Source organism: Rhodococcus sp. G-MC3 (assembly GCF_030063335.1).
In the GTDB taxonomy this organism is placed as follows: Bacteria; Actinomycetota; Actinomycetes; order Mycobacteriales; family Mycobacteriaceae; genus Rhodococcoides.
In genome coordinates this window covers 1-57,089 of sequence record NZ_JASISW010000029.1, presented here as the reverse complement: position 1 = coordinate 57,089, position 57,089 = coordinate 1, and the positions used below count along the sequence as shown (strand labels likewise).

The following is a 57,089-nucleotide window of genomic DNA, read 5'->3' as shown; positions in this document are numbered from 1 at the left end:
GCGGACTCGGCGCTGTCAACGCCGAACTCACCCTCGCCGCGGCGGTGACCAACCTCCAACGACTGTTCACCACCAAGAACATCACCCGAGGCGCACTGCTCGCCTGATCGGCACGGGCCCTGCGGGCTCCCGGTGCCCGATGACAGGAAATACACCCCCCATCGGGCACCGAAACACCGCAGCCCTGCCGCAGGATCCATCACCGACAAAATAATTCAGCAACAGGCTCCAGGGGACGTATTTCCCTTCACATGGGCGGAGTAGTGAAGCGAGTCGGCAACGCAGGTTCACCCTGCGAGAGCTTCAATCCTTCCCACGGCAGGCTCACCATTCGGCTTGCGAGCAAGGCGCGCGACTCGACGAGTGTCGGAAGTCCGTCGACCTCGGCGCCGGCACGTACGAGTGGAACGCTCAGTTCGATCACGGAGAGGCCGGCATCGATCGACGGCGAGCTACCGAAGGGGTGGACGATCTCCTCGACCGCGGTCCCGGTGGAGCGCACGGTTCGAAGCGCAGCTTTCGCGCCGCCGCGAGACTCCTTGTGGCTGCTGCGTTTCGCGACGGGACGGCCGTCGACGGTGACGAGCTTATAGACCATTCCCGCGGTCGGTGCGCCCGATCCGGTGACGAGCGAGGTGCCGACGCCATAGGAGTCGACTGGTTCCGCGCGGAGTGCAGCGATGGCGTATTCGTCGAGGTCACCGGAGACGACGATCCGGGTCTTGGTGGCGCCCAGGTCGTCGAGCTGTTGGCGTACTTGCCGGGCGAGCACGCCCAGATCTCCGGAGTCGATGCGAACTCCGCCGAGTTCGGGACCGGCGACCTCGATCGCGTTCGCAACGCCCTGCGCGATGTCGTACGTGTCCACGAGCAGCGTCGTGGACACGCCGAGCGCACGGATCTGAGCGGCGAATGCGGCCTTCTCGTCGGGTCCATCGGCGCCGTTGTACAGCAGGGTGAACGCGTGGGCCGATGTTCCTGCGCCCGGAACTCCGTGGCGACGGACGGCTTCCAGATTGGACGTGGCCGAGAACCCCGCGATGTACGCAGCACGCGACGATGCGACCGCTGCTTCCTCGTGGGTGCGGCGCGAACCCATTTCGATCATGGGACGGGTGCCTGCCTGGCTCGTCATTCGGGCAGCCGCGGATGCGATGGCGCTGTCGTGATTGAGGATGGACAGTGCAAGGGTTTCGAGAATCACGCACTCGGCGAACGTTCCGCGCACCGACAACACCGGCGAGCCGGGAAAATAGAGCTCACCCTCGCGGTAACCGTCGACATCACCGGTGAATCGGTAGTTCTTCAGCCATTCGATGGTGCCGCCATCCAAGAATTTGGACGCGATCTCGAGCTCGTCGGCGCCGAAACGGAACCGGGTGAGAGCGTCGAGGAACCGCGCGGTTCCTGCGACGACGCCGTAGCGCCTGCCGTTCGGCAGTCTTCGCGCGAACACTTCGAAGCTGCAGGGTATGAACGCCGTGCCGTCGGCCAACGCCGCCGACAACATCGTGTATTCGTACTGATCGGTGAAGAGAGCGGAGCTACGGAAAGTGTCCGTTATCTCCGGTCTGGAAGTCGATGCGGTAGGCACAACCGACAACACTACGAGGCGCGGGGGTGACGGTGTGCAGTTCACCCCGCTCGTCGTACCCTGGTCCCATGGCTTCATCGACGGCACCGGAGATCGAGGGCAAGGTCGCCGAGGTGCGGCCCGAGGCGGCATCCCCGCAGGCAGTGCCAGCAGAGACAACCGTGGTGGCCGCGGACGAGGCGCACGATGTGCCCTGGGTGACCATCGTTTGGGACGATCCGGTGAACCTCATGCACTACGTGACGTACGTGTTCCAGAAACTCTTCGGTTACAGCAAGGCGAAAGCCACCGAGCTGATGATGCAGGTCCACGCCGAGGGCAAAGCTGTCGTCTCCAGCGGTGAACGCGACAAGATGGAGACCGATGTGAAGAAGCTTCACGCCGCCGGACTGTGGGCCACCATGCAGCAGGACAAATAACCGACACGAAGGAAGTTGTACGACGTGCGCACGTGGAGCAGGAAGAACTCACTCGGCGGAGTCAAGATTCGCTCCGACATGGATGCACGCGAGGCGTCGGTTCTCAGATCGCTCGTCGGGTCGGTCGTGGGGCTGCTCAACGATCGCGCTGCCGGCGCCCCCGAGGACGAACTGGCCGCGATGACGGGTCTGCGCACGGGACACAACACCCCGCCCGCCGACGCCGCGCTGGCGCGACTCCTGCCCGAATTTCACCGCCAGGATCCGGAGTCCGGCGACGCGGACTCGTCGGACCTGAACGGAGCACTGCGCGGACTGTACGAGCCTGAGATCATCGATGACAAACTTCTGGCGAGCAACGTCATCCTGAACACGCTGCCGGCGTCGGGAGGCAAGATCGTTCTGACCACCGAGCAAGCCGATGCCTGGCTGATGGGCCTGAACGACGTAAGGTTGGCGCTCGGAACCACCCTGGGTATCGACGCGGACACTCCCGAGGTTCTCGACGAAGGGGATCCACGCGCTCCCCATCTCGACGTCTACCACTGGTTGACCTGGATGCAGGATTCACTCGTGCAGGTCCTCACTCCCTAGGAGAACCTCCGTGCCCGGTCCTGCTCCAACCGGTTCAGCGCTGACCGGTCCTCGCGATTGCCTGACCGATGTGTCCGGGCTGCTGGTCGGGCACCATCACCAGCTGGATTCGGAGGCCACTCTCGGCTCCGGCGCGGCCACCGGCTGCACCGTCGTGCGGGCGCTCGGGGGAGCGGTCGCCGCAGTCGATGTTCGCGGCGGGGGGCCCGGTACGCGCGAGACCGACCTTCTCGACCCCAGTCATTCGGTTCAGCAAATCAACGCGATCCTGCTGACGGGCGGCAGCGCGTACGGTCTCGCCGCAGCCGACGGCGTCATGGCGTGGTTGGAAGAGCACGGCCACGGGATAGCCATGGGTAGTCCGGACCAGGTGGTGCCGATCGTGCCTGCCGCGGTCATCTTCGATCTTCCCGTCGGCGACTGGTCGACGCGTCCGACCGCCGAATACGGGTACGCGGCGGCGGCAGCAGCAGCGGCAGACTTTGCAACCGGCACGGTCGGCGCGGGCGTCGGGGCGCGCGCCGGAGTCCTCAAAGGCGGCGTCGGTACCGCGAGCACGGTCATCGTCGGGGGGCCCGCGGACGGAGTTACCGTCGGGGCGCTCATCGTCACCAATCCCGTGGGTTCGGTTTTCGATCCGAGAACCGGGCTGCCGTGGGGAGTAGGAACGAAAGGTCCCCAAGCATTCGGAATGCGTAAGCCCGACGTGCACGAACTGTGGAACGCCAACTCGCTCGCCCCCAAGGGGACCGCGCTCAACACCACCATCGGCGTCGTGGCAACCGACGTCGACCTCACGGCGTCCTCGTGCAAGCGAATCGCGGTCGCCGGCCACGACGGTTTGGCCCGGGCGATCCGGCCGGCACATTCGCCGTTGGACGGCGACACGATCTTCGCTCTGTCGACGGGCACACGATCCGTCGTCACCGAGTCGTCGATGCCCAAGGCCTTCACCAAGGACCTACCCGTTCTCGACGCCGTGACGGCAGTCGCGGCCGATGTCGTAGAACGGGCCATCGTTCGTGCTCTGCTCGATGCGACGTCGATCGCAGGAATTCCGACGTATCGCCAAATCTTTCCGTCTGCGTTCGAGTCCTGAGTTCGCAGTCCGTCCGGCGGTATCGTTGGAAGGACCGAACGGAAGGCCTCTGTCGATGACCACCAACCCTTACTTGCCGGCTCCGACGTCCAAGCGTCCCTTGTGGCAGTCCGCTGCGATGTACACCGGTGGGTTCGTCGTGTTGTTGTGGGTGATCGAGCTGATCGACGTGGCATCGGGCAGTCGGATCGAGGATGCGGGTATCAATCCGCGCACCGTCGACGGGCTGTGGGGCATCCTGTTCGCTCCGGTGCTGCACGACGATTGGGCCCACCTCATCGCCAACACGGTCCCACTCCTGGTGCTGGGCTTCCTGGTGCTGCTGTCCGGCATCGGCCGCGGATTGACGGCGACGGGAATCATTTGGATCGTCGCGGGCGTCGGTACCTGGCTGATCGGTGGTGCCTACTCGAACCACATCGGGGCGTCGAGCCTGGTCTTCGGGTTCATCGCCTACTTGCTGACGCGAGGAATCTTTGCCCGCAACATCGGCCAACTCGCTCTCGGCGTCGTCGTGTTCGTCATCTACGGCGGTGCACTGTGGGGAGTTCTGCCCAGCACGCCTGGCATCTCCTGGCAGGGGCACTTCTTCGGCGCGGTAGGCGGAGTAGTCGCGGCGTGGGCACTGTCCTCGGACGCGCGCGAGGCTCGACGGCAGAAAGCGGTGGGACCGGCAGCACTGTGACTCAGACATCCCGTGTGGCTCGGTAGTGAAAAAGCCCGATGCGTTTCGGCGTCGGGCGATCTCGTGGCAGCATGACCTCCATGCGTATTACCGTCCTGGGATGTTCGGGCAGTGTGTCCGGACCCGATTCCCCCGCGTCGGGTTATCTGCTCGACGAACCGGGAACCTCGCCGGTCGTTCTGGACTTCGGACCCGGTGTCCTGGGTGCGCTCCAGAAGTATGCGGATCCGGGCGACGTGAGTGTGTTTCTTTCGCATCTTCATGCCGACCACTGTCTCGACGTTCCCGGTTTACTGGTGTGGCGTCGCTATCATCCGAACCCGCCCGAGGGTCGTGCGCTGGTCTACGGACCCAAGGACACCGCGTTCCGTCTCGGCGTGGCCTCCGCAGAGTGCGGAGGCCAGATCGACGACATGTCCGACACGATCGATCTCCGACGTTGGGAAGACGGCCGCACCATCACTCATGGTCGGCTGAGCGTGTTGACCCGCAAGGTCTATCACCCGCCCGAGTCGTACGGGATGAGGGTGACCACCGGTGCGGGAAAGATCTTCGCGTACACCGGCGACACCGGCATGTGTCAGGCCGTGCGGGACATCGCGCACGGTGCCGACGTGCTGTTGTCGGAAGCGTCATGGACCCACAGCCCAGATCGTCCCGTAGGGGTACACCTGTCCGGTACCGAGGCCGGCCAGATTGCGCGCGACGCAGGCGTCGGGGAGTTGCTGCTGACGCATATCCCGCCGTGGACGTCGCGTGAGGATGTCATCGCCGAGGCCAAGGCCGAGTTCAGTGGACCGGTGCACGCCGTATCGCCGGGGGATGTCTTCACCGTCTGATCGATTTGTCAGGCTCGTGAGTGCAGCCTGCGGAACGAACCCAGATAGGCTGACAGCGTGTCGAGACGAGAAGACGGACGAGCGGACGACGAACTCCGCACCATCAAGATCACCCGCGGATTCACCAGCAACCCGGCAGGTTCGGTGCTGGTCGAATTCGGTAACACCAGGGTGATGTGCACGGCAAGCGTCGAGGAAGGTGTGCCGCGCTGGCGTAAGGGATCCGGGCTCGGCTGGCTCACCGCCGAGTACGCGATGCTTCCTGCTGCCACCCACACCCGAAGCGGACGTGAGTCCGTCAAGGGCAAGGTCGGCGGACGCACCCAGGAGATCTCGCGTCTCGTAGGTCGCTCGCTGCGCGCGTGCATCGACCTTGCCGCTATCGGCGAGAACACGATCGCGCTCGACTGTGATGTTCTCCAGGCAGACGGAGGAACTCGCACCGCTGCGGTCACCGGCGCGTACGTTGCTCTGTGCGACGCGGTCACCTACCTCCGCGCCGCGGGCCGTCTCGCCGATCCGCAGCCGATCTCGTGCGGTATCGCAGCAGTCAGCGTCGGCGTTGTCGACGGACGAGTCCGCCTCGATCTTCCGTACGAGGAGGATTCGCGCGCCGAGGTCGACATGAACGTCGTCGCGACCGACACCGGAACACTCGTCGAGATTCAGGGCACCGGCGAAGGTGCCACTTTTCCGCGTTCGACTCTGGACAAGTTGCTGGACTCGGCATTGGCCGGCATCGAGCAACTGTTCGAGGTGCAGAAGGCTGCACTCGCCGAGCCGTACCCGGGGGTTTTGCCCGAACCTGCCACCGATTCGCCGAAGAAGAAATTCGGTGGCTGAGCTTCTCGTTGCCAGCCGTAACGCGAAAAAGCTTCGTGAACTGCGACGAGTACTCGATGCCGCGGGAGTCTCCGGCATCGAGTTGGTAGGACTCGACGAAGTCCCCGAATTCCCTGAGGCGCCCGAGACCGGAGCGAGCTTCGAAGAGAATGCGCTCGCCAAAGCCCGTGACGGTGCTGCGGCGACTGGATTGCCCTGCGTTGCTGACGATTCAGGCCTCGAAGTCGATGCGCTGAACGCGATGCCAGGCGTGTTGTCAGCGCGGTGGTCGGGCATTCATGGCAACGACGATGCCAACACTGCACTACTGCTCGCGCAGCTCGGTGACGTACCGGACGAGCGCAGGGGAGCGGGATTCGTCTCCGCCTGTGCGTTGGCGATTCCGGGCGGCGAAGAGAGCGTCGTTCGAGGTGAATGGCGAGGCACGATTGCTCGTAAACCCCTAGGCGAGAATGGCTTCGGATACGACCCCGTCTTCGTGCCCGAGGGTGACGGTCGGTCGGCCGCCGAACTCAGCGCCGAGGAGAAGGACGCAGCGTCGCACCGTGGGCGTGCGCTGAGATTGCTGATTCCGGTGTTGCAGGCCCTCGGTTCGTAGGACACTGGCGAGGGTGAAGCGCGGGGGAGTAACCGGAGTGGTCGTTGGTGCGCTCGTTCTGGGTGCTGTGTCTCCGGCCGCTGCTTCGCCTGCGCCGGACACCTTCGCCGACGCCGTTCTCTACTCGGCGATGCATCCGGATGTATCACTGCCCGGAGTCAACGATGTTTCGTGCATTTCCGATTCGGAACCGGTGGTGCTCGTGCACGGATTTCTCGAAAACTCCTACGACAACTGGGCATCGTTGGCACCGAAACTCGTCGCCGACGGCTACTGCGTCTATGCGCTCGACTACGGTGCGCCCGAGGGTGTTCCGTTCAAGGGGTTGGGATCGCTCGCGGACAGCGCAGCGGAGTTGGGGGCCTTCGTTTCGATGGTTCGTGAATCCACCGGTGCTGACAAGGTAGCGATCGTGGGGCATTCGAAAGGCGGCACCGTGCCGAGGTACTACGTGCGGTTCCTCGGCGGTGCGGAGTCCGTGTCGAAGATCGTGGCGCTCTCGCCGCCCAACCATCCGACGCCCGGGCCGCCCGCCGACGAGGCGTTGGGTCGCTTGAACGAGGGCAGCGACACCGTCCCGGGAGTGGACTACACGACGGTCGTGACGCGCTACGACCAAGTGGTGCCGTTCGAGGCGTCATTGCTCACCGGTCCGGGGAACACGAACGTCGTGCTGCAGGACGTGTGCCCGGCGAACACCGTCGAGCACACCGGGATCTCCTACGATCCGGTCGCCCAGCAGGTGGTGGTCAATGCACTAGAGGGAACGGAGCCGTCAGCAGTGGTGTGCTGATGTGGTGTGCCGAGCCGAGGATCAGACGCCGAAGTCGCGCTTGACCTGCGTGGTGCGCCAGTGCTCGACGAAGAACGACAGGAACGGCACGGTGCCTGCAAGCAAGGTTCCGATAGTGCGCTTGACGGGCCAACGGACCTTGACAGCGAGGTCGATGGTGAGGATCAGATAGATGAAATAGACCCAGCCATGGACTGCGGGGATCCAGCCGGGAATGCTCGAGACGTCGAAGATGTACTTGGCGATCATGTCGCCGACCAACACAAGCAGCCAGATGCCCGTGGCGTAAGCCAGCACTCGGTAGCGCAGCAGCGCCGATGCAATCTTCTTCGTGCTGTCGGTGGATGCAGACTTCTCAGGCGCCGTGCTCACAGTGTGTACTCCTGTTCTTACTCGCGGGAGCGATCGAGCTCTGCGAGGTAGCTGTTGTATTCGAGAAGTTGCCGAGCTTCCGGGTCGTCGAGATCGTCGTAATCGACTGCAGCCGGACGCTTGGGGAGTAGGTCGGCGGGAATTTCACGCACGACTACTGCGGCGGGCTCGGCGCCGTCCTCCGTCTGGTCGACCCCGTCTTCCAGCTGTACGAACCTTCGGTATGCGTAGATCACGAAGCCCGCGAACAGTGGCCACTGGAAGGCGTAGCCGAGATTCTGGCCGTTACCGCCGACCGATTCGAAGCGTTCCCACTGCCACCAGCCGAGAGCCAGGCAGGCCAGCGCGGACACAAGGACCAGCACGATGAGTGCGGGTCTGCGTCGAGTGCTGGAATTTGCCACACCACGAAGGTACCCGAGTGGCTACTACAACTGGTAGTTAGGGGAGAGCTGATTGTGATCGTTGTGCGCGAGGGGGGACTTGAACCCCCACGTCCTGAGACACTGGAACCTAAATCCAGCGCGTCTGCCATTTCCGCCACTCGCGCGAGTGCTCGGCAAGTCTACAACGCCGCCCGTCGCGCACATGCACGTGTGTTTGCGCGGGCCAGAGGCCGTACGGCGTACTGTGCGAATGTGGCGAGCAAGAAGGAAGCAACATTCGATCCGGCCCGCACGCTGGGTCTGCTGTGGCGCGTCGACGAGAAGCCGAGCAGAACCGGACTGAGCGTGGACGCGATCGTCACGGCCGCCATCGAGATCGCGGACACCGACGGGCTCGATGCGGTGTCGATGCGAAAGGTCGCCGACCGACTCGGCGTCGGAGCGATGTCGCTCTACACGCACGTGCCGGGACGCGAGGATCTCGCCGATCTTATGATTGATGCCGCGCTTGGTTCGTTGTACTCCAGCATCGATGAGCCAGCTTCTTCGGTAGGTGATTGGCGAGAGGGCTTACGGTTCGTCGCCGACCGTAATTGGCAACTCTACCAACGGCATTCGTGGATTCTTGACGCGCAGGGTGCGCGCGGCGCGCTGGGTCCGCACACGAACGACAAGTACGAGGCCGAGCTCGGTGTCATCGACGGAGTCGGGCTGACCGACACCGAAATGGATTCGGTTCTCACCCTCGTCCTGACGCACGTCGCAGGCACCGCGCGGGCGCTCGCTCGGTTCAACAAGGTCCGTGTCGAGTCCGGAATGACCGACGCGCAATGGTGGGAAGCGACGGCTCCGGTCCTCGAACGCGTCATGGTCGGTGATCGCTATCCACTGTCGTCACGTGTTGGGACGGCTGCCTCGACGTCGTACGGCGCGGCCAGTGATCCGTTGCACGAGTACGTATTCGGAGTCGAGCGAATTCTCGACGGTGTGGCCGCGCTGATCGATGGCGGCCACACCGACTCGATCGGCTAGCCGGCGTCGCGCAACGGGGATGCAGGTTTCGGTAGGGGAATGCGCCTCTGATAACGCCACACCGCATGTTCGAGCGCCGCGAGCTCGACGCCCATGTCCTCGGCGGTGACCTGCATCAGTATCTCGGTCTCCGCGCCGGACAGCGTGCGACCCACACCGGCGGAGGTGAAGGCGATGAAATGGAGCAAGGAGTCGAGTGTGCGCCGGCCCGCCATGAACAGCACGCATTCCCAGGTCTTGGTCCCCACTCCGGTGACGGCGGTGAATGCCGTGCGATGCGCGTCGTCGTCCAGATCCTCGGTCGTGCGCACCCCGAGGTTGTGTAGTGCCGTGGCCGTCAGGAGAACGGCCTCGGCTTTCGTCGTGGAGTTTCCCGCAACGCGTTGACGGTTTCCGAGGATCTCGGCCAGTTCGTCCGGCCTGTCGGCAAAGGCAACGAGCGCACCGAGATCGTCGAGGCGATCGAGTCCTCGGTGCGCTCGCCACCGGGACACCACGCGGCGTACGCCCGTTTCGGGGCCGCCGTAGGACGCCCGAGCGGAGAAGACCGCGTCAAGTAGCGCGGCCTCGACTTCTTCGGGCCACCCGGGCGTCCACAGGGCCGGCTCTGATGCGGTTGTGTTCGCCTCGATGTGATCGGCGAATCTCTGATGGTCCTGCTCCAAAAAGATATGTGTAACCGTTGAATACATGAATCCCCCCAGGATTGCGACCAACTTGGTGTGGTTCGAGAAGTTACCGCTGGGCTCCGACAGGTTTGAGATCACGCCGCATGTGGCGAGCTTCACATAACGGAATGATAACGATCAAGCTGAGGTTTTCCTCATGTTTCCCGGCGGTCGATCTGCGCACTGCCTGCAGCGATGTTTGTTACTCGCGAGTTGGACAGCGTGTTCTGAAACCACGGTTCAACCGGCTACTCGCGAGTAGCAGTTGGACGTCATATGAAACGTGAGGATTTCCTCATGATTCTGTGTCAACCTGGTGGCACGCGGATAGAGCCACCTCGCTGCACGCGACGGTCGAGCTCCTCGATTTCGCTCCTTGGACGCCAACCACGGACGTCGCCGACGAAGCAGACTTGGGCCCCCGAGTTGCTCACGAGAGGAACAACAGCACCTTGACGATCAACGAGAGCACACCATCACACGGACAGGGCGCGGGCAGATCCGCCAAGAGCGGTGGCGGTTCTCGTACCCTCGCAGACCGCTTCGCGGCCGGTGAGCCTTACGCACTCGCGTTCGGTGGACAGGGTTCGCCGTGGCTCAGCTCCCTCGAAGAACTCGCGCGCGATTCTGCGCTGGAGCCTGAACTGACCGACCTCGTCAACGAGTCGGCATCGATTCTCGCGCCGGTCGCCGACGACCTCCTCGTCGTGCGGTCCGTCGGATTCGATCCCATCGGCTGGATGCTCGAACAGGATCTCGCCGACGACGTCGACGGCGTCGCTTCCTTCGGTCCGTCGGAGGCATCACTCACCTCTGCTGCTGTATCTCTCCCCGGCGTATTTCTCACCCAGGTTGCGGCACTGCGCGCGTTGAAGCTGCAGGGCCTCGACCCCGCCGAGGCGCCCCCGGTCTCGGTCGTCGGACACTCGCAGGGTCTGATCGCCGCCGAGTCGGTGAAGAGCAACGGCCGTGAGGACGCGCGCCTGCTCGCCATCGCACAGTTGATCGGTGCCGCAGCAGGACTGGTCGGACGCCGCCGCGGAATCATCGGTGCTGCCGACCGCGCGCCGATGGTCGCCGTCGCCAACGTCGAGCCCGAGCGGCTTGCGGCCATCGTCGACGAACTCGCCATCGAAGGCGCACCCGAGCGCTCGGCTGTGCTCGCCATCCGCAACGGCCGTCGCCGTGTCGTACTTGCCGGCCCTCCCGCACAGCTCGCCCGCGTTCAGGAGCGCAGCGAGCAGATAGCGGCGTCGGAAGAGCGTGAACGCGATGCGAAGAAGCGCGGTGGATCGGTGTTCGCGCCCGTCTTCGAGACGCTCCCCGTCGAAATCGGCTTCCACCACCCCGCACTGAACGACGCCGTCGAACTGGTTGCGGCCTGGGCGCAGCGCACCGGCCTCGATGTCGACGTCGCGCGCAGCCTTGCGCAGCGCATTCTCGTCGACCCCGTCGACTGGGTCACCGAGATCGACGCAGTCGTCGACGCCGGAGCCGAGTGGGTACTGGACCTGGGTCCAGGTGACCTCCTCACCAGAATGACCACCCCTGCTCTTCGTGGCCAGGGCGTCGGAATCATTGCCGCGTCGACGCGCGGTGGACACCGCAACCTTCTCACCCCGGGTGCAGCGCCCGAGGTGCAGCCGTCTTGGTCCGAGTTCGCCCCCAAACCGGTCACGTTGCCGGACGGCCGGGTTGTCGTCGAGACGTCCTTCACCAAGATGACCGGACGTTCGCCGATCCTGCTCGCGGGCATGACGCCGACGACCGTCGACGCCAAGATTGTCGCCGCGGCCGCCAACGCAGGCCACTGGGCCGAGCTCGCCGGCGGTGGACAGGTCACCGAGGACATCTTCACCGACCGCGTTGCCGAGCTGACTCAGCTGCTCGAGCCCGGCCGGGCAATCCAGTTCAACTCGCTCTTCCTCGACCCCTACCTGTGGAAGCTACAGCTCGGCGGCCGCCGCATCGTGCAGCGCGCTCGTGCTGCCGGTGCCGCCATCGACGGTGTTGTGGTCACCGCAGGCATCCCCGAACTCGAAGAAGCAGTCGCTCTCATCGAGGAGCTCACCGAAGCAGGCATCAGTTACGTCTCGTTCAAGCCCGGCACCGTCGCACAGATCCGCGCCGTCATCCGGATCGCCAACGAGGTTCCGTCGTACCAGGTCAACATGCACATCGAAGGTGGTCGCGCAGGCGGACACCACTCGTGGGAAGACCTCGACGATCTGCTGCTGACCACGTATGCAGAACTGCGTTCACGTCCTAACCTGGTGATCTGCGTCGGCGGCGGGATCGGTACCCCCGAGCGGGCTGCCGAATACCTCACCGGCACCTGGTCCGCCGTGCACGGCTACCCGAAGATGCCACTCGACGGCATCCTCGTCGGAACCGCTGCGATGGCAACCCTGGAAGCAACTACCGCGCCCGAGGTCAAGCAGCTCCTCGTCGACACTCCCGGAACTCCGGACTGGGTGGGTGCGGGGACCGCAAACGGCGGAATGGCCTCCGGACGTAGCCAGCTGGGCGCAGACATCCACGAGATCGACAACGCAGCCTCGCGCTGCGGACGCCTACTCGACGAGGTCGCCGGTGATTCCGACGCCGTGGCGAAACGCCGCGACGAGATCATCGCTGCCCTCGACGGCACCGCGAAGCCGTTCTTCGGCGATGTCGCCGATATGACCTACGCACAGTGGCTCACCCGCTATCTCGATCTGGCCATCGGCTCGGACAACCACGGGGAATTCGACTGCGGCGGCGAGTTCAACGAAGCCGTCTCGGAAGCAACCGAATCGGTATGGCTCGACGTCACCTGGCGCACTCGCTTCCTCGAAATGCTGCAGCGCGCCGAGGCGCGTCTGCACCCGGTCGACCGTGGCCCCATCCCGACGCTGTTCGCCGACACCTCGACACTCGAACGGCCCCGCGCTGCACTGCGCTCACTGATCGCTCAGTTCCCCGACGCGGGCGACGTTGTCCTGCACCCCGCAGACATCACGTTCTTCACCTCGCTGTGCCGTCTGCCGGGCAAGCCCGTCAACTTCGTGCCGGTAGTCGACGGCGATGTCCGTCGCTGGTGGCGCAGTGACTCGCTGTGGCAGGCGCACGATTCACGGTATTCGGCAGACCAGGTCTGCATCATCCCCGGCACCGTTGCCGTCGCCGGTATCACCCGCGTCGACGAGCCGGTCGGTGAACTGCTGGACCGTTTCGAGAAAGCCACCGCCGATCTCTTGGTCGCCGAGGGCGCCGAAGCAACCCAGATCTCGAGCCGTCGTCACGCCGAGATCGCGCCGGGACTGCTCGGCATCGTCCTCGCCGCTCCCGACGTGAACTGGGCATCGCGGATGACGCAGAACCCCGTTGCCCGCCTCGGTGATCCGGCCGAGTGGCTCGTCACGTCCGAGTCCGTCGCCTCTCACCCGCAGACCGGATCCACACTGACAGTGGTGGATTCCGAACATGTCGACCTGACGGTTCTGCTCGCACCGGGCAAGGACGTCAGCATTCGTTTGACCGTCCCCGCGTCGACCGTCGACGGAGGCGCACCTGTAGTGACCGCTGCCGATGCGCAGGCGTCGATGTCCGCCCTCCTCGGAGTTGCTGCAGGACAAGAGCTGCCGAAGGTCAAGAACGGCGTCGCACGCATCAACCTCGCGTGGATTCCCGACCTCGTCGCCGACCACGCAGGCGTCACCGGATCGGGACTGCCCGAGACACTGACCGTCAGCGGTAAAGCCGTCCCCGACGTACTCGTCGGTGCGTGCTGGCCTGCTGTGTTCGCTGTGCTCGGTGCCGCGAAGAATGAGAACGACGTCGATGTCATCGAGGGCATGCTGGACCTGGTCCACCTCGATCACAGCGTCAACCTCGTCGGTGAACTGCCGACCGACGCCTCGATCCTGGTCGTCAAGGCCGCAGTGGGAGAGGTGCTCGACACCGATCTCGGTCGCGTCGTGGAGGTCACCGTCGACATCGGCGCGATGCTCGGTGAGGGTCTCGACGCCCCGGCCATCGCGACGCTGGTCGAGCGATTCGCCATTCGCGGACGCACCGGAGCAGGCGAACTGGTCGACCCGGCACGCGCAGGCGGTTCGGTCTCGGCCGACGCGCAGGACACCCCGCGTCGCCGTCGCCGTCAGGCCACGATTCTCGCGCCGCGCAACATGGCTGCGTTCGCTCAGGTATCGGGCGACCACAACCCGATCCACACCTCCGATCCCGCTGCTCTACTCGCCGGTCTCGGAAGCCCGATCGTGCACGGAATGTGGCTCTCCGCCGCCGCGCAGCAAACCGTGACCGCAATCGACTACGCGGACACCAAGACTCCGCCGCGACGCCTGACTGCATGGACTGCCCGCTTCCTCGGAATGGTTCGTCCGGGCGCGGAGATCGACGTCCGCATCGACCGGACCGGATTCGATCAGGGCGCCGAACTGATCGAGGTTTCCTGCCGTGTTGCAGGCGAACTCGTCATGGTCGCCTCCGCTCGTACCGCAGCCCCGAAGACGGTCTACGCATTCCCCGGCCAGGGCATCCAGCGTCAGGGCATGGGACTCGATGCCCGTGCACGCTCGAAGGCAGCCCGCGAGGTCTGGGAGCGCGCCGACAAGCACACACGCAAGGCTCTCGGTTTCTCGATTCTTGCTGTCGTGCGCGACAATCCGACGTCTCTCAAGGCTCGCGGTACGACACACAAGCACCCCGACGGCGTGCTGCACCTGACGCAGTTCACCCAGGTCGCGATGGCGGTCCTCGGTGTCGCACAGGTTGCCGAACTGCGTGAGTCCGGTGCATTCGTAGAGAACTCGATTCTCGCCGGACACTCGGTGGGTGAGTACAACGCTCTCGCGGCTGTGGCAGGAGTGCTGCCGCTCGAAGCCGTCCTCGAGGTCGTCTTCCAGCGTGGATCGGCCATGCATGCACTCGTACCGCGTGATGCTGCAGGTCGAAGCAACTACCGCATGGCTGCAATTCGCCCGTCGCAGATCGGCCTGGCCGACGAGGACGTGCAGGGATTCGTCGCAGGCGTCGCCGAAGAGTCCGGCGAATTCCTCGAAATAGTCAACCTCAACCTGCGTGGCTCGCAGTACGCAATCGCCGGCACGGTCGACGGACTCGGCGAGCTGGAGAAGAAGATCGCGATTCGCCGTGCCGAATTCGGCGGCAAGGCTGCCTACGTCATGGTGCCCGGCATCGACGTCCCGTTCCACTCCACGGTTCTTCGTGGGGGAGTCGCGGACTTCCGCCGCCGCCTCGAGACCTTGCTGCCTGCAGATCTCGATCCCGAGATCCTGCTCGGCCGGTACGTTCCGAACCTGGTCCCGAGACCGTTCTCGCTGGAGCGTTCGTTCATTCAGGAGATCGCGGATCTAGTTCCGTCCGAGCCCCTCGACAACGTTCTTGCCGACTTCGACTCCTGGGCAGCACGTCCGCACGATCTGTGCCGGGTCGTCCTGATCGAGCTCCTGGCGTGGCAGTTCGCCAGCCCGGTCCGTTGGATCGAAACGCAGGACCTGCTGTTCGGCGACGAGACCGAGGGCGGACTCGGTGTCGAGCGTTTCGTCGAAATCGGCCTCAGTGCAATGCCGACCGTCGCCAACCTGGCGACGAACACGCTCAAGCTGCCGGGCCGCTTCGGCTTCCCGGTCGAGGTGCTCAACGTCGAACGCGATGCCGCGGTTGTCTACGGCACCGACACCGACCCGGCACCTGCCGACGAGGACGAGTCAGTACCCGTCGAAACAGCGGCAGCCGCGCCGGCGGCCGCGGCTCCGGCCGCCGCACCCGCACCGGCTGGCGCACCGTCCGGCGGACCTCGTCCCGACGACATCGCCTTCAGCGCATCGGATGCGACCAAGATCCTGATCGGACTGTGGACCAAACTGCAGCTCGATCAGATCGGACCCGCCGACACCATCGAGGCACTGTGCGACGGCGTCTCCTCGCGTCGTAATCAGCTGCTCGTCGACCTCGGTTCCGAGCTCTCGCTCGGTGCCATCGACGGGGCAGCCGACGCCGACATGGGCGCGCTCTCGGGCACGGTCAACAAGCTGGCTCGTACCTACAAGCCGTTCGGGCCTGTGCTCAGCGACTCGATCAACGATCACCTGCGCAAGGTATTCGGACCGTCGGGACGTCGTCCCGCATCCATCGCCGACCGCGTCAAGAAGACCTGGGAACTCGGCGACGGCTGGGCCAACCACGTCACCGCCGAGGTTGCCCTCGGTACTCGTGACGGTGTGTCGGTGCGCGGCGGAGCCCTCGGCGGTCTCGCCGATGGAGCGCTAGCCGACGGCAATGCCGTCGACACCGTTATCGACCAGGCAGTTGCTGCCGTGGCCGCACGCCGCGGAGTTGCAGTCTCGCTGCCCTCCACGGGAGGTGGCGGCGGCGGAACCGTCGACGCAGCCGCACTGGGTGAGTTCACCGAACACATCACCGGTAGGGACGGAGTGCTCGCGTCGGCAGCACGCTTGGTGCTCGAGCAGCTCGGTCTGGCCGAGCAGCCGAACGCGCTTGCTGTGGAGAACCCGGATGCGCTGCTCGTGGATCTGGTTGCTGCAGAACTGGGCTCGGACTGGCCGCGACTCGTCGCACCGGCATTCGATGCCCGTCGCGCTGTGCTGATCGACGACCGTTGGGCGACCGCTCGCGAGGACCTGGCCCGGTTGTGGCTCGGTACCGCAGGCGACATCGCGGTCGAAAGCTTCGCCGGAGCAGGCAAAGCGGTTGCAGCTCAAGCTCAGTGGTGGAAGAACAAGGCTGACTACGAGCGCAAGACGCTTCTCGCCGAGACCTACGGCCGTATCGCCGAGATCGCACTCGTCTCCGACGAGAAGGGCGAATGGGCCGACGAGGTCGCCGTGATCACCGGAGGCAGCAAGGGATCCATCGCAGCCTCGGTTGCGGGCAAGCTGCTCGGCGGCGGCGCGACGGTCTTCATCACGACCTCGAAGTTGAACGACGAGCGACTGAACTTCTACCGCAGCCTCTACCGCGAGAATGCTCGTGCCGGAGCGTCGTTGTGGGTCGTGCCCGCAAACATCGCGTCGTACGCCGATGTCGATGCGCTCATAGAGTGGATCGGCAGCGACCAGGTCGACAATGCCGGTGGTGCAAAGACTCTCGTCAAGGCGGGGATCACCCCGACGATGCTCTTCCCGTTCGCCGCTCCTCGCGTCGTCGGTGAACTGTCCGACGCCGGTGGCCGCGCCGAAATGGAAATGCGCGTTCTCCTGTGGTCGGTCGAGCGCCTCATCGGCGGACTGTCGAAGATCGGCTACGACAGCGATATCGACACGCACCTGCACGTCGTACTCCCCGGTTCCCCGAACCGCGGAATGTTCGGTGGCGACGGTGCATACGGCGAGTCCAAGGCAGCCCTCGACGCCATCGCGGCGAAGTGGGGCTCGGAGAAGAACTGGGCCGAGCGCGTCTCGATCGCCCACGCTCACATCGGTTGGGTTCGTGGCACCGGCCTCATGGGCGGCAACGATCCGATCGTCGAAGCTGTCGAAGCCGAAGGCGTTCGCACCTGGTCGACCAAGGAGATGGCAACCGAACTGCTCAAGCTCTGCACGGTGGACGCACGCCGCCAGGCTGCGCAGGCTCCACTGCTGGCAGACCTGACCGGAGGACTTGCGAACACCAAGCTCAACCTCGTCGAACTTGCCAGGGACGCGGCCGCCGCTGCCGCCGAGAAGGTCGAAGAGGCAACCGGCAGTACGGTCATCGCCGCACTGCCCGCACCGCCGCGGCTCGCTGCCACGACGGCTCCGGCCTGGCCGACGCTCGACGTCGATCCGAAGGATCTGATCGTCATCGTCGGCGCCGGTGAGCTCGGACCTTACGGCTCTGCACGGACCCGTTTCGAGATGGAGGTCGACGAGCAGCTCTCGGCAGCAGGCGTTCTCGAGCTCGCCTGGAACACCGGCCTCATCGCCTGGGAGAACGATCCCAAGCCGGGTTGGTATGACATCGAGTCCGGCGACCTCGTCCCGGAAGAGGACATCGCGGAGACGTACCACGACATCGTCGTCGAGAAGTGTGGTATCCGTACCTACGGTGACGACGGCGCCATGGTCGGCAACAGCGCACCGCTCATGACCTCGGTCTTCCTCGACAACGACCTCACGTTCGTCGTCGGAACCGAGATCGATGCACGGTCGTTCGCTGCGGCCGATCCCGAGCACACGCTGATCACCCCGGTCCCGGATTCCGGCGACTGGCAGGTCACCCGCAAGGCGGGCACCGAGATTCGCGTTCCTCGGAAGATGAAGCTCACCCGCACCGTGGGTGGACAGATTCCTACCGGATTCGATCCGACCAAGTGGGGCATCTCGCCCGATATGGCGGGCTCCATCGACCGTGTCGCGCTGTGGAACATCGTCACCACCGTCGACGCGTTCATCTCTTCGGGCTTCAACCCGTCGGAACTGATGCGCTGGGTCCACCCGACGCTGGTGGCCAACACTCAGGGCACCGGTATGGGCGGCATGGAATCGATGCGCTCGCTGTACATCGACACCCTGCTCGGAGACGCTCGTGCGAACGACATCCTGCAGGAAGCCCTGCCGAACGTCGTTGCTGCGCACGTGGTTCAGTCCTACATCGGTAGCTACGGAGCGATGGTTCACCCCGTCGCAGCCTGCGCAACCGCCGCGGTCTCCGTCGAAGAAGGCGTCGACAAGATCAAGCTGGGCAAGGCGCAGCTCGTTGTGGCAGGCGGGTTCGACGACCTGAGCACCGAGGGCATCATCGGCTTCGGTGACATGTCGGCCACTGCCGACTCGGCAGCGATGTCCGCCAAGGGAATCAGCGATCGACGATTCTCACGGGCGAACGACCGAAGGCGCGGAGGATTCGTCGAGTCGCAGGGTGGCGGAACCATCCTGCTGGCACGCGGTGACCTCGCGCTCGAAATGGGTCTGCCGGTTCTCGGTGTCGTCGCCTATGCACAGTCGTTCGGCGACGGCGTCCACACCTCGATCCCGGCTCCGGGGCTCGGTGCGCTGAGCGCCGGCCGTGGGGGCAAGGATTCTTCGTTCGCGTTGTCCTTGAATGCACTCGGTGTGAGCGCCGACGAGATTGCCGTGATCTCCAAGCACGACACCTCGACCGCAGCCAACGACCCGAACGAGGCAGAACTGCACACCCGTCTCGCGAAGGCTATCGGCCGCACCGACGGGGCACCACTGTTCGTGGTCTCGCAGAAGAGCCTTACCGGACACTCCAAGGGCGGTGCGGCAGCGTTCCAGCTGATCGGCCTCTGCCAGGTGCTCACGAACGGAGTCATCCCGCCGAACCGCAGTCTCGATTGTGTCGACGACAAGATGACCGAGTTCGAACACCTCGTCTGGGCACGCGAGCCACTCCGTTTCGGTGACTCGGTACCGCTCAAGGCAGGTCTGCTGACCAGCCTCGGCTTCGGCCACGTCTCCGGCCTCATCGCTGTGGTCCACCCGCAGGCATTCATCGAGGCTGTGCCGGCCGAACGTCGGGCGGATTATGTTGCTGCTGCGAACGAGCGTCGTATTGCCGGGCAGCGCAGGCTCATCTCCGCGATGGTAGGAGGTGACGCTCTGTACGAGCGTCCCGAGGACCGCAGGCTCGGACACGACGGGACGCCGGCCAAGGCGTCGCGCGAGCTGGAGGCAGACATGTTGCTCACCGAGGCCGCACGCCTCGGCGACGACGACGTCTACCGCTCGGGTCTGCCGGGGTGCAAGTAGATATGGCCATCTTGGGAGTAGGTTTCGACCTGGTGACCGTGTCCGACTTCGCCGAGCAGATGGAGAAGGCAGGGACGACGATGATCCGTGACAGCTTCACCTCGGGGGAGCGTCGACACGCGGCAACGAAGAGTTCCGACCCGGCCCGCCATTACGCAGCACGGTGGGCCGCCAAGGAAGCAGTTCTCAAGGCCTGGGCGACATCCAGGTTCGCGAGGCCGCCGCAGATCGGTGACAACCCGTACCCGCTCATCGAGGTCGTCAACGACGCGTGGGGCAGGCCGTCCATCAAGCTGCACGGAATGGCACTCGAATTCCTGCCGACGGTGAAGATCCACCTCTCGTTGACCCACGACGGCGACATGGCCGCTGCCGTGGCGATTTTGGAAGAGTAAGTCTGTAGACGGGGAACGCCGGTCCACCTGCGGGTGGGCCGGCGTTTTTCGTGCGCTCCGGGGGGTGTTGAGTGGCTTTTGGTGGTGGGAGCGGATGCGTCATTCGGTCACCGAGGGGGCGCACTATTCGATGACGGATCCGCCCGGACGCCTGCTCTGCTTCTCGGCGACGAGGAGGTAGGCCGTCATGATCTGCTTCAGCTCGGCGACGGCGTCCTCGTGGCTCTGGCCGTCCTGGACGGAGAAGTTCAGCATCGAATACACGACGTGCACGAGCACTCGAGCCATCAGGTTGCGTTTCGCCCGCGGGGTGCGCGGAGTCAACGGGCCGAGCATTTTCGCGACCTGGTCGGCGAATTCCCGCTCGTGGATGACGCCGGTCGCGCGGGTGGACGGCGTGGATTGCATCGCCAGCCACACTTCGCGTCGGGACGGATCCGACATCCACATTCCGGCCATGTGGTCGACAAATTTGTTGAGGAACCGGAGCCAGTCGAGTGAGGGCACCTCGCCGTTGAACTCGGCGAGCTCCTGCTGAACGCCGACAAGGTCCTGACGGTTGAGCTCGCACACGATGACGTACTTGTTGGCGAAGAACTGGTACAGCGTGCCGATCGGGAGCTCAGCGCGGGCCGCAACTTCCTCGCAGGTGAACGATTCGAACCCGACGTCACTGAGTAGATCTCGTGATGCGGCGAGCAGCGCATCGAATTTGCGTTGGCTGCGTTCCTGCGTCGGTCGGCGACGGGGCATCAGCTCTTGAGTCTCCGCCGTCGATTCGAGAGCGGCGTCGAGACGTCTCGCGGATTGGGCACTAGCAGAGGACTCCACACGCTCAGGCTAGCGGCCTGACGTGCTTCTACTCCACAACGCGCGGTAACAGATACCGATTGTTGCCTCGAGTTTGCGAATGCGTCGTCAAGTCTGACGTGCACCCTTGTGTTCAGGTTGTGACAGGTAATAGGTTGTTTTCTAGTCAAGAAAACATTCTTTAGGTATGGTTCACAGCGGAAGTTACGTTTCAGTGCAGGGTGTGCGTCGCCGATCTCCTATCGGAGGCGTTCATGTCGGGAGCCTCACCCTAGGGCACAGGAGAATGGCGTGGCGACAATTGGTTTGTCGATCGAGTCCGGCGCATTGACTGCGGTCCTCTTCGATTCTGTAGCGGGTGCAGTGCTGGCAAGTCAGGCGACATCGCTGGACGGCGGTGGATCGTCTTCCTTGGTGACTGCAGTCGAGTCCATGAAGGCCGTCGCCTCACGCCGGTCGGTCGGCGTGGACGGCATCGGGCTCGTGTATCACTCCGACACTGAGCGTGATCGTTTTGCAGCGGCGGTCGAGGGCGGTGAACTCGACGGAGTAACGCTGATCTCTGCGTCCGCAGCTTTCCTGGGATGGCTGGCTCGGTCGCCGGAGTTCGAATCCGCTCAGTGCGTCCTGCTCTATTACATGAGTGCTACCGAAGTATCGCTGGCGTTGGTCGACGCCGCGCGCGAAAGTTTGTCTCCGCCCAAAACGGCAGTGCTGGAATCGATGAGCCCTGAGCAGATCGGCAGTACGGTTCCGCTGGCGTGGGAGGTTCTCGACACGGCAGGCCGCACACCGGATTCGGTTGCCTTGTTCGGTGATCCGTCCGGCAACAAGGACCTGATCGACATTCTCGAGCTTGGGCTCGGTGTCCCGGTTGTACGCGTCGGTAGCGCGCATCAGATCGCGGCACGCGGGGCAAGCATGTTGGCCGCCAACGGCGCCGCGAAGGTCGCGACACCTGTTGTTCTCCATGCCCGCACGACAGCTGCGATGGCACCGGAAGTCTCTGGGCTGCCCAGAATCACTTCATTGCTCTCGACGGTCCCTGCCGCCAACATCACGCTTGCCAAGACGTCGAACCGCCGGGCGATACCGCGCAAGAAGCTCGTGTTGACCGCAGCACTACTGGCGGCGGTGCTGTCGGGCGGCGTGGCCCTGGCCTCGACGTTGCCGAAGGACGCCCCCAGACAAAGCGACCAGAACGAGTCCATAGCCGCAGGAGCCACCGACGCAGACACGTCGTTGGCCGGCGCCACGCAACGCGTCGAACTCGCAAAGCCTGCGCCGTCTGCTGTTCCGGCACCCCCGGTGATCATCGATACCGTCGCTCAGCAACCGGTGGCCATCGACCCGGTCACGCAGCTGCCCGTGTACGCGCCTGCGCCGGTCCAGCAGTGGACCGTTGATCCGGCGACCGGTGTCGCACGATCGGAAGCGCTGACGCCGATCCCTTCCTCCGAGATTCCGCCTGCCGCGGCGGTAGTGCCGAGGGCTACCGTCGACCCGCCTGTGTTCGCCGTGCCTACGGTCCTTCCCGAGGCGGGGAAGTCGGCGGAACAGTTGGAGCAGGAAGCCTGGGACCGGCACTGGCAGCACACAGCCCAGTGGTTGGAACAGGAGATCGTCGGAAACTGAGACTTCTCGATGACACAATGGTCGACGGACGATGAGCTGTCGAAAATGAGTGTCAGGAGTGTCGATGACCGAAGTTGGTTCCCGCCTTCGTGCCAGTATTGCGGCGGAAATGCCGCGCGCTCGGCGGGAGTTGGCCGAGTTGGTCGCATTTCGATCAGTAGCCGATGCGCGGCAGTTTCCTCATGAAGAGTGCGTCGGAGCCGCGGAGTGGGTTCGCGACGCGTTTTCTCGACGCCGGCATCGAGACCGCGGAGCTGATCGACACGGTCGATGGCTCGATTGCTGTCGTCGGGCATCGAAAGGCCCATGCTGGTGCGCCCACGGTGCTGTTGTATTCGCACTACGACGTACAGCCGCCAGGAGAGCGAACGCTCTGGAGCAGTGAGCCTTTCGAGCTGACCGATCGCGACGACCGGTGGTACGGGCGAGGCGCAGCGGACTGTAAGGGCAATCTCGTGATGCATCTACTGGCGCTTCGGGCACTCGGGGACGATCTGGACGTCGGAATCACCGTCGTATCAGAGGGTTCCGAGGAGATGGGCACAGGCGGCCTGGAAGATCTCGTAGAGACGCGGCCCGAGTTGTTCGCCTCCGACATCATTGTCATAGCCGATACCGGCAATGCGACCGTCGGCCAACCGACCGTGACGACCTCACTGCGTGGGATTGCGAACGTCATCGTCCGAATAGACACGCTCGAGGGTGAGGTGCACTCGGGAATGTATGGAGGGCCAGCACCCGACGCGGTAGCTGCGCTCATCCAGTTACTGTCCACGCTGCGCGACGAACACGGCAACACAGTCGTCGACGGACTCGCCACCGATCAGAGGTGGGACGGCATCGAGTACGAGTCGGCTCGTTTTCGGGCGGACGCGGGCGTTCTCGACGGCGTGGATCTCGCCGGCTCCGCGTCGGTTGCGGACGCGGTGTGGGCGCGTCCGGCGTTGACGGTGCTCGGGATCGACTGCCCTCCCGTCGTCGGATCGGCTGCCGCGATATCGCCGACGGCGTCTGCACGCCTCAATCTGCGGGTTCCGCCGGGTATCGACGCTCAAGACGCTCAAGACGCGTTGGTGGCGCATCTGGAGGCGCATGTGCCGTGGAATGCGCGCATCGTCGTCGAACGTGAGGCGACCGGTTCGCCGTTCAGGGCGAAGACGGACGGACCCGGTTACGCGGCTCTGGGCGACGCGCTGGCCGAGGCGTTCGGTAAGCCAGTGTCATCGGCTGGGCAGGGTGGCTCGATTCCGTTGTGCAACGCTCTGGCGCAGACATTCCCGAAGGCAGAGATCATTCTGATGGGCGTCGAAGAACCGCAGTGCCGGATCCATGCTCCGAACGAAAGCGTCGACCCCCGCGAGATCGAGAACCTCGCGGTGGCCGAAGCGCTGTTCTTGCAGAGGTTGGGTAGGTCAGACAGATAGATCGCGACGAAGTTTGGCGACGTGTCCGGTGGCGCGGACGTTGTACTGCGCCACCTCGATCTTGCCGGACTCGTCGACAAGGAATGTCGAGCGAATGACGCCCTCGTACACCTTGCCGTAATTCTTCTTCTCGCCGAACGCTGCCCACTGCTTCAGCGTCGACTTCTCGACGTCGGACAGCAGCGGGAAGTTCAGACCTTCGGAGTCGCGGAACTTGGCGAGTTTGGCAGGCTTGTCGGGAGAGATCCCGATGACCTCCAGGCCCTCGCCGTTGAGTTCGGCGAGGCTGTCACGGAAGTCGCAGGCCTGCTTGGTGCAGCCTGGCGTGCTGGCGGCTGGGTAGAAGTAGACGATGACTTTCTTGCCCTTGTAGTCGGCCAGGGAGACGTCGTTTCCGTCTGCGTCGGGCAAAGTGAACGCGGGAGCGGTGTCGCCGGCCTCTAGCTTCTTGATATCGGTCACGTGTCGAGACTAGCCACAGGGCCTGATGCAAGATCGGCAGTGCTCTAGGCTCGCAGGTGACACACAATCTTTGCGACAAGTTGGAGGACACGTGGCCAGGGACACGGACAAGATCGAACGCGAGATCGAAGCCGCACGCAATCAGCTCGCCGGCACTCTCGACGAGCTCAGCGTCAGGGCCAGCCCCAAGCGGATCGCGGAGAACACGAAGCAGACCGTGGTGGCCAAGCTGAACGAGCCGCCAGTCAAGTTCACACTCATCGGCATCGGTGCAGTGGTCGCAGTGCTCGTCGTTCGAAAGATCTTCAGCTGACGTCACAGGGGGTCTGACCTGCTGATTTCACATCTAACGGTTTCTCCTGTTAATGTTTCTCCCGCACCGCAGAGAACACCGGCGGTGCGGATCGGCGCCATTAGCTCAGTTGGTTAGAGCAGCTGACTCTTAATCAGCGGGTCCGGGGTTCGAATCCCTGATGGCGCACCCTGAAACACCCCCTCACCAGTGTAAAGCCGGCGAGGGGGTGTTTTGCTTTCTGCGCGAAAATCACGAATCCACCTTTTACTCATCTTTTTGGTGCGAAAGAGTCGAGTGCGCTGGTCATGTCGGGTGCGACGGTTACGCGCTGGATATAGTGCGCTTCGGTCACACGTGTGTTGGCGTGCCCGAGTTGCATCTGTGCGGCCTCGACGCCGTAGGTTTCCTTCACAAGAGTCGCCACTGTCTTCCGAAGTGTGTGAGGTTTCACCCACTCGAATTCGTCGCCTCTGGCTGCTCGCCATGATCGGCGGACGTTAGCCGGCGAAACCCAGTTGCCAGTGGCGGTCACGAAGACGGCGTTCCATGGGTTGTAGTACGTGGGAAGCTCCTGGCGTCGGCGTAAGCCATCGGCCGCGAACGCTGGTAGTACCAGCGTGAGCGGTGGCGAGTCGCCTTTTCGGTGCTCCTGTCGGAACAGACGTTCACCCGCTGCACGCGGGACGACAAGCGTCGCGTTAATCGTGACGCGCGGAATTTGAGAGATCAGATCGATTTGAGGCCACGTCAAGGCAAGAACTTCGCTGATTCGGCCACCGGTGGCGAGAAGCAACATCAAAATGTCCTCGAGGTGCGCTCCTGGCTTCTGGCCGAGTTTTGGTGAGATCACTCCGAGCTGGTCGACAGTCTGGTGGCGACAGTAGTTTTGGATCCGCCCGCGAAGCTCGTCGAGCTCGTCTCGAGTCAGTGCTCGAATGGCTTGCCGTTTGATTGTCGGGCGGGGGACCTCACGAACGGGATTGTGCTCGAGAAAATCGAAGCGAACTGCGGTCCCGAGCATCCCAGAGAGAATGACCCGCGAGATTCGTGCGCCGCTGGGAGTGCGCTCCGAGATCGAGGAGATAAGCGAATCGATCTTGCCCGTCGTAATCTCGCGGATCAGAAGTTCACCGACAGGGCTCGCGCAATACGAGGACCAGGCCTGCTTGTAGCCTGTAATCGTCTGAGGTGCAACTACTTTAGCCTTCTGGTCAATCCAGTACGCATATAGATGTGACATCGTCGACGACTTCGTGAGCTCCTGAATTATTTCGCCGGACGGAACTGTGCGTTCGGAGAGCTTTTCCTGCAACCGACTTCTCGCCTCAGTAGCAGATCTGCCGCTCGCCTCGACTGTTCGTTTCTTGCCGTCGGTATCGCGTATGCGTGTCCGTGCGACCGTGCGCCCACCTGACTTGAGGGTGGTAATTTTTCCCCACTCACCGAGTCGAAGTCGCTCTCTAGGCATCTGCTTCGTCGTCTCCAGTGTCCATGTCAAGGTCTGTCATCTGGTGGAACAGCACTTCGGAGCGTCGACGGGCATCTTCGTACGCCATCTGCATCGTCTCGACATGCTCCGCCGACTCCTTCTTCGTTAGTCCAATCCGCAGCTGTGCACGTGCTCGACGCATGGTCTGAAGGGCCTGTAGCCACTCTCGCGTGATGCTGACGCGATCGTTCTTAGGGTCGAACTGTTCTCGCACCCACATCTCGACTGGTTCCTCGTTCTCCGTGTCGGACCAGCCAGGAGACGGTTTTAGCAGGCCGGCTTCGCCGCTGAACCATCGCAGGGCATCGTGGGATTCCTGGGGGAGCCCGGGTAGTACTTCGACTTCGCCTTTCGGCAAGTCGGGAAACATGAGTTGGGCGGGCGAGACACCCAACGCGGCTGCCAGAACCAGCAGCTCGGCCACGTCGACGCTCTTTTTTCGGCCGTTTTCGAGTTCGGCAAGAACGTTGCGCGAGATGCCGAAGCCGATGTCGGTGGTGCGCTCGGCCAGTTTGGCTGCGGAGAGCGCGGAGTGCTCTTTCCCTCTTAGTCGCCGCACCTCGCCCATGATGCGAGCGGCCACGGATTCTGACCAGGACTGTGTCATGAACACAGAGCTTAGCCGATTCTCGCTAGTTCTTGCGGCAGGATCACATAGTTGATAATCTGCGTTGGAGTCACATGGACCACGGCGATTTCGGGCTCGATTATGGGATCGCAACATAAAACAACGGAAGGTGAGGAAATGCCCAGACGGTTGCTATCAGTTCCGGAGGCCATGGCATGCACGGGGCTTGGGCGCTCGAACTTCTTCAACAAGATCGCTACTGGCGAGATTCGCAGTGTGAAGATCGGAAAGCGGCGTCTCATCCCGGACACGGCAATCGACGAATACATCGAGGGTCTGGAAGCACAGTCGGAAGTAACTTCGGGCGTCGCCTGAGATGCCGCTGACTCCTGACCCCTACGAACTAGAAACGCCCCCGGCGATTCCCGGTGTTACAAGCACCGAGGCCGAGGGCGTTTTCGAAACCTCTACCTTGCAGGAAGGAGTTTCACCTTTGGATACTAGTCGGTGTTGACCAGCCTTTCAAGGCTATTCGCAACCCACCCCATCGCATCTTCGAGAAATCATCGATGACGTCATGGGTCGGTTGCGCGCGAGTTCACACGTCCCAGTTGTGAATTCACCTGCGTACGAGACGCTTACGCCACAATCTGAACGACCCGCACCTCGGCTATTGGTCCGAGGTGACGGTCGCTACCGGCCAAGCACTCGACGCTGCGTCGTTATCTGGCAGAGCCCGACGAAAAAACCAGCCTGCCGCCGGCATGTGCACCCTTTGTAAATCCTCGACGACCGGCCCCGAGGCACCACCAGCCCGACTGATCATTGAGCAGGTGGCGATACCGATTAGCCACGCGTCCACTGCGACGCGGGGCCATCGGGCGTGGAGCGGACACCGTGGGTGCGGAAATTGGGTTCAGCCCATGGGGGGTCCAAGAGCAACAGACGAAGTCCCTTGTCTTACATCCATGACCACCAACAGAGGTAACCATGCAGAGAAGGAAACCAACAACCAAAGTCATCATCCGCCCCCTCGATCCAACAATCGCTATCCGTGTAGAGAAGATCGACTGGCAGTTCCTCCATCCGCGTTGCCGTACCGATCACGGCGGCCAATCGCCTGCATCCAACTCAACTCTGAGGCGAGGCGACGTAACGGGTGCGCCGAGTCGGGACCAAGTTCGTCCCGGAGGTTTTAGTGGTGAAGCACGCAGAACTCGTTGCAGGCCAATACGTTTCTCCGAACTACCCGTAAGGAGTGCTAGGGATGACTCGACCGTCATGGACGTCGTACATGCTTTGCTTTCGTCACGCGCAGTGCCAGCAATAGAAGCGTTGCATCCGTGGCGTGTTTGGGAAGTGTGGGTGCACAACGCTTCTAATGCCTCCCATGGAGGTGCCGCATCCTTGGGGTGTCAGTCGCCCCATGCATCCGGTAGGCCCCTTTCGCCTATCTCGTCCCTCGGAAGCGATACGGCCGATTCATCCAATGCAATTCTTGCGCCCGATGCGCGCATGACGTTCATTGCCTCCAATTCATCCCATGGAAGTGAGACCCACCATGACCGCTGACGTGATTGCTTTCTGCAACCAGAAGGGGGGAGTAGGCAAGACCACCACGGTCTTCCACCTCGCCTTCGCTGTGGCACAGGCAGGTCGGCGCGCACTCGTGATCGACATGGACCCGCAGGGCAACGTCAGCACGGTGTTGACCAAGCAACCGCTCGAACGCGACGATGTGGGAGTGGCCGACGTCCTGTCCGAGGCCTCGAACGTCACGATCGTCGACGCCCTCGTTCCCACGATCTGGCCCGGTGTCGAACTCGTCCCGACCGTCCCCGTCAACGAATCCCTTGCCTACGTTCGAGACCAACTGGTGGTCGCGGGCGCCGGCCGTGAACGACGACTTCGCGACGCTGTGGACTTACTGAGCAACGTCTACGACGTCATTCTGATCGACTGCCCACCCAGCCTCGACCTGTTGACCATCAATGCACTGGTGGCAGCGCGAAAAACCGTCGTCGTCAGTCAATCCGCGTTGTTTTCCGCCAACGGTCTCGCGCGACTGCGACGCACGATCGACGCAGTCAAACGCAGCTACAACCCCGAACTCGAACTAATGGGCGCCATCATCAACATGCACGAAATCAGCACCATCGGGGGACGCGAACAGCTCGCCGAGATAGCCACCAGCATCAATATCCTCGGCGACACCATACCCAAACGGGTAGTCATCAAGGACTCGATGGAAGCCCAGACCAGCCTGCAAGACTGGGGCACCACCAAGTCGAGGAGTCTGGCAACGATCTACCGCGACACCATTTCGACCCTCACTGAAGGAGTGAGCTGATGGCCAGACCTGAACGGATGAAGAGCGCACTGGCCGGATCGAGTCCCGTCGACCCTCCGCTCGATGCGCAACGTGCGCACGAAGTAGTTGCGCAGGCGCAGCCCCCGACTCAACCGGACGCGGACACGAAACAAAAGCGGTCCTACTACATGTACAGGTCGACCGTCGACGATCTCCTCAACGCAGCGGAAGCGCTGTCCGCAACACCCGGCGCACCCCGCGGACCGTCAGATCTCGTCAACGCTGCAGTCGAGGAATACCTGGACACGTTGCGCAACAGGTTCAACGAGGGCGCACCGTTCCCGCAACGCACAGGACCGCTGGCAAGGGGCCCCAGAATCCGATGACCACTCATACGACTGAGATCGACCGAGAAGATCGCAATATGGACGCCGGAAACGGCGCAGTACCGATCCACCCGCGAATCCTGCAATGGGCGCTTGCCACTGCCGTTGCGCTCACCGTGGGCATAGCGGGGGCATCGTTCTGGCTGAGCTTCGCGGTGTTGCGCGAGCTTGCAGCGATGGCCGGCATCGGTGACGGGCAGGCCTGGGTCATCCCTGTAGTCCTCGACGGCGCAATAGTGTCGACGACCGTCACAGCCATTGCGCTGTCGAATCACACCGATGACCGCACAATCCGGGGTCGACGTTTCGTCGTTGCGATCCTGCGCGTCGCGGCCACAGCATCGATTGCAGGCAACTCGTACCACGCGGTGCTCAGCGCCACGGCGCTCCCGGCAGTGGTCTCTGCGGGTATAGCGACCATTGCGCCTATTGCGCTCCTTGCAATGACGGAGGTTCTGGCCGTCGTCCTGAGGGCACCGCGAGGTCAGCTATCGCAGTCACAGCTGATTGCGATAGAACCGGAATCATCTGAGCCCTCCCACGTGAGCTGCGACCTGACAGGTAGCGATAGGGACCGGTTGCAGACTGAGCTCACGCTCGACGACCGAAAGGTTCGGCAGGACGTCCTCCCTCACGACGACCTGCGAGAGAACGAGGATGACTTACCGGCCGAGGTAACGGAGACGGCGCGACTTCGGCACGCACACAGGGAATGGTCATGGGCGCTAATAGGAATGGAGACTGACGGGTCCGTGGCGTCGACTGCGATGCGTCGATACCGCAAATGGGAGGAATCGGTTCCGCGGGATTCGAAGGAGAACTATGACGGTGACCTGGATGACGGCGGAGAGCGGTTCAAAACTGGATGACGAGGGCTACCGCGACGTGGAGTGTGGCCGGAATCCGTCGCTCCCGCACGGTCGCCACTCGTTGGACTCCGGGGGAGGTGCGGACGACATCCGGCTTCTGGATGAACTGCATTCGCCTGCCGGCGTTCTGGCCACCCTCCGGGCGTCCATCCGGATTGAGCTCCGCTGCGCTACGCGTACAAGAGATCGATTTCTTTCGCACATCGGGCTTGTCCGAGCATGCAACACCCGGGCCCGCCTTACCTACCCCTGACTTCGCTGCGCTCCGGCCCACGGGCTCCAAAAACTTTTCATAGCGCCTCCGGCTGAAAACTTTTTGTCCCAGTGCCAGGACACCGGTCCCGTGCGCCGCCTTCTCTCCTCAAGCCAGATGACGGCGAAAGAAATTGGCAGAGCGAGGGGCCGGGGGAGCCGGTTCCGCGAGACTAGGAGAGCCCGACATGCCCAAGAACACCATCCGCCAGGACCGCAACACCACCGCAGCGCACAACGCCCGTGCAGCCGGAATCGTCACCCACACCACCGCGATCATCACCGGCCCACAGAACGCCACGATCACCGTCACCGCCGCCGCTACCGACGAAGCGCAGATGATCGTAACCCTCGGCCACGTCATGATGACCTTCCGCAGCGCCGAAGCCGTCTGCGATGTCATCGCCGGATTCGCCACTGTCCGTGCCGCTCTCATCGGCGCCGACGGACACTCCCCGTACCCGCCGCAGCCAGGTGCAGAGTTCGGCGCCGCGGCGATCTCTGTTCTCTGGCTCGGCGGCCCCGAGCACTCGGTAGTACCGAACAGCCGCTACAACACCGAACAGCGCCGCACCGTGCACTGGGTCGATCTGCATATGGGGCCGATTACCTGGCGGGTCACCGACCGCGTCGGATATGACACCTTGATGGAAGAGTTCCGCCGTGTTCACCGCACCGCCGTTGGAGTGTTTCTCGACGGTGGCAGATTTCGACGCGACCCGAGCAAAATTCTCGACGCGTTCGATGACGTCTGACATCCGATAGCACAAGTTCGGCCCCGCTGAGCGGGGCCGAACGTGTGCTATCCACAGTTCGCTCGATGCTGCACAAGTTCTGAAAGTTGCTTTCGCGTCGCACGACTCGCTGCGCTCCCCGTGCGACGCTCGAAATCCAGCAGGCACTCACCGCAGGCGAGAAGGGAACCACCGCGATGATCACGTGGACCGTCACCACACACCCCGAGAACAACCCTGAAATACTCACCGCCAGCGGCGCTGAGCCAAACCTCGCTGACGCAAAACGCGCAGCTGCCGACGCCGTTCGCTACGCACTGCTCGACGCCCGCGACCACGTCTCACCCGACAACGGCTCCGCACCGTCCTACCTGGTCACCCTCGACGGCACCTGTGCCCTCATCGTCGGCCTGGGTCGGTGCCGACCGGCGAACTACAACGGCGTCCTCGACAGCCTCGAACGCTTCGACGGCTCCGCACCAATGTGACCGGACCACTAATCCAGGAAAGGAACCCTCGGCGTGCCCGCACAAGCATGGGTCGCCCTCATCGTCGGCGTCCTCGCCACCATCGGCGTCACAGCCACTCTCCGACAACGCACCAGTTCCGAAAACCGAACCCAAGCCTGGCTTCACTTGTCCGCCGGACACGTGTCCGGAGTGTCCCTCGGGAGGAGGTCTCGCCTAGTCGTCGCGGGTCTGGAATGGTGAGATCCGCATTCGAGGAACGCGTGCTGGCCTCCGTCCCATCCGTACACCGCGGTTGCTTCACGATGCCACGGTTGAAGTGACCACGTCGACCACTGATGCCGCGGATGCGCGCGAAGGACGGTACGACGTCCCCAACAGATGGGTGGTCGATGAGATCGGTTCGAACGGCATCTTGCAGGCAGTGGATCAGGACGGGGTGCGACGTCGGGTGAATGTGGACAGTGCGGGTCCGTCGTTGCGGACTCGACTGTTCATCCGTACTCCGGCGGGATTGGAACCGATGATGTTGTTCCTCGGTATGGATGGTCTTCGGCGGCACAAAGCTGCTTGGTACAACACCTCTCGTGATGCGAACAGGCGAGCGGGAAAAGGAGTTGGGTGACCGGTCCGGGAGGTTGTGGTGCCGTCCCCACATGCTGCGGCACAGCTTCGCGCTGCGGTGGTACTGCATTGCGACGTTCGTCGCCTGGCAACGAACCGACATGCTCACCGACGCCGTCCTCACCAACCTCGCGTTGGAGGCGCTGCCGGTGAACTTCGTCCAGAAACTTACTTGGGACAGCGACGCCCTCAACCCATTACCTGCGGCAGGCCGCTACGCCTGAATCCGAACGGACCGTCAGGATGTCTTAACGTCTGTTTCCGGAATACCGCACGTTTCCAATACTTCGCATCCGCCAGTCCAGAACGACACCCGGCGGACCGTGTCACCGCCGTGACCAGCGTCAGAGTAGTCAACGCTCACAATCGTCAACCAAGAAATGACGTTGGCTATGGTAGGTGTGACCACGAAGTTCTCGGTGCGGCCGGGCGTGTACAACTCGGATTGGCCCGTGACTGACGTGCTGTCAGGGCTGGCCTGTGAGCCGCTTCCACCCGTGGTTGGACGCTATGTTCCGAACCAGCATCAGCACGCTCAAGCTGAAACCCCAGCCGACCACGCACAGAAACACGCCCACGCCTGACTGCCCTGTGACGTCCGTACTCGCTTCGATGCAGAATGCAGTCGAGAACCCGGCCGTAGTGCCCAGTGCTGCTACGAAGCCCCCGGTCTTGGCCCAACGCGACAAATGCGCGGCGAGGAAGCACAGCAGCACGACCGTTGCACCGCACGCGATCACCTGCCATGTCGGGAACTGATTCGGCGCGGGGAGCCCAGGTCCGCGGAACTCGCCCTGTTGCTGGGCCGACCAACTCAACCAGCCGGCGCACGAGACAAACCCCAAGACGAAGGCGAGGAATCCGGTGGCCCACAAACCTAAAGGGCCGGTTCCCGTGTCCTCTTCCGACTTCGAGGACTTGCTCCAGAGGAGAAGCGCGCAGAAGGTCGAAGGCACGCCCACAAAGATGAAGACGATCCATAGAAACTGCGACCACGAAAAATCAACTGTCATGGCCCGACGCTATCCGATGCGGAATGCGCTTACGGCACATCGCGAACCGTCGGTCAACCGCGTAACCAGTGTTGGTGAGATGAGCCCTGGCTGTTCGGTCCGCACAGCTTGCCGAGGAATACCGCACGTTTCGAATACTGCACATCCGCCAGTCCAACTGGGATCTATCCGCACCGGATGCAACATAGCGACAGGCGGCGGCGCTCACTATAGGTGCGCGAACCCGGTGGTGACCAATGCACCTACGTAGTTGCTTGTGCCAGTCGACACCGTTTGCGTCAAGGTTTCAGCACGGGTGCATCGCCGGACCAGCGTCACACTTCGACCCCGGAAAAATAGTTCTCGATCTCGCGGTGTCGCTGGCCATCGGTGGTGACTGCCTCGCCGACATCGCAACACTCCGCGAGCACACCGCGGTGTTCGGACTGATCCCTTCCGACCCCACTGTGTCCCGTCTGATCGCCACTTTGGCCGCTGACGCGCCGAAGGCCTTGGCAGCGATCGACACCGCCCGAGCCCTAGCCCGCGCTGCAGCATGGATGCACGCCGGTGAACACGCACCCGACCACAACATCACCGCGCAGAACCCGATTGTCATCGACCTCGACGCAACACTCGTCACCGCACACTCCGAGAAGGAACATGCTGCGCCAACATACAAGCGTGGCTTCGGATTTCACCCACTGTTGGCGTTCGCCGACCACGGTAGCGCAGGTACGGGCGAGCCACTCGCTGCGGTGCTGCGAGCAGGCAACGCCGGCTCGAACACGGCCGACGACCACATCGAGGTGACGCGCACCGCGCTCGCGCAACTCCCCTTCACCACCGGCAGTCGCCCCGGTAAGAAGGTACTGGTCCGCGCCGATGGCGCCGGTGCCAGCCACGCCTACATGTCGTGGCTGGCGGGCCAACCCGTCTCCTATTCCATTGGGTTCGGGCTTACCGACGCCATGGTCACCGCCCTCGCCGATATCCCGGACACGGCATCGTCGGCAGCAGTCGACGCCGACGAGAAGGTCCGTGACGGCGCATGGGTGATCGATGCCACCGGCATCCTCGAACTCCGCTCGTGGCCGTCGGGGATACGCGTTATCGTCCGGAAGGAGCGCCCACACCCCGGCGCGCAACTGCGATTCACAGATTCCGACGGACTTCGATTGACCGCGTTCGCCACCAACACAACCCGTGGTCAGGTTCAGGATCTCGAACTTCGGCACCGGCGACGTGCTCGCTGCGAAGACCGGATCCGCAACTCGAAAGACACCGGTCTCGGAAACTTTCCGTTGCATGGGTTCGACCAGAACCGTATCTGGCTCGCTATCGTGCAACTCGCCCTCGACCTCACCGCGTGGAAGCAAACGCTTGCGTTCACAGATCACGATGCGCGTCGGTGGGAACCGAAACGGTTGCGTCATCGCCTCTTCTCCATCGCCGGCAGAATCGCTACTCACGCCCGGCGCACCCGGCTGCGACTGTCGAAGAACGCGACCTACTCAGGACTGATCGTCACTGCCCTGAACCGATTGTCGGCGCTACCCGCGCCCACCTGACCACCATCACCCCGACCGACCGATCCGAAAGACCCCAACTCGGACAGTGGAACCGAGCGCCAACCGAACGATATCGGCTGAATCACCATGCCCGAAGACACGATCGAGCTCGAAAACACCAATCTCGAACCGCTCAGGCCAACACGTCTTACGGACGAAAGATCGAGGTTAGAGGAGCTAGGGATAGCCCCCCTCAGCACAAAGATGAGGGGGCTAAGCCTTGTGTGTCCCGGTTCAGGGACGGATCGGACTCATGAGAGGCTGCCATGACCGCTCGCGGCACGATTTTGAATTCAGCTGTTTTGGCCCATCTGACAACATTCGCGTACTGTTATCTTCTTTCAGACGTTTTGGACAGCGATTCTTCTCCCACCTGAATCGCACTAAAAACCTCGGCACTACCTGATGTCGCGTCACTCTGAAATTGAACGGATGTTTTCGCCACGATATTAGGTGCGAATTCGTTTGTGATACGCACGTGTTCGGGATTTGTCAGATAGGCCCGCAGAGCGTCTTCGTCTGTGAAGAGCGCCGAGATCGCGTAGTCAGCGGTTCCTGTCCGGAAGTTGATATCCCGGCCGTGTCGGAAGGATTCTATGCCCAAGCAGACGGCCGAGACGGCGCCGAGGTTGCGGTGAAAGGTATCGACTGTTTCGGTCGGGGTGTCATCGATGAAGGTGATTGTTACAACGTGTGCGACTGGCATCAGTGTCTACTTTCGAATGTGTTGGTTAGGCGGCTGAGGTGCGTTGGACAGCCGGGCATACTGCGGTTGCTATACTTGACGCTGCCGCATCGGTGTTCGTCGATTGTGTATACGAAATCGAGTCAGCTTCGGTTGGAGTGCGCCCCGGTCATCAGAGCTGCGAGATCGTCAGGTTCGAGAAACGACGGCGGAGGCGGGGGGCCCCAGGCGTAGAGGCCCTGAAGGCCATGCAGAATTTCAGGAGACCACAGTTCATCCTCTGGGACGGTGTCCATATCGGAGTAATACTCAGAGAAGTTGCCGGCTGGGTCTTTCAGGTACCAAAAGAAATTGGCGCCAGCATAGTGTCGGCCCAGTCCCCAGATGTGCCGCTCAGGTTTACCTTCGAGCATGGCGTGGGCTCCGCGTCCGACTTCGTCGATGTCGTCGACCTGCCAGCTGGTGTGGTGCATGAAGTTCACCGGTGCTGCCATGACGAGAACATTGTGGTGCTCTACCGAGCATCGCAGGAATGCTGCTTTGTCGCCCATGTAGTCGCTTATTTTGAACCCGAGGCCCTCGGTGAAGAATTTCATGGTGGTCTCGAGATCGGTTGATCCGATCACCGCGTGTCCGAGCTTGCGTGGGCGCACCTTGTCGGTGCGGGATAGGAAAGGTGCTCTGCCCCATCGGTCTATCCGTCCGGGCCCGTTGTAGGGGGTGGACGCGACGATAGGTTCGATCGTGATCCGGGGGCGGACTGCGACCCGGATGAGGGTCCCGGTAGCCGGTTCGATGGCGCAAACCGAGGTACCGTCTTGTTCGGCAGTGTGACCCAATACTCTGAGGCTGCGCGTAGTGGCGGCGATATCGTTGATATCATCTGCGGCGATGGATAATTCGACAAGTCGTCTTCTTGGTGCATATACGATTTCGAGTTGCTCACCGCCGTTGCGGGTGGCGAATTTGCCGGCCCCGAGGTGATCAAGGCCGAAATCGGTGTAATACGAGATAGTCTCGTCGACATTAGGGACGCCGACAGTGACCTTGCCCAGTCCGTGCAGTGCCATGACTTCGGCCTTTCTAGATGGTGCGAGGTTCGGCGACGAAGTGCTGGTTCACCTCGCCTATGCCTTCGACCCAGCTGCGCATCCGTTCACCGACGGCTAGGAATCGTTTGGGGTCGCGGCCAACACCTACACCGGCGGGGGTGCCGGTGAAAATGACATCACCGGGGTAGAGGGTGACCGTCTGCGAAAGTGTCGAGATCAGCATCGGGATGGAGACGATCAGGTCGCGGGTGCGCCCTTTCTGGATTTCTTCGCCGTCGATGGTGCACCCGAGTTCGAGATCGTCAGGGTTGTCGAATTCGTCGGGGGTGACCAGCCAGGGCCCCTGGGGGGAGAATCCGGCGAAGGATTTGCCGAGGCCGAATTGCGGTGCCGGGCCGCGGAGCTGAGAGATGCGTTCGGATATATCCTGTCCAACCGTGAGTCCGGCCACATATGACCAGGCACCGTCTCTGGCGACTTTGCTGGCTTGGCGTCCGATGACCGCGACGAGTTCGACTTCCCAGTCGACGTTGCCTCCGTCCGGGATGATCACGTCGGTATCCGGCCCTGTGAAGCTCGAGACGTATTTGGTGAAAACTGGGGGCAAGTCTGTAGGAGAGTCGAACCCTGATTCGGCGGCGTGATCGCGATAGTTCAACCCAACGGCGAAGACCTGACGTGGCTCCGGGGAGGGGGCGCCCAGTTTGCTCCGATCCAGCGGGGTCGCCGGGTGATCGGTATAGGCCGCACCTGCAAGCCACTCATTTACCTTGTCCCATGACCTGTACACCGAAGGCAGATCAGGGCCGAACCGCCCTTTTGACAGTCCGGCGATGTCAAGAACCTGTTCGGCACCGGTCTCGCCGGTGACAAGGACGGCTCGGTTGTCGTAATTCGCGATACGCATGGTGCGGTGGTTCCCCTAGTCAGATTTGTGTCGCTCAGGCGAATTCGGCGAAAACGCCAGCGAGCTTGGTCATTTCGTGTTTCGAGTAGCCGTTGCTACAGCTAAGAATGCGGGCAATGCTCGCAGGCTCTGAGATCGTTCAACGTCCCGGAAATAGCAATGCCCTGGGCCGCCATGTACTGCCGCGCGGCACCGCCTTCATAGATTCTTCCTGCCGGCCAGCGGCGGGCTCGTCCGGTTACTTTGACTCGACCCGACCGAGTGGTTCGGCGCTGGCGTGCAATGCGGCGATTGCAGACGACCAAGCCCCACTGTCTCGTCTCAGCGCGGTCTGCAAGTACGCCCAGGTGAGTTGTTGCACAACGCCGAGGCGCGGCGTGCTCTGATCTGTGGTCTCGGCGGCCTCGTAACCGGGAATGCCGCCGAGCGAGTGCTCACCACCGAACAATGTCAGCAACTGGTCGGCGCCGGGACTCATCCGGTAGGGGTCCTCCGACCAGTCCGGCCCTCGGACTGTGAGCGGAGAATCGTCCGCATCTCCCGCCACGACCAGGGTTGGCCGCGACAGTTGACTGAAGTCTGCGTTGAGGTACGAGAGATTTTCGTGTGCGAAGTCCGAAAGGTCCTCCCCGCCAGTGCCTGCAGTCGCCAGCAGCACACCGACGAGAATCCGAGGATCGGACAAGTCTTCGTATTCGCCAGCTGGTGGCCCGACCCGTTGTCCGAGGAGGATGCCGGACGTCTGTCCCCCGAACGAGTGTCCCGCCGCGGCGATGAGCGTGCGTTCGACACGATCTGGCAGACCAGGCACTGCTGCAAGGAGCGTGTCGAGGTCGTCGAGGATCCTTCGCGCGTCGGTGACGCGGAATCGCCAAAAATCGACCACCCTCGGATCGTCGTTTGGAACGCCGACCGTGCGCGAGTCGAGGTAGGTGGGTTGAAGCACGACGAAGCCGTGAGAGGCCCAGTAGTCGGTGAGCGGACCGTAGGCTTCCAGCGAGGAACCGTAACCGTGGCTGAACAGGACCACCGGGAGGTTGTCCCCCACCGCGGGCGCGGAGACCCGCACCTTGAGATTCGCACCACGAGCCTCGGAGCCTGGAAGAATTACCGGTTTTGCCGATAAAACGGTCACTGCGGGCCCTGGATCGGCATAGACCGGGGCCGGCTGCGACGTGGGCAAGTGTTGGGTGAGTGCCATGAGATATTCCTTCCTTACTTCTCGTCGAGCGCGATAGGTGGCATTAAGCCGCCGATTGCCCGGGTCAGTTCTTCCCCGACAGAGACGAGTGCTGCACGGCACTGGTCAAGCATTCGGGGACTCAACTGCGGCAAGCGTTGTGCGGTCACTGTGAGCACCACGTGCCCGGTGTTGTCGAACACCGGCACCGAGAGTCCGCGTGGTCGGTCGCGCGAAAGCGCGGTGTACTGGTGGGCGAACTTGACGATTTGCGTTTCGAGTTCGCTTAGAGACGCACGTAGTGCGCCGTCGGTGGCGATGCGGGCAATGCTCGCCTCGATCTCACGGAGTATCGCGTGGTCGGGTATGACAGCCCAACCTTGCTGGCGCGCCTGCTCGAGGTCATCGAGCAAGATTTGTCGCACAAGCTCGTCCGCCTTCGACTCGCCGAGCCACGCCTCTCGCTCCTCATCGGATTGCCACGCAGCGAAGAGCAAGCCGAATGGTGCTACGAAAGGCAGCCTCAGACCGACTAGATTGGTCTCCAGATCGAGACCGTCAGCGCCTACCCAGGCGAGCTGAACAACGTGCTCTCCCACCAGGGCATTTGCCGCCGCGTGCACGCCAAAGGCCCTCGAGATCTCTTCCAACTTCGGCCGGGCGAGGTCGGCCAATCGTAGGTGCGCACTTAGTTCGTCGGCCGTGTCGATGACCATCGACAGAGCCGAGAATCGGCCGTAACCGCCCTGGAAGTACATCAGTGGTGCGGCCGATCGTTCGACGTCCAGTTCGCTGACGGCTCCGACTACCATCGCGTGGTCGCCGAGTTCGATCACACTTTCGACTGTGCAATCGATCCATGCTGGGGATTCGAGGAGCACTGGTGAACCGAGTGGAGAGAGTCGCCACGCGACCGAATTGAATTTGTCGTTCTCGCGCGAAGCGAATTTACGGCACTGTTCGAGTTGGTCACCTGCTAGCACGTTGACGGCGAACCGCCCGACTTCGACGATCGTCGAAAAGGCCCGTGAGGTCTTCATCGCTAGGAAGGCAACGAGTGGAGGGTCGAGCGAGACTGAGGTGAAAGAACCGACCGTCATCCCGACCGGCTTCCCATCGGGCGCGATCGCGGTGATCACGCAGACACCTGTCGGGTAGTGGCCGAGTACACGGCGGTAGTGACCGCTGTCGATCGATACCGATACGGGAGAGTTTGCTCGTGTGTGTGTCGGCTGGAACATCATAGAAGCTTCGTGATGTTCTCGTCGAGAGAGTAACCGAGCAGTGACTTGCCGTAGATCTCGCGGGTGGCGGGCGGCACGAGGGTTCCGTGCCGGAGCGCGATGTTCGAGTCGCGCCACATTCGCTGGATCGGGCTCGACTCCGCGAAGCTCCCAGCGCCATGTGCGGTGATCAGCAGATCGAGTGCATCCTTCACGCAGGTAGCCGCGCGTGCCGCATCCGATCGAAGCCGTGCACGCAGCTGGTAGCTCGGGTTCTCGCCGCGCCGGGCCGCCTCGTCGATGTCCTCGGCCGCCCGATACACGTGCAGGTGTGCTGTATCGATCAGTGCCGCTGCGTCCGCGATCTGCAGTTGGAAGCCTACCGAGTCCCGCTGCCGGGAGTAAATCGTATTTGCGATCGTTCGCTTGTCGGCGGCCTCGACCACATGCTTGAGAGCTGCCCGCCCCATCCCGAGCTGGGCACCAGTGAGCACTAGCGTGAACGCCGGGTGGAACGCCGAATGGTAGAGCGTTTCGTCATGGAATTCGGTCGGGAACCGGCCGTCGATAGCCGCACTAACGGAGAGAATACGGTGGTCGGGGATGAAGACATCGTCAGCGACAATGGCGTTGCTGCCCGACCCACGCATCCCGACTACATGCCACGTGTCTTTGATTTCGTAATCGGAGCGGGGGATGAGACCGAGCCCGAAGTCGACAGTCTCGCCGGAGTCGTCGACGAGCGGGAAACCCACCATCACCCAGTCAGCGTGGAGGGATCCGGAGCCGTAGTACCACTCGCCGCTTACCTGGAAGCCGCCAGCTACCTTCTCTGAGCGGCCCCGGGGAGAGAAGACTCCCGCCACTCGGGCCTCAGGGTTGGCGCCGAACACTTCGTCCTGCGTTTGTTCTGGCAGCATCCCTACCGCGATGCCCACCGTGTTGATCAGTGTCACGACCCAGGCGGTGGAACCACAGCCCTCTGCAAGGGTTGCAGCGACATCGACAATTGTGCGTACGTCGGCCTGATGGCCGCCGTATCGCTTGGGGAGGGTCAGCTTGAAGAGACCGGCTTCGGCCAGCGCATCGATGACAGGTTCGGGGACTCGTCGATTGCGGTCGGCCTCTGCGGCGTTGTCGGCGAGCATCTTGGTCAGGGACGCCGCGATCCCGACCAGCCGCTCCCGCTGTTCTGCATTGCCGCGTTGGTCGGGGTGGGCCGGAACGCCGAATGTGAAGGGGTCGGGGTCGAGGGTGGATTGCACGTCATCTCCGACGGCCATCGACTGATAGACGTCACTCATGCTGTTGCTCATCATTGTTCTCCGTTGGTTCATGGATGCGGCATTGGGCCGAATCCTGTCAAAACTGTTCTGTCGCTGTGTACTTCAGATCCACTGCCGGGTTGTTCAGCGCACCTGTACCCGCATCTCCCCGATGCGTTCGATCCGCATGTGGAGCTCCTCGCCCAGCGCGATAGGCCCCACCCCTGGTGGTGCGCCGGTGAACAGCAGGTCTCCGGGCAGGAGTGTCATGACCGACGAGGCGTAGGCGATGATTTGCGGCACGGAGACGATGAGGTCGTCGGTGTTCACAGACTGCCGAACTTCTCCGTCGGAAGTCAGCAGGATGTCGAGGCCCGAGCCGTCGCCGACCTCGTCACGGGTCACGATCCAGGGACCCACGGGGCTGAACGAGTCGTAACTCTTGCGGCGTGAGCGGTCGGCCGGGCTGCGCACGGTGATATCGAGTCCGGTGGTGAAGCCGAGCACGTGCTCGAGTGCCGACTCGACCGGTATGTTCTTTCCGCCGGAGCCCATCACCACGACGAGCTCTGACTCGTGATGGATTTCCTGACCAGCTGCCAGAATCTCGGTCGGCAGCACGATGCTTGCGCCAGGACCCACGATTGACGACGACGCTTTGAGGAAGACGTCGAACTCCATCATCCACGGTTCCACTTGCCCGAGCGTGCGCTGCTGTACGTCGTGCATCTCGGCCACATGTTCGCGGTAGTTCGATGCGGCGGCAATGATTTTCGACGGGCCCAGCACCGGAGCTTGAAGGGAGGTTTCGGCGATCGGATGCGCAACGCCGGTCGCTGCGGCCCGTTCGAGTGCCGGCCGCACCTGGTCGAAGTCGCGGCAGAGTGCTCGCCACCAGCCTGCCGTCAGCGGGTCCGGGTCGTGTGGCCACGGTAGCGCGTCCGTCACGTCGACGATCTGGTCATCCATGCCAGCTGTGACAACGCCGAGCTTGTTGCCGTTGAACAACGCGAGCTTCATTCGGTCGCCTCGATTCGCGCGGCCAGGGTGCCGTCGAAGGTGCCGGTCACGGTTTGCGGGTCGGGTAGCACTTCGCGGCGATCGATGCCGAGGGCGCGTAGTACCGGCTCGTCGGATACCACAAAGAGGTCCGCGCCGTCAGAGTCGTGTTCGAGGGCTGCCCACGACGGCACGGCAAACATGTCGCCAGGTGCCCAGGCGAAGCGCTGTCCGTCGATCACACTCTCACCATGACCACGGAACACCACGTAGATCGCGTTGCCCGCTCGACGCACGGCCGTGCCGTGACCGCGCACTCTGTGCACGGCACAGGCCATCGTGGGCAGCACACTGGCCCCGGACTTCGGGTCCGTGTACTCGACCGAGAGAAGGGGGGAGTCCGATTCCTCACCAAGGCTTTCGAGTTCGGCGTCGGTATCTGCCCAACGGTAGACAAGTAGTTCCGACGGCTGTGGGCTGAAAGAACCCGTGACTGCATCGGCGGTGTACCGGGGGTTGCTTCGAGTGCGCTCGGTTCGATCCGCTTCGGACGCTGCTCTGGCGCCGTGACGGCGTTCCGAGACGTTGTGTTGTGCAGGCTGGGGCTGCGACTGTCCTGGCCCCTCCCAGTGTTCGAAGAACACGCCGTCGAGGGCCGCAATGATCGGTAGATCCAGTCCGTCGAACCAAAAAATCTCCGAGTCCCCACCGTTGGTGTGGTCGTGCCACCTGTTCGCCGGCGTGAGCACCAAGTCGCCGGGTCGCATGTCGCACGCGTCACCTTCGACCGTGGTCCATACGCCTTCGCCCTCCATCACGAATCGGACGGCACCCGGTGTGTGCCGGTGGGCGGGAGCTACCTCCCCGGGGCCTAGGCACTGTAGTGCGCCCCAGAGGGTGCCGACTGCGTAGGGGCGACCCCCCAGACCCGGATTGGCGAGCGCGAGTACTCGCCGGTCGCCGCCCCGTTCTACCGGCACGAGACGGATAGCTTCGCGTGCAAGGGGTTTCATCGTCGATCCCGGCCAGAGCCAGGGCACGGCCGCGGGCCGTGGAGTGGGAGTCAGCAGCTCCTCGGTGATAGTCCACAGCGGCTGAAGGGCCGCGGCAGTCAACCCTGTGTACAGGGCTTCGAGGTCTGTCGCGTCGTCGCCGGAAGGCATATGTGACTCGGCCGAAGCGATTCTGGTCATCAGTTGATATCTTTCGTTCAGTTCTGCAGGCCGGCTACCGGCGCCGCCGGTTCGGTAATGTCGTTCGAGTGCAAGGGCTTTCGTAGACCCAGTAATGCCGTTGGGGTGCGGAAGGTCTCGGGAGCTGTGGCGATGGCGATCGCCGAGATAGCCATCATCCCGGCGAACAGCCAGGCGATGGACGTCCAGTTGTCGGGGTTGCCCTGCACCAGTGACTGGGCGATGGCAGGAATGAATCCGGTGATGACAATGCCCACCGTGAAGCTGACGGCCATGCCGCTGAATCGGATGTCGGCCGGGAACATCTCGAGGAACGTGGCAAGTAGAACTCCTGAGCTCATTGCCACGAAGACGCCCATCAGCAGCAAACCGAGCGCGTAGACGAGGATCCCGTTGCCGGCGTGTAGCGCGCTCAACCAGAACGGGATCACTATGGCCGAGCCCGTAACGCCGGTGATGAACACCGGCTTTCGGCCGATTCGGTCGGACAACAGGCCGAAAAGTGGCTGTGTCACGATCATGACGAGGCTGGCCACGGCAACCAGGTTCAACAATCCCGCCCGTTCGAGACCCATCTTCGTTCCGTAAGCGAGACCGAAGATGTACACGAGCCCGGCAGGGGCGATGCAGACCGAACCCAGCACGATCCGAACCACCGCACCGCCGTGGTTCCGAAGCACCGCAGCGAGAGGAATCCTGGCTGCCATCCCCTCACACTCGAGCTGCTGGCGAACTTCGGGCTCGGCCAACCGTCGGCGCAGGAAGAAGGCTAGTAGCACCACGATTGCACTCGCCCAGAACGGGATTCGCCAACCCCAGCTCATCATTTCGCTTTCGGGGAGGATGGCGGCAAGTGGCACGAACACCAAAAAAGCGAGAAAGTTGCCGAACTGTGAGCCTGCCTGTGTCCAGCTCGTGTAGAAACCGCGACGATCGTCGGGAGAGTGCTCGAGGGCCAGGAGGGCCGAGCCCGCCTGCTCACCTCCGGCTGAGACCCCCTGGACGAGACGTAGCGCGATGAGGATTATCGGAGCTGCCACACCGATCGAATCGGCGCTGGGAATGCAGCCGACCAGCAGGGTCGCTACACCCATCGTGAACAAGATGTAAAGCAGCACATCCTTGCGGCCGATGCGGTCACCGAGATGGCCCCAGATCACAGCGCCGAGCGGGCGGGCGGCATACGCGACACCGATGCTGCCGAGTGCAATCAAGGTGGCCGACGAGTTGTCAGGAAAGAACACCGGACCGAAGTACAGAGCAGCAGCTGTCCCGTATATGAGGAAGTCGTAGTACTCGAGGGTGGTGCCGAAGAAGCCGGAGAGCGCGGCGGTACGCGCTCGGCGCCGCTTGAGATGTATCGCCTGCGATGCGGTCTGAGGGACTGGCATCTGTCGAACCTCCTAGGTGTGCGTAAGGACACAATTTGTCTTGACACAGAGTTAACATAGGTGTCGCAAGCGATCTCGTCAATAAGTGATTTGCGAAGAGTCCACCTTGGGTGGAGCGAGCTCGAATGACAGCGCCTGAGACGACGAACGCCGTCGACAAGGAGCGTGAGGCTAAGCCGCACACACGCGTACAGGAACGAACGACGTGGCACACACGCGTACAGGAACGAACGACGTGGCACACACGCGTACAGGAACGAACGACGTGGCACACACGCGTACAGGAACGAACGACGTGGCACACACGCGTACAGGAACGAACGAGGCGCCACACACGCGTACAGGAACTAGCGACCACGGAAGACCGCGCAGCTACTGCACGGCGAGCACGCTCAGTCCAGCGGGTCGGTCAACGCAGACCAAGGGGCGGGCCGGTGGGCCTACGAGGCTCCGTGGACCGGGGCATCGCTCAGGCGCTCGAGAATGAAGCGAATCATTTCGTGTGGCGGTTGCCGATGGTCGAGCGGCACGTGCACAGCCTCGAACACCGCCTCGATCAGGTGAGCGACGAGGTCACGATCGGTTTCAATGCCGCGCTCGTCGAGCACTTGGAGCACCTGATTGCGGAGCCAATCAAGCCACAGGTCGTGCGCCCGCCGTACGCCATCGTGGTGCATCAGGCGGTCGTGCATCGCCTGATGCAGAGACCGATACGAACGCATACTGATCAAGCCCCGCGTAAGCCTTCCCACCGCATCGAGATCCGCGTTTTCGACCGCCAGCGCGCCGAAGTCACGGCGCAGCAACTGCTCCATGACAGCGGCGAAGACTTCGTCTTTCGACTTGAAATACCAGTAGATGTTCGCACGGGTGACCCCAGCCGCCTTGCTGATGTCGTCCATCGTTGCCGTCTCGAAACCGCGACTGAGGAGGACTTCAGTAGCTGCGGCGATGAGATCCGCCCGTCGCTCCTCACGAGGGATCTGAACACGATTTCTCGCCACAGTTTTCGTCCCTCGTTGATCGCAAGTGAGCCTGGGCCAGGCGAGCGCAGACCGGCCTAGCATACATGGCCGATTGCGCGGGCTGGCCCAACAATCACGAACGCACGACTTCTGGTCGTGTGGTTGACGTCACGAAAAGTTTCTGCTTGCCTTAACTTACATTTAAGATGAGGAGTATTCACGTGAGCCCTATGCACCATCCGCACGACGGCCTTACCGCCTCGAATCACACTTTCGAGGCCGTGAAGTCGTCCGACGGTACGCCGATCGAGGTCCAGCGACTGGGTGTTGGACCCGCTGTCGTGGTCTGCCATGGGTCCTTTTCCGAGGCTGCGGATTGGATATCTTTTGCGACCACATTGGCGGCCACGCACACCGTCTATCTCTACGACAGACGAGGCCGCGGGGGAAGTCCTCGCGTTCACGCAAATCCAACGATCGACGCCGAGGTCGACGACCTTTCGGCCGTTGTCGCTCTGGCCGGACCTGGCGCAGCCGTTCTCGGCCACAGCTTCGGCGGCGGCTGCGCAATTGCCTATGCAGCCCGTGACCGGTTCGCCGGCCCGATCATCGCCTACGAACCGCGTCACGCCATCGACGGGCCTGTCAGTGCGGGGCACATCCCCGAGATACGGCTTTTGCTTGACGACGGCCCGCCAGAGGTTGCATTACACGCCATTTTGCGAGATGTCATCGGGTTGCCCGACAACGACATTGCCGCATTCGAGTCATCACCGTTGTGGCAGCGGATGCTCGAGACAGCACACAGCTTCCCCGACGAGGTGAGGTTGCTCGACTCGCTGACCTGGAGGAAGGGCGATCTAGATGGAATAGCCGGACCCGTCTGGTTGCTGATCGGTGACGACAGTCCCGTCCTACCTGCGGATCGCGAGGGTTCGCTAAGCGAGGTGCTGCCCAAGTTGCAGAGGGTCACCCTGCTGGGGATCGGACACTTCGGCTACCTATCGGATCCGAGTTCGCTGGCGAGGGCGGTACGACAATGCCTGACCTCGGATGACGAGTTGCCCCTGCACGACGAGGAGGGCAAATCGTGAGCAGTGAAACCACAGTCGGTCGGCGGGTGATCTCGGTCGAGGCGCACGCCTGGACCTCGGAGCTGCGCGACGCTCTCCTCAGATACGGCGGCGACGACACCGTCAACGTGCTCAGTAGCCGCGAGCAGACCGATCATCGCCTACGCGAAGTGGGGGAAGAGCGGCTCGCGCGCATGGACGCAGCCGGTGTCGATTTGGAGGTCCTCTCCATCACCACACCTGGCACACAGCCACTCCATGCATCGGAAGCGATCCCATTGGCGCACGACGCGAACGACTTTCTGGCCGACGCTGTGCGCGCACATCCGGATCGGTTCGCCGCCTTCGCCACCCTGCCCACCCCGGATCCCGAGGCTGCGGCCCGCGAGCTGGAACGCTGCGTGCAGCAGCTCGGCATGGTCGGCGCCCAGGTTGTGCCTCTCACCGGCGATCGCTATCTCGACCATCCCTCGTTCCGGCCGGTGTTCGAGGCCGCCGCGGCGCTCAAGGTGCCGCTTTACCTCCATCCGGGGCAACCACTGAAGGCGGCACGCGACGCAATGTATGGCGGATTCGACGACTGGACGACCCTCAACCTCGGAACCGGAGGCTGGGGATGGCACGTCGACGCAGGCCTGGCAGCACTCCGACTTGTTCTTGCCGGCACGTTCGACCGGCACCCCGATCTGCAGATCGTGCTTGGACGCTGGGGGGAGCTGCTCATCCCGTTCGCCGACCGCGCCGACCTCCTCAGCGAGGGCAATCTCACGCTCGAACGAAGGGTGATCGACTACATCACGGGAAACATCCACGTCACGGCAGGCGGTGTGCTCAGTCACCGAATGCTAACGGCTGCAATCGATGTGCTCGGCCCCGGCCGCGTAATGTACGGCGACGACGACCCCTACCGCGGAATGAAGGGACGTTTCGGCGGGAAGGGGGGAGCTGCGGAGTTCGTCGATACGGCACCAATCGGCAGCGAGGAGCGGCACATGCTCGGCCACCTCAATGCGGAACGGCTGCTCAGACTATGACCCAGCGTTCACCCGATGGGATGCGCTGCTAGATCGGCAGATGTATGGACGCTCCAGCTTCGACCCGGCCTGCACACGGAATACTCCCTAGCCGCTGAAGGCCTCGAGAGCTGCCACGGAAAGTGTGACGAGGTTCGAGAAGATTGAATCTGGCACACTTTCAGTAAAGCCACTGCCGCGCTTCAGCATTCGTGCTAGACACGATTGCGGAGGAGGTCGAGGTTCGGCTGCATGTACATCTGTCGTTTGAGCATCTTGATGCGGTTCGCGTGACCTTCGACGGGGCTGGAATGGTGTTCGAGGGTCGGCCCACCGGATTCAGCGGCACCCATCGAGAACGAGACTGGCGTACTCCAACGGGTCCTGGCAGCAGTAGGCCTGCTGGTCGCGCCTAACGGGCCCGACCAGCATGCCTGCGACCCTGTAACGTGGCGTCGAGTTCAGTTGCAGACCAAGCGATTTTACGATGTCGACCCCGCGCCCCAAGGTCAAGATTCCTCCGCCGATTCCATGTCACGCCCACCTTCCGCTTGCCGCTCCGTACCTAAAGGTCCGTTTGGGTCCAGGCTTCGCACCAGGCGTGAGAGAAGGGTGCCGAGAGTAGTGACCTCGTCGGCGGACAAGCAACGTAGTGCAAGTTCGCGGGCTGCGGCGCTTTGGATTGGGGCCGAGTCACGCAGCCGACTACGCCCTGCCGTCGTGAGCTCTATGTCGAATGCGCGTGAATCTGCAATAGACCGAACGCGGCGCACTAGGCCGCGCGACTCGAGTCGCACGACTACCTTCGACATGCGTGGCAGGGGCGCGTAGGTACGCTCTGCCATCTCACTGATCCGCAACGTGTGCTTCGGTGAGTCCAGGAGCGACATCAGCGCACCGTACTCGAACAGAGTCAAGTCGACCGCCCGGAGACGCTGGTCCATCGATGGTGTGAATAGCTGGGACATCACCGTGAGCGCAATCCACAGCTCCGTCTCCGTATCACTCAATCCAGGTAGGCCTCTTGACATGTCAACGATCCTACCAAAGTAGTTGCACTGGCAACTTTTCGTCTATATAGTTGCCGATGCAACCAAAATTTGGAGGGAGAATCCTGATGTCTCGAGCTGTTTCGTATGCGGGATCGGACGGAGAGTTCACACGCACCGAGAGGCGGAAGTCGCTCGGCTTTCTTTCGTTTGGACACTGGCAGGATTCCCGGGAATCTGGCACGAGGACCGCAGCAGAGGCCTATCGGCAGTCGATCGAACTGGTCGTCGCAGCGGAAGAAATTGGCGTCGACGGGGCGTACTTCCGCGTACATCACTTTGCCGAGCAGCTGACCGCGCCATTCCCGTTACTCGCTGCCGCAGCGGAGCGCACATCCCGGATTGAGCTCGGCACCGGGGTCATTGACATGCGGTATGAGAATGCTCTGTACATGGCGGAGACCGCTGCGGCCACGGACCTGATCGCCGGAGGCCGATTGCAACTCGGCCTCAGCCGCGGCGCACCCGGGCAGGCGAAAGATGGGCCAGGATTGTTCGGGTACACACGTTCCGACGGGGTGCACGACGTCGCCGAGGCCAGAGAGAAGACAGTGCAGTTCCTTGCGGCGATCGGCGGCGAACCGCTAGCCGATTCAGATCCACAATGGGCTCACCGCGCCGGCCGCGTTCCGATCGAGCCTCGATCACCGGGCCTCCGCCACCGAATTTGGTGGGGCGCCGGGACACAGCAGACCTCGATATGGGCAGCAGAACAGGGATTGAACCTCCAAAGCTCCACGGTACTGCTGGAAGACACCGGCATACCGTTTGACGTCGCGCAGGCAGAACAGATTCGCACCTATCGCACAGCGTGGCAGGACGCCTGCTGGACGCATTCCCCGCGAGTCGCCGTCACTCGCAGTGTGCTGCCGGTCACCACCACGCAAGACCACGCGCTGTTCGGCAGACACGGCGACGAACCTGATCGAGTTTCCAGCATCCCCGGGTTCGCACCGTTCCGGACCGGACGCACCTTCACCGGCTCCCCGGACCGTATTGCCGCCCTCCTCGCCGCCGACGAGGCGATCAAGGAGGCCGACACGGTCTTACTCGCCATCCCGACGCACCTCGGCGTCGAACACGCCACCGGCATCCTCGAGAACATCGTCGACCACGTTGCCCCCGCAACCGGCTGGCGCTAACCGACCACTTCGCTCGAAAGGTATCCCCATGTTGGAGAACACCACTCATTTGATCGCCGCTGAAGAGCCGATCTTGTCCGTCAAACCCATCTCCCTGCCGAGCAACGGGCGCGGAACTGACCTGCAGCTTCGAATATCCGCGCCCACGACCGGGACCGAACTCCCCGTCATTCTGTTCTCCCACGGCTTTGGAGAGTCGATGGACGGATACGGTCCACTCACGGACTGGTGGGCCTCGCACGGTTTCGTTGTCCTGCAGCCCACCTATCTCGACTCCCGGGGCGTGGGTCTAACCGACGAGGACCCCCGGCGCGCCAGCATCTGGCGGCAACGCGCCAAGGATGCGATCCAAATCCTTGACCACCTCGGCGAGATCCTCGACACCGTCCCGGGACTGCGCGAACGCACCGACACCACACGCGTCGCCGCCGCCGGACATTCTTTCGGCGGCCAGACCACCGGAATCCTGCTTGGCCTCGGCGTCGTTGATCCAGATACCGGCGACATCGTGTACTCCCCCGACGACCGGGTGCGCGCCGGCGTGCTCATTGCCACGGCCGGACGTGGCAGCGACCTGTCACCGTTTGCCGCAGAGCACTTGCCCTTCATGAACCCGGTCTTCGACCGCATGACCGCACCTGCTCTCGTAGTCCTCGGCGACAAGGACGACTCCCCGCTGAGTACCCGCGGCCCCGATTGGTCTGCCGACCCCTACACCGACAGCCCGGGCGAGAAGCACCTACTCACTCTGCACGGCGGCGAACACTCCCTCGGCGGCATTCCCGGCTACGACGCCCGCGAGACCACTGATGAGAACCCCGCGATGGTACGACAGCTGCGCGAGACTGCAGCAGCATTCCTCCTACACGCACTCCATCTCGATGACGCTCAATGGGAGTCGGCGCAGCGATCCCTCGGCGGTAACGGGACCGACCTGGCACGGATGGAGTCGAAGCGATGACACGGATCATTGGCCTCGAAGAACATATGGCCACCCTCGACGTATTCGCCGCCTGGCGAAAGCACGACCCGAACCTCGACGAACCGGTGATGCGATGGACCGTCAGCGGCAATGTCGCGGGCCCCTTGCTCGATCTCGGTAACGAACGCCTCGCCGCGATGGACATCGCTGGTGTTGATCATGCCATCCTGTCGCTGACCTCACCCGGCCTGCAGAACCTTCCGAAATCCGAAGCAACGGCCCTGCAGGGGCCGACCAACGACCTCATCGCTGCGGCGGTAAAGGACCACCCGGACCGGTTCAGTGGGTTCGCCACACTCGCGACCCCTGATCCGAGGGCCGCCGCCGCGGAATTCGAACGGGCTGTGACCCGACTCGGCCTCACCGGCGTGCTCTTGCACACGCTCACCGCCGGTGAATTCCACGACCACACCAAGTACTGGGACATCTTCGCCGTCGCGAACGAACATCGGGTGCCGATCTACCTGCACCCCACTCTGCCGCCTGACACCGTCGCGAACGCTTACTACGACGGGTATGGACTCCTCGGCACCGGCGCACCCGGATGGCATTACCAAACCGGGATCGGCTTCCTCCGTATGATCCTCGCCGGCGTGTTCGATCGATTTCCCGACTTGCAGATCGTCCTCGGACATTGGGGGGAAACCGTACTGTTCTACCTCGATCGGATCGCTCTCCTCGATGGAGTCAACACGCTGCAACGCCCCATTGTGGAGTACTTCCGCAACAACGCGTACATCACCCCGGGAGGCATCGCCAGCCACCGCTACCTCGATTGGGCAATCGATGTAGTCGGTGCGAACCGAATCATGCACGCGACCGATTACCCGTTCAACGGCCCCCACGATTTCGCCGCACGAAACTTCCTTGATGCCGCATCGATCCCCAACACAAGCCGGGAAGCGATCGGTCACCGAAACTGGGAAACTCTCGCCGCCAACATCAAGCGCTGACCTGTAGTGTCAGCTCTATGTGTGAGGCGCCACGATTCGGACGCGCGCCTCACACCTAGTGCAACCAACCGTTACCCAAAGCACTTTGCGCGGACGCACCCGTAGCCGAACGCGGCGCGGCGGCACAGGATTGCATCCAGAATCATTCGGCGGTAAAGCTTTTCGTTCGCCTCCCGCGACCTGCTCATTACCAGGCCACGGCAGCAACGGTTCCAGCATCGTCCGACTGCATCGGTCACCGACGTCGTCATGGGCGCCGAGGATCAGCGAACCGACACCGCCAGCTGCTCCGCCCGATCCAGGGAGGAATCCGCACAATACGGCCTCACAATTAGCCCTCAGCGGGGTCTTCAACCAATCCCGAGATCGCTTGCCGGGCTAGTAGATCGAGGAAATATTCTTGGCGACGACACCTTCCAGATGGTGTTTCTTCGCGACTTCCAACATGGTCGGTCCGTCGACGTTGAGTCAGTGTGGTGGAACTTTGACGCGGGGATGTTCGAGGCTGAGGTTGGCGAGCGCTTCACGGCGCATAAGGCGCGCCGCTCTTGGTCTCGGTAGCCGCATTTTGTTGCGGGCTGTGTTCTCGTCGTGCTCAAGATATGGACTATTTCGCCGCGCGCACACTCGCACTCGGCACCTCCGGGACAGGATGCCAACACGAACACGCGTGCGTTCGCTGCCCGATGCTCCTCCCGGACCCCAGCCAACAAACACGGCTCGAAAACATTATCTCAAGCCAGCGTGAGCGGATCACCGAGGCCCCAGAACGCGGTTGGGCCGGCGATGTCGACGGCCTGACCCTCAGCCTCGCGGCCGCGCAGCAGAAACTGATCCAAATGCATTGCACTGCTACCAATCTCGGCCTCTACTCGTTTCAGACGGAGCAAGTCCTGATGAGTTGAATGATCACGACTGCGGCAACCGACGAGAATCGTCGACCAGATCAGCGACGTTCAGCTCTATGGGGACCTGCATTACCGGGTCGTGGGGGTAAACCATCTGAACGCCTCGGCCGATCAGCAGGATGCGGCTATCGTGGTCGATCGTCACATGCGGCCGAGTGGCGAACACTGGAACACTCGTCAACGGTGCAAAGGTCTCCGCGTCGTACATGGTGAACAGCCAGAACTGTGTGCCTCGGTCGTACGAGACCGGGCCGGGCAGCGGCCACCAACCCGACGATGAGGTGCCGTCAGGTGGATGGCCGATCGTCCACGCGAAGTGTCCCAGTTGGCCGCCATGGAATTGGGCGTGTCCCAGCTTCTCGCCGTCGTCGCGCACTCGCAGGTCGCGCTGCACGAGAGCCATGTCGACGCCGCGAATGAGACGCAACGGGCTACCCGCCAAGTAGGGCTTGCCGTGCCCGCGAGGCTCGGAGGGAATTTCCGGACCGATGGTCGTTTCGCCATGAACCGATACACGAACTAACCGGACGCCAGGCCGATCAGCCGGGCGGACAACAGCAATGAAGCTGTCGTCCTCGACAGCGAGAGAATTCACCCAGCCGTGAACGGCGTCGACGTCGATCGGAGTTGCGTCGGGGGAGTAGAGGCGCCAGGTAGCGTCGTCTGTGCATGTAAGCAACGTGCAGCCGTTGATGGCCGCGTTGTACACTGGCCGGTCGTCCACTTGGACCGGGTCGTCGCCGTGTGAAATCCAGTAGGTCCCGTTCGTTCCGGTAGCCCAACATCCCGTCTCGGTCGCCCAGATGCGAGGACCTTGTCCAGTCTTCACCGGTAGCCGATACTCGGTGACACTACTGTCGCTGGCTATGACAACAATCAGGGGAAGCTCGGAATCGGCGATCCAGCGCAACCGACCTGCGACCGAGACGTCACCTGGAACCACGCTCGGTTGTATCGGTAGCGCGGGCACGTCATCGAGATCGATATCGACTGCCACGCTCTGTTCCAGATCGACAGGGCCGAATTCATCGGCGGTCATCGGTGGGTCGCCGAAAAACTTTGGTGCGAAGTCGACTTCGCGATAACCGCGGTGCCCTGGAACGTGTGTCCAACCCGCGTCGCGACGTCGCTCGATTCGCTCGGACACCATCCGTACCCGTGTTATTCGGCCACGGAATCGGCCATCTGTGTCGTATCCGAAGTTGCCGCTGAAACGCCCGACCAGTTCGACCTCGCCGGTGAGAGGTCGGAATCCACGCCATGATGCTGTCCAACCGTCGCCGCGTAGCAGTCCGCTCCACTCCCATCGGCGAGGCATGTTATGGCTGCAGTATGGGTACTTGGCTGGAGGGCTCGAGGCGCGCTTTGATGCGAACTACGTCAGGTGCGGCGTCGGGCATTTCAACGAATCGCAACGGCCCGGTGAGAACGGCACCCACCTGCGGGACTGCAATCTCGCCATCGCCGATCACCGACGAAGCTATATGCACGACAAGCGTGCGAGAGCCGGTCATGCGCCTTTCAACGAAGTCATGAGCCGAGCGTACCTCGACGACGGTCGAGGTACGACTAAGCCAGAGTCTGGGCTCTTGGTCACCGCGGTGTACGAGTCGGATCGGTTATCGGCCAGATTCATGAGTCAGACTTTCATTTCACCTTGGGAGGTGTGCGCTAGGGCCCTTCCAGACTTGGCTCCTCCGCCTCCATCAATTCGACGTCTTCGGGGGACAAAATTTCGTTCGGGTCGTAGTCCTTGGTCAGCTGCTCAGCCGCGGCTGAATTCGGCCTGGCGCCGAGGACGATTTGCAGACCCAGCGTCAAAGGCTCGACCAACTCACGAGGTCCGAAGGTCTCCGCAAATGCCGCGCCGACGGCGTCTGCTGCGAGGATCTCTCCGAGGACCGACGACGACTGGTCGACATCGTGGCCGGCGTCGCGAGAAGACATCATGCACGACCAAAAGTAGATGCCGACAATCGACTGCGCGGCCTCCCACTGGCTTTCCAAGTCAGCGTCGACGGACATCGCACGGAGTTGGGCTCGTTTCGCCGCTGCATCCGCCACCCGCATCGGCAGTGCATCGCGAATCTGCTCGACGTACTGTTCGTACCCGTTGTGGGCGAACTCCTGGACCACCTCAATGACGGATGACCAACTCGGTCCGAGCATCTGATTCAGACTCTCCTCGGTAACCTCGAACGTCGAAATTCGTCGCGCCTCCGCGGCGTAATACTCATCGGTGTCGCGAACGGGATCGAGGCTCGTCTCCCGGCGGGGCGCCGCTACCCATAGCGCTTCAGCGATGGATGCATCCCCAGAGACAGTACTGGCGCGATCTGCAGCCTGATCGGATGAAAGTTGGCCTTTAACAGCAATAGTGGGCCCAGGTGAGATGCCGTTGACCAAGAGGAGCTCCCCGGCTGTCTGCGACAGCTGAGTCAGCCGACGCGCGTAGTCAACGGTCTCGCCGTGTGAATCGTCTGTTGTGCATGTATTTTCGCGCAAGTACGGGCCGCCCAATGCTTCGGCCGGGGGTTGGTCGCTCGCGCCGTCGCCATTTCCGCAAGCACTGACCGCTGACAGAACCACGACCGCACAAGCGAGCGCAACGAGCCAAGAGCGACTAAAGGCCATAAGCGGATCCCAAGTCCCGTAGGCCCACGATTGATGGAACGAAGCACCCGCGAGGAAGGCTGCAGCGCGGAACCGATCGGCGAGCGAGCGGCCCGGCCCCCCGTGTGCGGGGTGGAACAAAGGTATCGGGGCTGTAACCGGTTCACGGCTGGTGCAGAAAAGAACAGATGCGTCAAAGTTGCATCGGATCCAACACGCGATCCGCAACTAGGGATTGGCCGGTTCGATGGGTGGCACGGAGCGAGCCGAATACTGACGGGACGTGGACAATGACGAAGTGAGTTTCGAACTGTGCCGAGATGCGTCGGCGGCCAGATGGATGACCGAGCAGCATCTGCCGTGGTACCGGCTAGCAGGGCGCGGGCCGGTCGGGTTCGACAAGTATGCGCGTGTGAACTTCATTCCGGACCCGAGCTTTCCCGGGCAGAGCACGAGCAACGTCGAGTTCGATCAGGGCGGAATCAGTGAGCTTGCTCAGATAGGCGTCGCGCTGGAGACGTTGTCCCGATACACGACCACACCGGACAAGTGCTACTTCGCGCTATGGGACGGATGGGATTCCATCACCATCTCCTCCTGGCCCAATTTCAAGATCCCCAACCGCGACTACTGGCTGTTCCGCGGAACGCTTGCGGACTACCAGGACTGGAACAGCGATGACTCGGAACGCTGGCCGTACGGCGACTCACCCGATCCCGCATTCATCTGGCCCGCCGACGAGTCTTGGTGCATCACCAACGACGTCGACCCGCACTTCGCGACCGTTGGAGCAAGCATCCGCGCTATAGACGAGATCCTCGCGGACCCACGCATCGAAACAGTCCTAGACGATCCCGACATCGAACCGCCATATTGGACCTAGCCGAGCAAACCCGCGAGGTGTTCAACAGTCAAGGAGGCTGGAAATGAAGGTCGCGTCCAACCCGTCCCAAATTGGCCTGTTCTTGTCACCGAGGACTCGCCACACCCACTCGGCGCCGAGCAGTCGGTGCCACCTCACGAAGCCCGCACAATCGACGAGGCCAAACGGATCGCAACAATGTTGCACTGCCGTCGACCACACTGCACTCTCACCGTCAGCTTCCAACCTTTAGACGGTCGGCTCCTCGCAATCGAGACCCTGGACCAGGACGGGTGGCACCAAGCGACCTAAGCATTGCTGCGACGCAGCAGCGAGAACGGCTCGAGGTGCCGTGCACGTCAGTACCAGGGCTAAGACCAATACCGTCTACTTACGGTGGCGGTAGGGACTGCGCAGCGAGGGGGACTGTCAGATAAACGGTTGATCCGGCGCTTGGTTCGACACGCCGAGCCCAGCTTGGCGGGAAGGATCGACGATGACGGAAACACTGGATCCCATGGCAGCGACCGAGGTGGATCAGAAGCAGTTGGCCGAGCAGCTCCTGGCTCAAGCCAAGGAACAGGGCATCGAGTTGATGGGTCCGAACGGGCTCCTCAATCAACTCACCAAGAATGTCCTCGAAAGCGCGTTGGACGCGGAAATGACCGAACACCTCGGCTACGAGAAACAC

53 protein-coding genes, 2 tRNA genes and 2 pseudogenes are annotated in these 57,089 nt (G+C 62.7%); 32 read left to right on the top strand and 25 right to left on the bottom strand.

Features of this window, described 5'->3' with window-relative positions; translation table 11 throughout:
• Positions 1-247: 247 nt before the first annotated feature.
• Positions 248-1,510, bottom strand: coding sequence for a nicotinate phosphoribosyltransferase (locus QMK17_RS23620; protein ID WP_283511728.1), 1,263 nt, complete (start codon positions 1,508-1,510; stop codon positions 248-250).
• A 152-nt stretch (positions 1,511-1,662) separates the two neighbouring features.
• Between QMK17_RS23620 and clpS the strand changes: the two genes are divergently transcribed.
• From clpS to QMK17_RS23580, 8 genes are all read left to right on the top strand, one after another.
• On the top strand, positions 1,663-2,013 hold the full coding sequence (gene clpS / locus QMK17_RS23615; RefSeq protein WP_283511723.1) for an ATP-dependent Clp protease adapter ClpS: 351 nt from the start codon (positions 1,663-1,665) through the stop codon (positions 2,011-2,013).
• Positions 2,014-2,037: 24 nt separating this feature from the next.
• Positions 2,038-2,607 (top strand): oxidative stress transcriptional regulator AosR, encoded by a 570-nt coding sequence (gene aosR / locus QMK17_RS23610; protein ID WP_283511722.1) that lies wholly within the window; start codon positions 2,038-2,040, stop codon positions 2,605-2,607.
• 10 nt (positions 2,608-2,617) lie between these two features.
• Entirely contained in the window at positions 2,618-3,706 is a 1,089-nt protein-coding gene (locus QMK17_RS23605) for a P1 family peptidase (RefSeq protein ID WP_283511721.1), read from the top strand.
• Between the two features lie 55 nt (positions 3,707-3,761).
• A complete protein-coding gene (locus tag QMK17_RS23600; RefSeq protein WP_283511720.1) occupies positions 3,762-4,391 on the top strand; it encodes a rhomboid family intramembrane serine protease in 630 nt (209 codons plus the stop codon).
• 80 nt (positions 4,392-4,471) lie between these two features.
• A complete protein-coding gene (locus QMK17_RS23595) occupies positions 4,472-5,230 on the top strand; it encodes a cyclic nucleotide-degrading phosphodiesterase (RefSeq protein ID WP_283511719.1) in 759 nt (252 codons plus the stop codon).
• A 57-nt stretch (positions 5,231-5,287) separates the two neighbouring features.
• A complete protein-coding gene (gene rph / locus QMK17_RS23590; protein ID WP_283511718.1) occupies positions 5,288-6,073 on the top strand; it encodes a ribonuclease PH in 786 nt (261 codons plus the stop codon).
• Positions 6,066-6,671, top strand: a complete 606-nt coding sequence (gene rdgB / locus QMK17_RS23585; protein ID WP_283511717.1) for an RdgB/HAM1 family non-canonical purine NTP pyrophosphatase — start codon at positions 6,066-6,068, stop codon at positions 6,669-6,671. Before rph ends, rdgB begins: the two co-directional genes overlap by 8 nt.
• Before the next feature lie 13 nt (positions 6,672-6,684).
• Complete coding sequence (locus tag QMK17_RS23580) at positions 6,685-7,464, top strand: esterase/lipase family protein (protein ID WP_283511716.1); 780 nt, start codon at positions 6,685-6,687, stop codon at positions 7,462-7,464.
• Positions 7,465-7,485: 21 nt separating this feature from the next.
• On the opposite strand, the gene QMK17_RS23575 is transcribed toward QMK17_RS23580, so the two are convergent.
• The 3 genes from QMK17_RS23575 to QMK17_RS23565 all read right to left on the bottom strand — a co-directional run bounded on the left by QMK17_RS23575 (position 7,486) and on the right by QMK17_RS23565 (position 8,386).
• Positions 7,486-7,836, bottom strand: a complete 351-nt coding sequence (locus tag QMK17_RS23575; protein ID WP_283511715.1) for a DUF3817 domain-containing protein — start codon at positions 7,834-7,836, stop codon at positions 7,486-7,488.
• Between the two features lie 17 nt (positions 7,837-7,853).
• On the bottom strand, positions 7,854-8,240 hold the full coding sequence (locus QMK17_RS23570; RefSeq protein WP_283511714.1) for a transcriptional regulator: 387 nt from the start codon (positions 8,238-8,240) through the stop codon (positions 7,854-7,856).
• A 64-nt stretch (positions 8,241-8,304) separates the two neighbouring features.
• Positions 8,305-8,386, bottom strand: a tRNA-Leu gene (locus QMK17_RS23565).
• An 88-nt stretch (positions 8,387-8,474) separates the two neighbouring features.
• On the opposite strand from QMK17_RS23565, the gene QMK17_RS23560 reads away from it, so the two are divergent.
• The gene (locus QMK17_RS23560) at positions 8,475-9,254 is read left to right on the top strand and encodes a TetR/AcrR family transcriptional regulator (RefSeq protein ID WP_283511713.1); all 780 of its coding nucleotides are present in this window, start codon (positions 8,475-8,477) and stop codon (positions 9,252-9,254) included.
• Here the strand turns inward: QMK17_RS23560 and QMK17_RS23555 are convergent.
• Positions 9,251-9,919 carry a hypothetical protein gene (locus tag QMK17_RS23555; RefSeq protein WP_283511712.1) on the bottom strand — a complete coding sequence of 223 codons (669 nt, stop codon included), beginning with the start codon at positions 9,917-9,919 and terminating at the stop codon, positions 9,251-9,253. The genes QMK17_RS23560 and QMK17_RS23555 overlap by 4 nt on opposite strands.
• A gap of 455 nt (positions 9,920-10,374) precedes the next feature.
• Between QMK17_RS23555 and QMK17_RS23550 the strand changes: the two genes are divergently transcribed.
• Positions 10,375-19,659, top strand: a complete 9,285-nt coding sequence (locus QMK17_RS23550) for a type I polyketide synthase (RefSeq protein WP_283511727.1) — start codon at positions 10,375-10,377, stop codon at positions 19,657-19,659.
• A gap of 2 nt (positions 19,660-19,661) precedes the next feature.
• Positions 19,662-20,054, top strand: a complete 393-nt coding sequence (gene acpS / locus QMK17_RS23545; protein ID WP_283511711.1) for a holo-ACP synthase AcpS — start codon at positions 19,662-19,664, stop codon at positions 20,052-20,054.
• 123 nt (positions 20,055-20,177) lie between these two features.
• Here the strand turns inward: acpS and QMK17_RS23540 are convergent, their stop codons facing one another.
• Positions 20,178-20,807: a TetR/AcrR family transcriptional regulator gene (locus QMK17_RS23540; protein ID WP_442972820.1), complete on the bottom strand. Its 630-nt coding sequence runs from the start codon at positions 20,805-20,807 to the stop codon at positions 20,178-20,180.
• Between the two features lie 348 nt (positions 20,808-21,155).
• Here QMK17_RS23540 and QMK17_RS23535 point away from each other — a divergent pair, with 348 nt between their 5' ends.
• Positions 21,156-22,499, top strand: a complete 1,344-nt coding sequence (locus QMK17_RS23535) for a hypothetical protein (RefSeq protein ID WP_283511709.1) — start codon at positions 21,156-21,158, stop codon at positions 22,497-22,499.
• Between the two features lie 64 nt (positions 22,500-22,563).
• Positions 22,564-23,923: pseudogene (locus QMK17_RS23530) on the top strand (dipeptidase).
• On the opposite strand, the gene bcp reads toward QMK17_RS23530, so the two are convergent.
• On the bottom strand, positions 23,912-24,385 hold the full coding sequence (gene bcp / locus QMK17_RS23525) for a thioredoxin-dependent thiol peroxidase (RefSeq protein WP_283511708.1): 474 nt from the start codon (positions 24,383-24,385) through the stop codon (positions 23,912-23,914). The pseudogene QMK17_RS23530 and the gene bcp overlap by 12 nt on opposite strands.
• Before the next feature lie 91 nt (positions 24,386-24,476).
• Between bcp and QMK17_RS23520 the strand changes: the two genes are divergently transcribed.
• Entirely contained in the window at positions 24,477-24,698 is a 222-nt protein-coding gene (locus QMK17_RS23520) for a DUF3618 domain-containing protein (protein WP_283511707.1), read from the top strand.
• Between the two features lie 94 nt (positions 24,699-24,792).
• Positions 24,793-24,866 (top strand) — tRNA-Lys (locus QMK17_RS23515).
• Between the two features lie 82 nt (positions 24,867-24,948).
• Here the strand turns inward: QMK17_RS23515 and QMK17_RS23510 are convergent.
• Both QMK17_RS23510 and QMK17_RS23505 read right to left on the bottom strand, forming a co-directional pair.
• Positions 24,949-26,148, bottom strand: coding sequence for a tyrosine-type recombinase/integrase (locus QMK17_RS23510; RefSeq protein ID WP_283511706.1), 1,200 nt, complete (start codon positions 26,146-26,148; stop codon positions 24,949-24,951).
• Positions 26,141-26,776 carry a helix-turn-helix domain-containing protein gene (locus tag QMK17_RS23505; protein ID WP_283511705.1) on the bottom strand — a complete coding sequence of 212 codons (636 nt, stop codon included), beginning with the start codon at positions 26,774-26,776 and terminating at the stop codon, positions 26,141-26,143. Before QMK17_RS23505 ends, QMK17_RS23510 begins: the two co-directional genes overlap by 8 nt.
• A 138-nt stretch (positions 26,777-26,914) precedes the next feature.
• Between QMK17_RS23505 and QMK17_RS23500 the strand changes: the two genes are divergently transcribed.
• From QMK17_RS23500 to QMK17_RS23460, 9 genes are all read left to right on the top strand, one after another.
• A complete protein-coding gene (locus QMK17_RS23500; RefSeq protein WP_136171689.1) occupies positions 26,915-27,112 on the top strand; it encodes a helix-turn-helix transcriptional regulator in 198 nt (65 codons plus the stop codon).
• Between the two features lie 1,186 nt (positions 27,113-28,298).
• Positions 28,299-29,087 carry a ParA family protein gene (locus QMK17_RS23495; protein WP_283511704.1) on the top strand — a complete coding sequence of 263 codons (789 nt, stop codon included), beginning with the start codon at positions 28,299-28,301 and terminating at the stop codon, positions 29,085-29,087.
• Complete coding sequence (locus QMK17_RS23490) at positions 29,087-29,434, top strand: hypothetical protein (RefSeq protein ID WP_283511703.1); 348 nt, start codon at positions 29,087-29,089, stop codon at positions 29,432-29,434. The genes QMK17_RS23495 and QMK17_RS23490 overlap by 1 nt, the downstream gene beginning before the upstream one ends.
• Positions 29,431-30,303, top strand: coding sequence for a DUF2637 domain-containing protein (locus QMK17_RS23485; RefSeq protein WP_283511702.1), 873 nt, complete (start codon positions 29,431-29,433; stop codon positions 30,301-30,303). Before QMK17_RS23490 ends, QMK17_RS23485 begins: the two co-directional genes overlap by 4 nt.
• A gap of 440 nt (positions 30,304-30,743) precedes the next feature.
• On the top strand, positions 30,744-31,310 hold the full coding sequence (locus QMK17_RS23480) for a hypothetical protein (protein ID WP_283511701.1): 567 nt from the start codon (positions 30,744-30,746) through the stop codon (positions 31,308-31,310).
• A gap of 86 nt (positions 31,311-31,396) precedes the next feature.
• Positions 31,397-31,777: a hypothetical protein gene (locus QMK17_RS23475; RefSeq protein ID WP_283511700.1), complete on the top strand. Its 381-nt coding sequence runs from the start codon at positions 31,397-31,399 to the stop codon at positions 31,775-31,777.
• A gap of 33 nt (positions 31,778-31,810) precedes the next feature.
• Positions 31,811-31,999 (top strand): hypothetical protein, encoded by a 189-nt coding sequence (locus tag QMK17_RS23470; protein ID WP_283511699.1) that lies wholly within the window; start codon positions 31,811-31,813, stop codon positions 31,997-31,999.
• A gap of 76 nt (positions 32,000-32,075) precedes the next feature.
• A complete protein-coding gene (locus tag QMK17_RS23465) occupies positions 32,076-32,381 on the top strand; it encodes a hypothetical protein (RefSeq protein WP_283511698.1) in 306 nt (101 codons plus the stop codon).
• 31 nt (positions 32,382-32,412) lie between these two features.
• The gene (locus QMK17_RS23460; RefSeq protein ID WP_283511697.1) at positions 32,413-32,604 is read left to right on the top strand and encodes a hypothetical protein; all 192 of its coding nucleotides are present in this window, start codon (positions 32,413-32,415) and stop codon (positions 32,602-32,604) included.
• Positions 32,605-32,847: 243 nt separating this feature from the next.
• On the opposite strand, the gene QMK17_RS23455 is transcribed toward QMK17_RS23460, so the two are convergent.
• Positions 32,848-33,393 carry a hypothetical protein gene (locus QMK17_RS23455; RefSeq protein WP_283511696.1) on the bottom strand — a complete coding sequence of 182 codons (546 nt, stop codon included), beginning with the start codon at positions 33,391-33,393 and terminating at the stop codon, positions 32,848-32,850.
• A 308-nt stretch (positions 33,394-33,701) separates the two neighbouring features.
• On the opposite strand from QMK17_RS23455, the pseudogene QMK17_RS23450 reads away from it, so the two are divergent.
• A pseudogene (locus tag QMK17_RS23450) lies at positions 33,702-34,943 on the top strand (IS1380 family transposase); the annotation flags it as partial.
• Positions 34,944-35,274: 331 nt separating this feature from the next.
• Here the strand turns inward: QMK17_RS23450 and QMK17_RS23445 are convergent.
• The 10 genes from QMK17_RS23445 to QMK17_RS23400 form a co-directional block, all read right to left on the bottom strand.
• A complete protein-coding gene (locus QMK17_RS23445; RefSeq protein ID WP_283511695.1) occupies positions 35,275-35,649 on the bottom strand; it encodes a Dabb family protein in 375 nt (124 codons plus the stop codon).
• A 122-nt stretch (positions 35,650-35,771) separates the two neighbouring features.
• Positions 35,772-36,698 carry a VOC family protein gene (locus tag QMK17_RS23440; protein WP_283511694.1) on the bottom strand — a complete coding sequence of 309 codons (927 nt, stop codon included), beginning with the start codon at positions 36,696-36,698 and terminating at the stop codon, positions 35,772-35,774.
• 13 nt (positions 36,699-36,711) lie between these two features.
• Positions 36,712-37,587 carry a fumarylacetoacetate hydrolase family protein gene (locus QMK17_RS23435; RefSeq protein WP_283511693.1) on the bottom strand — a complete coding sequence of 292 codons (876 nt, stop codon included), beginning with the start codon at positions 37,585-37,587 and terminating at the stop codon, positions 36,712-36,714.
• Positions 37,588-37,825: 238 nt separating this feature from the next.
• Positions 37,826-38,788 (bottom strand): alpha/beta hydrolase family protein, encoded by a 963-nt coding sequence (locus tag QMK17_RS23430; protein WP_283511692.1) that lies wholly within the window; start codon positions 38,786-38,788, stop codon positions 37,826-37,828.
• A 14-nt stretch (positions 38,789-38,802) separates the two neighbouring features.
• Positions 38,803-40,008 carry a flavin reductase gene (locus QMK17_RS23425; RefSeq protein WP_283511726.1) on the bottom strand — a complete coding sequence of 402 codons (1,206 nt, stop codon included), beginning with the start codon at positions 40,006-40,008 and terminating at the stop codon, positions 38,803-38,805.
• A complete protein-coding gene (locus QMK17_RS23420; RefSeq protein WP_283511691.1) occupies positions 40,008-41,294 on the bottom strand; it encodes an acyl-CoA dehydrogenase family protein in 1,287 nt (428 codons plus the stop codon). The genes QMK17_RS23425 and QMK17_RS23420 overlap by 1 nt, the downstream gene beginning before the upstream one ends.
• Positions 41,295-41,399: 105 nt before the next feature.
• Entirely contained in the window at positions 41,400-42,275 is an 876-nt protein-coding gene (locus tag QMK17_RS23415; RefSeq protein WP_283511690.1) for a fumarylacetoacetate hydrolase family protein, read from the bottom strand.
• A complete protein-coding gene (locus QMK17_RS23410; RefSeq protein ID WP_283511689.1) occupies positions 42,272-43,447 on the bottom strand; it encodes a cupin domain-containing protein in 1,176 nt (391 codons plus the stop codon). Before QMK17_RS23410 ends, QMK17_RS23415 begins: the two co-directional genes overlap by 4 nt.
• Before the next feature lie 17 nt (positions 43,448-43,464).
• A complete protein-coding gene (locus QMK17_RS23405; protein WP_283511688.1) occupies positions 43,465-44,838 on the bottom strand; it encodes an MFS transporter in 1,374 nt (457 codons plus the stop codon).
• 440 nt (positions 44,839-45,278) lie between these two features.
• The gene (locus QMK17_RS23400) at positions 45,279-45,905 is read right to left on the bottom strand and encodes a TetR/AcrR family transcriptional regulator (protein WP_283511687.1); all 627 of its coding nucleotides are present in this window, start codon (positions 45,903-45,905) and stop codon (positions 45,279-45,281) included.
• Between the two features lie 128 nt (positions 45,906-46,033).
• Here QMK17_RS23400 and QMK17_RS23395 point away from each other — a divergent pair, with 128 nt between their 5' ends.
• Positions 46,034-46,897 carry an alpha/beta fold hydrolase gene (locus QMK17_RS23395; protein WP_283511725.1) on the top strand — a complete coding sequence of 288 codons (864 nt, stop codon included), beginning with the start codon at positions 46,034-46,036 and terminating at the stop codon, positions 46,895-46,897.
• Entirely contained in the window at positions 46,894-47,910 is a 1,017-nt protein-coding gene (locus tag QMK17_RS23390; RefSeq protein ID WP_283511686.1) for an amidohydrolase family protein, read from the top strand. Before QMK17_RS23395 ends, QMK17_RS23390 begins: the two co-directional genes overlap by 4 nt.
• Before the next feature lie 194 nt (positions 47,911-48,104).
• Here QMK17_RS23390 and QMK17_RS23385 read toward each other — a convergent pair whose 3' ends face one another.
• Entirely contained in the window at positions 48,105-48,242 is a 138-nt protein-coding gene (locus QMK17_RS23385; protein ID WP_283511685.1) for a hypothetical protein, read from the bottom strand.
• A 156-nt stretch (positions 48,243-48,398) separates the two neighbouring features.
• Complete coding sequence (locus QMK17_RS23380) at positions 48,399-48,833, bottom strand: MarR family winged helix-turn-helix transcriptional regulator (RefSeq protein ID WP_283511684.1); 435 nt, start codon at positions 48,831-48,833, stop codon at positions 48,399-48,401.
• A 173-nt stretch (positions 48,834-49,006) separates the two neighbouring features.
• Here QMK17_RS23380 and QMK17_RS23375 point away from each other — a divergent pair, with 173 nt between their 5' ends.
• From QMK17_RS23375 to QMK17_RS23365, 3 genes are read left to right on the top strand one after another with little or no spacing between them, the layout of a single operon-like run.
• Positions 49,007-50,080 (top strand): LLM class flavin-dependent oxidoreductase, encoded by a 1,074-nt coding sequence (locus QMK17_RS23375; RefSeq protein ID WP_283511683.1) that lies wholly within the window; start codon positions 49,007-49,009, stop codon positions 50,078-50,080.
• Between the two features lie 28 nt (positions 50,081-50,108).
• Positions 50,109-51,041 (top strand): alpha/beta hydrolase family protein, encoded by a 933-nt coding sequence (locus tag QMK17_RS23370; RefSeq protein WP_283511682.1) that lies wholly within the window; start codon positions 50,109-50,111, stop codon positions 51,039-51,041.
• Entirely contained in the window at positions 51,038-52,015 is a 978-nt protein-coding gene (locus QMK17_RS23365; protein WP_283511681.1) for an amidohydrolase family protein, read from the top strand. The genes QMK17_RS23370 and QMK17_RS23365 overlap by 4 nt, the downstream gene beginning before the upstream one ends.
• Positions 52,016-52,924: 909 nt before the next feature.
• Here the strand turns inward: QMK17_RS23365 and QMK17_RS23360 are convergent.
• From QMK17_RS23360 to QMK17_RS23350, 3 genes are all read right to left on the bottom strand, one after another.
• The gene (locus QMK17_RS23360) at positions 52,925-54,241 is read right to left on the bottom strand and encodes a hypothetical protein (protein ID WP_283511680.1); all 1,317 of its coding nucleotides are present in this window, start codon (positions 54,239-54,241) and stop codon (positions 52,925-52,927) included.
• Position 54,242: 1 nt separating this feature from the next.
• Positions 54,243-54,437: a hypothetical protein gene (locus QMK17_RS23355; protein ID WP_283511679.1), complete on the bottom strand. Its 195-nt coding sequence runs from the start codon at positions 54,435-54,437 to the stop codon at positions 54,243-54,245.
• Between the two features lie 157 nt (positions 54,438-54,594).
• Positions 54,595-55,557, bottom strand: coding sequence for a hypothetical protein (locus QMK17_RS23350; protein WP_283511678.1), 963 nt, complete (start codon positions 55,555-55,557; stop codon positions 54,595-54,597).
• Positions 55,558-55,834: 277 nt separating this feature from the next.
• Here QMK17_RS23350 and QMK17_RS23345 point away from each other — a divergent pair, with 277 nt between their 5' ends.
• Together QMK17_RS23345 and QMK17_RS23340 are read left to right on the top strand one after the other, a co-directional pair.
• Positions 55,835-56,419 (top strand): hypothetical protein, encoded by a 585-nt coding sequence (locus QMK17_RS23345; protein ID WP_283511677.1) that lies wholly within the window; start codon positions 55,835-55,837, stop codon positions 56,417-56,419.
• 475 nt (positions 56,420-56,894) lie between these two features.
• On the top strand, positions 56,895-57,089 hold a 195-nt coding region (locus QMK17_RS23340; protein ID WP_442972819.1), incomplete at its 3' end, for a transposase.

What these genes read in the sequence shown, in the direction of transcription:
- QMK17_RS23490 (WP_283511703.1), top strand. Translation starts at nt 29,087, where the DNA reads ATGGCCAGACCTGAACGGATGAAGAGCGCACTGGCCGGATCGAGTCCC.
- QMK17_RS23370 (WP_283511682.1), top strand. Translation starts at nt 50,109, where the DNA reads ATGTTGGAGAACACCACTCATTTGATCGCCGCTGAAGAGCCGATCTTG.
- QMK17_RS23540 (WP_442972820.1), bottom strand. Translation starts at nt 20,807, where the DNA reads ATGCCCCGTCGCCGACCGACGCAGGAACGCAGCCAACGCAAATTCGAT.
- QMK17_RS23505 (WP_283511705.1), bottom strand. Translation starts at nt 26,776, where the DNA reads ATGACACAGTCCTGGTCAGAATCCGTGGCCGCTCGCATCATGGGCGAG.
- QMK17_RS23350 (WP_283511678.1), bottom strand. Translation starts at nt 55,557, where the DNA reads ATGGCCTTTAGTCGCTCTTGGCTCGTTGCGCTCGCTTGTGCGGTCGTG.
- QMK17_RS23510 (WP_283511706.1), bottom strand. Translation starts at nt 26,148, where the DNA reads ATGCCTAGAGAGCGACTTCGACTCGGTGAGTGGGGAAAAATTACCACC.
- QMK17_RS23405 (WP_283511688.1), bottom strand. Translation starts at nt 44,838, where the DNA reads ATGCCAGTCCCTCAGACCGCATCGCAGGCGATACATCTCAAGCGGCGC.
- QMK17_RS23375 (WP_283511683.1), top strand. Translation starts at nt 49,007, where the DNA reads ATGTCTCGAGCTGTTTCGTATGCGGGATCGGACGGAGAGTTCACACGC.
- QMK17_RS23365 (WP_283511681.1), top strand. Translation starts at nt 51,038, where the DNA reads ATGACACGGATCATTGGCCTCGAAGAACATATGGCCACCCTCGACGTA.
- QMK17_RS23495 (WP_283511704.1), top strand. Translation starts at nt 28,299, where the DNA reads ATGACCGCTGACGTGATTGCTTTCTGCAACCAGAAGGGGGGAGTAGGC.
- QMK17_RS23430 (WP_283511692.1), bottom strand. Translation starts at nt 38,788, where the DNA reads ATGGCACTCACCCAACACTTGCCCACGTCGCAGCCGGCCCCGGTCTAT.
- QMK17_RS23360 (WP_283511680.1), bottom strand. Translation starts at nt 54,241, where the DNA reads ATGCCTCGCCGATGGGAGTGGAGCGGACTGCTACGCGGCGACGGTTGG.
- QMK17_RS23485 (WP_283511702.1), top strand. Translation starts at nt 29,431, where the DNA reads ATGACCACTCATACGACTGAGATCGACCGAGAAGATCGCAATATGGAC.
- QMK17_RS23380 (WP_283511684.1), bottom strand. Translation starts at nt 48,833, where the DNA reads ATGGACCAGCGTCTCCGGGCGGTCGACTTGACTCTGTTCGAGTACGGT.
- clpS (WP_283511723.1), top strand. Translation starts at nt 1,663, where the DNA reads ATGGCTTCATCGACGGCACCGGAGATCGAGGGCAAGGTCGCCGAGGTG.
- QMK17_RS23500 (WP_136171689.1), top strand. Translation starts at nt 26,915, where the DNA reads ATGCCCAGACGGTTGCTATCAGTTCCGGAGGCCATGGCATGCACGGGG.
- QMK17_RS23415 (WP_283511690.1), bottom strand. Translation starts at nt 42,275, where the DNA reads ATGAAGCTCGCGTTGTTCAACGGCAACAAGCTCGGCGTTGTCACAGCT.
- QMK17_RS23440 (WP_283511694.1), bottom strand. Translation starts at nt 36,698, where the DNA reads ATGGCACTGCACGGACTGGGCAAGGTCACTGTCGGCGTCCCTAATGTC.
- QMK17_RS23595 (WP_283511719.1), top strand. Translation starts at nt 4,472, where the DNA reads ATGCGTATTACCGTCCTGGGATGTTCGGGCAGTGTGTCCGGACCCGAT.
- QMK17_RS23400 (WP_283511687.1), bottom strand. Translation starts at nt 45,905, where the DNA reads ATGCTAGGCCGGTCTGCGCTCGCCTGGCCCAGGCTCACTTGCGATCAA.
- QMK17_RS23455 (WP_283511696.1), bottom strand. Translation starts at nt 33,393, where the DNA reads ATGACAGTTGATTTTTCGTGGTCGCAGTTTCTATGGATCGTCTTCATC.
- acpS (WP_283511711.1), top strand. Translation starts at nt 19,662, where the DNA reads ATGGCCATCTTGGGAGTAGGTTTCGACCTGGTGACCGTGTCCGACTTC.
- QMK17_RS23445 (WP_283511695.1), bottom strand. Translation starts at nt 35,649, where the DNA reads ATGCCAGTCGCACACGTTGTAACAATCACCTTCATCGATGACACCCCG.
- QMK17_RS23385 (WP_283511685.1), bottom strand. Translation starts at nt 48,242, where the DNA reads ATGGGTGCCGCTGAATCCGGTGGGCCGACCCTCGAACACCATTCCAGC.
- QMK17_RS23425 (WP_283511726.1), bottom strand. Translation starts at nt 40,008, where the DNA reads ATGTTCCAGCCGACACACACACGAGCAAACTCTCCCGTATCGGTATCG.
- QMK17_RS23620 (WP_283511728.1), bottom strand. Translation starts at nt 1,510, where the DNA reads ATGTTGTCGGCGGCGTTGGCCGACGGCACGGCGTTCATACCCTGCAGC.
- QMK17_RS23460 (WP_283511697.1), top strand. Translation starts at nt 32,413, where the DNA reads ATGCTGCGGCACAGCTTCGCGCTGCGGTGGTACTGCATTGCGACGTTC.
- QMK17_RS23410 (WP_283511689.1), bottom strand. Translation starts at nt 43,447, where the DNA reads ATGACCAGAATCGCTTCGGCCGAGTCACATATGCCTTCCGGCGACGAC.
- QMK17_RS23355 (WP_283511679.1), bottom strand. Translation starts at nt 54,437, where the DNA reads ATGACCGGCTCTCGCACGCTTGTCGTGCATATAGCTTCGTCGGTGATC.
- QMK17_RS23395 (WP_283511725.1), top strand. Translation starts at nt 46,034, where the DNA reads ATGCACCATCCGCACGACGGCCTTACCGCCTCGAATCACACTTTCGAG.
- QMK17_RS23600 (WP_283511720.1), top strand. Translation starts at nt 3,762, where the DNA reads ATGACCACCAACCCTTACTTGCCGGCTCCGACGTCCAAGCGTCCCTTG.
- QMK17_RS23435 (WP_283511693.1), bottom strand. Translation starts at nt 37,587, where the DNA reads ATGCGTATCGCGAATTACGACAACCGAGCCGTCCTTGTCACCGGCGAG.
- QMK17_RS23420 (WP_283511691.1), bottom strand. Translation starts at nt 41,294, where the DNA reads ATGAGTGACGTCTATCAGTCGATGGCCGTCGGAGATGACGTGCAATCC.
- QMK17_RS23480 (WP_283511701.1), top strand. Translation starts at nt 30,744, where the DNA reads ATGCCCAAGAACACCATCCGCCAGGACCGCAACACCACCGCAGCGCAC.